This window comes from Martinezella lusitana, assembly GCF_014207095.1.
GTDB classification, from domain to species: Bacteria; Pseudomonadota; Alphaproteobacteria; order Rhizobiales; family Rhizobiaceae; genus Rhizobium; species Rhizobium lusitanum_B.
This window is the reverse complement of the sequence record NZ_JACHBG010000026.1, coordinates 1-54,661: the sequence shown is the minus strand read 5'-3', so window position 1 is coordinate 54,661 and position 54,661 is coordinate 1. Positions and strand designations below refer to the sequence as shown.

General features: G+C 59.1%; 58 protein-coding genes, 1 tRNA gene and 1 pseudogene (1 of these 60 cut by a window edge). 31 read left to right on the top strand and 29 right to left on the bottom strand.

Translation table 11 applies throughout. The features are described from left to right. The 3 genes in view from trpC to glp are tightly spaced (at most 3 nt apart) and all read left to right on the top strand, a layout consistent with a single transcriptional unit that may run on beyond the window. Positions 1-658, top strand: partial view of an indole-3-glycerol phosphate synthase TrpC gene (gene trpC / locus GGD46_RS29495; RefSeq protein ID WP_184710453.1) — the 3' portion only. 158 nt of this gene lie to the left of the window's left edge; the window shows 658 of its 816 coding nt (coding positions 159-816); the start codon falls outside the window, past its left edge; the stop codon is at positions 656-658. 1 nt (position 659) lies between these two features. Then, positions 660-1,154, top strand: coding sequence for a cyclic pyranopterin monophosphate synthase MoaC (gene moaC / locus GGD46_RS29490; RefSeq protein WP_184710451.1), 495 nt, complete (start codon positions 660-662; stop codon positions 1,152-1,154). 3 nt (positions 1,155-1,157) lie between these two features. Continuing rightward, positions 1,158-2,375, top strand: a complete 1,218-nt coding sequence (gene glp / locus GGD46_RS29485) for a gephyrin-like molybdotransferase Glp (RefSeq protein ID WP_184710449.1) — start codon at positions 1,158-1,160, stop codon at positions 2,373-2,375. Between the two features lie 136 nt (positions 2,376-2,511). Here glp and gnd read toward each other — a convergent pair whose 3' ends face one another. After that, a complete protein-coding gene (gene gnd / locus GGD46_RS29480; protein WP_184710447.1) occupies positions 2,512-3,537 on the bottom strand; it encodes a phosphogluconate dehydrogenase (NAD(+)-dependent, decarboxylating) in 1,026 nt (341 codons plus the stop codon). A gap of 304 nt (positions 3,538-3,841) precedes the next feature. Between gnd and tehA the strand changes: the two genes are divergently transcribed. Together tehA and GGD46_RS29470 are read left to right on the top strand one after the other, a co-directional pair. Further along, entirely contained in the window at positions 3,842-4,843 is a 1,002-nt protein-coding gene (tehA, locus tag GGD46_RS29475; protein ID WP_184710445.1) for a dicarboxylate transporter/tellurite-resistance protein TehA, read from the top strand. A 29-nt stretch (positions 4,844-4,872) separates the two neighbouring features. Then, the gene (locus tag GGD46_RS29470) at positions 4,873-5,250 is read left to right on the top strand and encodes a VOC family protein (protein ID WP_184710443.1); all 378 of its coding nucleotides are present in this window, start codon (positions 4,873-4,875) and stop codon (positions 5,248-5,250) included. Positions 5,251-5,277: 27 nt separating this feature from the next. On the opposite strand, the gene GGD46_RS29465 is transcribed toward GGD46_RS29470, so the two are convergent. Beyond that, a complete protein-coding gene (locus GGD46_RS29465) occupies positions 5,278-6,411 on the bottom strand; it encodes a citrate synthase (protein WP_184710441.1) in 1,134 nt (377 codons plus the stop codon). 84 nt (positions 6,412-6,495) lie between these two features. Here GGD46_RS29465 and GGD46_RS29460 point away from each other — a divergent pair, with 84 nt between their 5' ends. Beyond that, positions 6,496-7,584: a citrate synthase/methylcitrate synthase gene (locus GGD46_RS29460; protein ID WP_184710439.1), complete on the top strand. Its 1,089-nt coding sequence runs from the start codon at positions 6,496-6,498 to the stop codon at positions 7,582-7,584. Between the two features lie 24 nt (positions 7,585-7,608). Here GGD46_RS29460 and GGD46_RS29455 read toward each other — a convergent pair whose 3' ends face one another. Next, positions 7,609-8,484, bottom strand: coding sequence for a LysR family transcriptional regulator (locus GGD46_RS29455; protein ID WP_184710437.1), 876 nt, complete (start codon positions 8,482-8,484; stop codon positions 7,609-7,611). A gap of 98 nt (positions 8,485-8,582) precedes the next feature. On the opposite strand from GGD46_RS29455, the gene GGD46_RS29450 reads away from it, so the two are divergent. Then, complete coding sequence (locus tag GGD46_RS29450; protein WP_184710435.1) at positions 8,583-9,182, top strand: LysE family translocator; 600 nt, start codon at positions 8,583-8,585, stop codon at positions 9,180-9,182. 2 nt (positions 9,183-9,184) lie between these two features. Here GGD46_RS29450 and GGD46_RS29445 read toward each other — a convergent pair whose 3' ends face one another. Beyond that, positions 9,185-10,234, bottom strand: a complete 1,050-nt coding sequence (locus GGD46_RS29445) for a HoxN/HupN/NixA family nickel/cobalt transporter (protein ID WP_184710433.1) — start codon at positions 10,232-10,234, stop codon at positions 9,185-9,187. Positions 10,235-10,374: 140 nt separating this feature from the next. Next, on the bottom strand, positions 10,375-10,767 hold the full coding sequence (locus GGD46_RS29440) for a rhodanese-like domain-containing protein (RefSeq protein WP_184710431.1): 393 nt from the start codon (positions 10,765-10,767) through the stop codon (positions 10,375-10,377). Between the two features lie 64 nt (positions 10,768-10,831). Between GGD46_RS29440 and ftrA the strand changes: the two genes are divergently transcribed. Then, complete coding sequence (gene ftrA, locus GGD46_RS29435; protein ID WP_184710429.1) at positions 10,832-11,875, top strand: transcriptional regulator FtrA; 1,044 nt, start codon at positions 10,832-10,834, stop codon at positions 11,873-11,875. Between the two features lie 59 nt (positions 11,876-11,934). On the opposite strand, the gene GGD46_RS29430 is transcribed toward ftrA, so the two are convergent. From GGD46_RS29430 to GGD46_RS29415, 4 genes are all read right to left on the bottom strand, one after another. Further along, positions 11,935-13,563, bottom strand: coding sequence for a CTP synthase (locus GGD46_RS29430; protein WP_184710427.1), 1,629 nt, complete (start codon positions 13,561-13,563; stop codon positions 11,935-11,937). A 142-nt stretch (positions 13,564-13,705) separates the two neighbouring features. Continuing rightward, complete coding sequence (secG, locus tag GGD46_RS29425; protein WP_184710425.1) at positions 13,706-14,239, bottom strand: preprotein translocase subunit SecG; 534 nt, start codon at positions 14,237-14,239, stop codon at positions 13,706-13,708. Between the two features lie 114 nt (positions 14,240-14,353). Further along, positions 14,354-15,124 carry a triose-phosphate isomerase gene (gene tpiA, locus GGD46_RS29420; RefSeq protein WP_184710423.1) on the bottom strand — a complete coding sequence of 257 codons (771 nt, stop codon included), beginning with the start codon at positions 15,122-15,124 and terminating at the stop codon, positions 14,354-14,356. Between the two features lie 135 nt (positions 15,125-15,259). Continuing rightward, positions 15,260-16,159: an alpha/beta fold hydrolase gene (locus tag GGD46_RS29415; protein ID WP_184710421.1), complete on the bottom strand. Its 900-nt coding sequence runs from the start codon at positions 16,157-16,159 to the stop codon at positions 15,260-15,262. A 205-nt stretch (positions 16,160-16,364) separates the two neighbouring features. Between GGD46_RS29415 and parE the strand changes: the two genes are divergently transcribed. The 3 genes from parE (at position 16,365) to GGD46_RS29400 (ending at position 21,025) form a co-directional block, all read left to right on the top strand. Next, positions 16,365-18,422, top strand: a complete 2,058-nt coding sequence (gene parE / locus GGD46_RS29410) for a DNA topoisomerase IV subunit B (RefSeq protein WP_184710419.1) — start codon at positions 16,365-16,367, stop codon at positions 18,420-18,422. A gap of 154 nt (positions 18,423-18,576) precedes the next feature. Next, positions 18,577-19,707 carry an esterase-like activity of phytase family protein gene (locus GGD46_RS29405; protein ID WP_184710418.1) on the top strand — a complete coding sequence of 377 codons (1,131 nt, stop codon included), beginning with the start codon at positions 18,577-18,579 and terminating at the stop codon, positions 19,705-19,707. A 139-nt stretch (positions 19,708-19,846) separates the two neighbouring features. After that, positions 19,847-21,025, top strand: coding sequence for an AI-2E family transporter (locus GGD46_RS29400; RefSeq protein WP_184710526.1), 1,179 nt, complete (start codon positions 19,847-19,849; stop codon positions 21,023-21,025). Positions 21,026-21,123: 98 nt separating this feature from the next. Here the strand turns inward: GGD46_RS29400 and GGD46_RS29395 are convergent, their stop codons facing one another. From GGD46_RS29395 to GGD46_RS29380, 4 genes are all read right to left on the bottom strand, one after another. Then, positions 21,124-21,588, bottom strand: a complete 465-nt coding sequence (locus tag GGD46_RS29395; protein ID WP_184710416.1) for a GNAT family N-acetyltransferase — start codon at positions 21,586-21,588, stop codon at positions 21,124-21,126. A 33-nt stretch (positions 21,589-21,621) separates the two neighbouring features. Beyond that, the gene (locus GGD46_RS29390; RefSeq protein ID WP_184710524.1) at positions 21,622-22,773 is read right to left on the bottom strand and encodes a DUF2336 domain-containing protein; all 1,152 of its coding nucleotides are present in this window, start codon (positions 22,771-22,773) and stop codon (positions 21,622-21,624) included. Positions 22,774-22,879: 106 nt separating this feature from the next. Further along, positions 22,880-23,485, bottom strand: a complete 606-nt coding sequence (locus tag GGD46_RS29385) for a flavin reductase family protein (protein ID WP_184710414.1) — start codon at positions 23,483-23,485, stop codon at positions 22,880-22,882. Further along, positions 23,485-24,072 (bottom strand): nitroreductase, encoded by a 588-nt coding sequence (locus tag GGD46_RS29380; protein ID WP_184710412.1) that lies wholly within the window; start codon positions 24,070-24,072, stop codon positions 23,485-23,487. Before GGD46_RS29380 ends, GGD46_RS29385 begins: the two co-directional genes overlap by 1 nt. 109 nt (positions 24,073-24,181) lie before the next feature. Between GGD46_RS29380 and GGD46_RS29375 the strand changes: the two genes are divergently transcribed. Beyond that, positions 24,182-25,303 carry a hypothetical protein gene (locus GGD46_RS29375; protein ID WP_184710410.1) on the top strand — a complete coding sequence of 374 codons (1,122 nt, stop codon included), beginning with the start codon at positions 24,182-24,184 and terminating at the stop codon, positions 25,301-25,303. A gap of 52 nt (positions 25,304-25,355) precedes the next feature. On the opposite strand, the gene GGD46_RS29370 is transcribed toward GGD46_RS29375, so the two are convergent. The 6 genes from GGD46_RS29370 to GGD46_RS29345 form a co-directional block, all read right to left on the bottom strand. After that, positions 25,356-26,195, bottom strand: coding sequence for a lysophospholipid acyltransferase family protein (locus GGD46_RS29370; protein WP_184710522.1), 840 nt, complete (start codon positions 26,193-26,195; stop codon positions 25,356-25,358). Between the two features lie 140 nt (positions 26,196-26,335). Beyond that, complete coding sequence (gene thrS / locus GGD46_RS29365; RefSeq protein WP_184710408.1) at positions 26,336-28,324, bottom strand: threonine--tRNA ligase; 1,989 nt, start codon at positions 28,322-28,324, stop codon at positions 26,336-26,338. A 133-nt stretch (positions 28,325-28,457) separates the two neighbouring features. Beyond that, positions 28,458-29,099: a hypothetical protein gene (locus GGD46_RS29360; protein WP_184710406.1), complete on the bottom strand. Its 642-nt coding sequence runs from the start codon at positions 29,097-29,099 to the stop codon at positions 28,458-28,460. An 89-nt stretch (positions 29,100-29,188) separates the two neighbouring features. Continuing rightward, complete coding sequence (locus tag GGD46_RS29355) at positions 29,189-29,734, bottom strand: DUF1697 domain-containing protein (RefSeq protein ID WP_184710404.1); 546 nt, start codon at positions 29,732-29,734, stop codon at positions 29,189-29,191. A 4-nt stretch (positions 29,735-29,738) separates the two neighbouring features. Then, positions 29,739-30,158, bottom strand: coding sequence for a membrane protein insertion efficiency factor YidD (gene yidD, locus GGD46_RS29350; RefSeq protein WP_184710402.1), 420 nt, complete (start codon positions 30,156-30,158; stop codon positions 29,739-29,741). 14 nt (positions 30,159-30,172) lie between these two features. Then, positions 30,173-30,634 (bottom strand): iron-sulfur cluster assembly scaffold protein, encoded by a 462-nt coding sequence (locus GGD46_RS29345; protein WP_184710399.1) that lies wholly within the window; start codon positions 30,632-30,634, stop codon positions 30,173-30,175. Positions 30,635-30,925: 291 nt separating this feature from the next. Here GGD46_RS29345 and folE point away from each other — a divergent pair, with 291 nt between their 5' ends. From folE to GGD46_RS29330, 3 genes are all read left to right on the top strand, one after another. After that, entirely contained in the window at positions 30,926-31,537 is a 612-nt protein-coding gene (folE, locus tag GGD46_RS29340; RefSeq protein WP_184710397.1) for a GTP cyclohydrolase I FolE, read from the top strand. Positions 31,538-31,675: 138 nt separating this feature from the next. Beyond that, positions 31,676-32,125, top strand: coding sequence for a phosphoribosyl-AMP cyclohydrolase (gene hisI, locus GGD46_RS29335; RefSeq protein ID WP_184710395.1), 450 nt, complete (start codon positions 31,676-31,678; stop codon positions 32,123-32,125). Between the two features lie 107 nt (positions 32,126-32,232). Then, positions 32,233-33,192, top strand: coding sequence for a patatin-like phospholipase family protein (locus GGD46_RS29330; protein ID WP_184710393.1), 960 nt, complete (start codon positions 32,233-32,235; stop codon positions 33,190-33,192). 156 nt (positions 33,193-33,348) lie between these two features. On the opposite strand, the gene GGD46_RS29325 is transcribed toward GGD46_RS29330, so the two are convergent. After that, complete coding sequence (locus GGD46_RS29325; RefSeq protein ID WP_184710391.1) at positions 33,349-33,783, bottom strand: CBS domain-containing protein; 435 nt, start codon at positions 33,781-33,783, stop codon at positions 33,349-33,351. Between the two features lie 168 nt (positions 33,784-33,951). Further along, the gene (locus tag GGD46_RS29320; protein ID WP_184710389.1) at positions 33,952-34,719 is read right to left on the bottom strand and encodes a rhomboid family intramembrane serine protease; all 768 of its coding nucleotides are present in this window, start codon (positions 34,717-34,719) and stop codon (positions 33,952-33,954) included. A gap of 314 nt (positions 34,720-35,033) precedes the next feature. On the opposite strand from GGD46_RS29320, the gene GGD46_RS29315 reads away from it, so the two are divergent. The 8 genes from GGD46_RS29315 (at position 35,034) to GGD46_RS29280 (ending at position 41,657) form a co-directional block, all read left to right on the top strand. Then, positions 35,034-35,693: a PAS domain-containing protein gene (locus GGD46_RS29315; RefSeq protein WP_246806505.1), complete on the top strand. Its 660-nt coding sequence runs from the start codon at positions 35,034-35,036 to the stop codon at positions 35,691-35,693. An 84-nt stretch (positions 35,694-35,777) separates the two neighbouring features. Beyond that, positions 35,778-36,407, top strand: coding sequence for a PilZ domain-containing protein (locus tag GGD46_RS29310; protein WP_184710385.1), 630 nt, complete (start codon positions 35,778-35,780; stop codon positions 36,405-36,407). 72 nt (positions 36,408-36,479) lie between these two features. Next, entirely contained in the window at positions 36,480-37,442 is a 963-nt protein-coding gene (pip, locus tag GGD46_RS29305) for a prolyl aminopeptidase (protein WP_184710383.1), read from the top strand. Positions 37,443-37,458: 16 nt separating this feature from the next. Next, positions 37,459-37,743 (top strand): hypothetical protein, encoded by a 285-nt coding sequence (locus GGD46_RS29300; RefSeq protein WP_184710381.1) that lies wholly within the window; start codon positions 37,459-37,461, stop codon positions 37,741-37,743. A 93-nt stretch (positions 37,744-37,836) separates the two neighbouring features. Beyond that, positions 37,837-38,442 carry a transglutaminase-like cysteine peptidase gene (locus tag GGD46_RS29295; protein ID WP_184710379.1) on the top strand — a complete coding sequence of 202 codons (606 nt, stop codon included), beginning with the start codon at positions 37,837-37,839 and terminating at the stop codon, positions 38,440-38,442. A gap of 336 nt (positions 38,443-38,778) precedes the next feature. Beyond that, positions 38,779-39,549, top strand: a complete 771-nt coding sequence (locus GGD46_RS29290) for a hypothetical protein (RefSeq protein WP_184710377.1) — start codon at positions 38,779-38,781, stop codon at positions 39,547-39,549. Between the two features lie 118 nt (positions 39,550-39,667). Beyond that, positions 39,668-41,161: a D-alanyl-D-alanine carboxypeptidase gene (locus GGD46_RS29285; protein ID WP_184710375.1), complete on the top strand. Its 1,494-nt coding sequence runs from the start codon at positions 39,668-39,670 to the stop codon at positions 41,159-41,161. A 226-nt stretch (positions 41,162-41,387) separates the two neighbouring features. Then, on the top strand, positions 41,388-41,657 hold the full coding sequence (locus GGD46_RS29280) for a hypothetical protein (protein WP_184710373.1): 270 nt from the start codon (positions 41,388-41,390) through the stop codon (positions 41,655-41,657). A 69-nt stretch (positions 41,658-41,726) separates the two neighbouring features. On the opposite strand, the gene GGD46_RS29275 is transcribed toward GGD46_RS29280, so the two are convergent. Together GGD46_RS29275 and GGD46_RS29270 are read right to left on the bottom strand one after the other, a co-directional pair. Further along, the gene (locus tag GGD46_RS29275) at positions 41,727-42,161 is read right to left on the bottom strand and encodes a DUF1489 family protein (RefSeq protein ID WP_184710371.1); all 435 of its coding nucleotides are present in this window, start codon (positions 42,159-42,161) and stop codon (positions 41,727-41,729) included. A 59-nt stretch (positions 42,162-42,220) separates the two neighbouring features. Beyond that, the gene (locus tag GGD46_RS29270; protein ID WP_184710369.1) at positions 42,221-43,630 is read right to left on the bottom strand and encodes an L-serine ammonia-lyase; all 1,410 of its coding nucleotides are present in this window, start codon (positions 43,628-43,630) and stop codon (positions 42,221-42,223) included. Between the two features lie 200 nt (positions 43,631-43,830). Between GGD46_RS29270 and GGD46_RS29265 the strand changes: the two genes are divergently transcribed. From GGD46_RS29265 to GGD46_RS29255, 3 genes are all read left to right on the top strand, one after another. Next, a complete protein-coding gene (locus GGD46_RS29265; RefSeq protein ID WP_184710367.1) occupies positions 43,831-44,523 on the top strand; it encodes a DUF599 domain-containing protein in 693 nt (230 codons plus the stop codon). Positions 44,524-44,586: 63 nt separating this feature from the next. Continuing rightward, the gene (locus GGD46_RS29260) at positions 44,587-45,576 is read left to right on the top strand and encodes a DUF1624 domain-containing protein (RefSeq protein WP_184710365.1); all 990 of its coding nucleotides are present in this window, start codon (positions 44,587-44,589) and stop codon (positions 45,574-45,576) included. 12 nt (positions 45,577-45,588) lie between these two features. Next, positions 45,589-46,062, top strand: coding sequence for a methyltransferase family protein (locus tag GGD46_RS29255; protein ID WP_184710363.1), 474 nt, complete (start codon positions 45,589-45,591; stop codon positions 46,060-46,062). Positions 46,063-46,108: 46 nt separating this feature from the next. Here the strand turns inward: GGD46_RS29255 and GGD46_RS29250 are convergent, their stop codons facing one another. The 3 genes from GGD46_RS29250 to GGD46_RS29240 form a co-directional block, all read right to left on the bottom strand. Continuing rightward, the gene (locus GGD46_RS29250; protein ID WP_184710361.1) at positions 46,109-46,558 is read right to left on the bottom strand and encodes a hypothetical protein; all 450 of its coding nucleotides are present in this window, start codon (positions 46,556-46,558) and stop codon (positions 46,109-46,111) included. A gap of 83 nt (positions 46,559-46,641) precedes the next feature. Further along, positions 46,642-47,031 (bottom strand): MerR family DNA-binding transcriptional regulator, encoded by a 390-nt coding sequence (locus GGD46_RS29245; RefSeq protein WP_184710360.1) that lies wholly within the window; start codon positions 47,029-47,031, stop codon positions 46,642-46,644. Positions 47,032-47,176: 145 nt separating this feature from the next. Next, positions 47,177-47,896: a GNAT family N-acetyltransferase gene (locus tag GGD46_RS29240; RefSeq protein ID WP_246806504.1), complete on the bottom strand. Its 720-nt coding sequence runs from the start codon at positions 47,894-47,896 to the stop codon at positions 47,177-47,179. Between the two features lie 26 nt (positions 47,897-47,922). Here GGD46_RS29240 and GGD46_RS29235 point away from each other — a divergent pair, with 26 nt between their 5' ends. Continuing rightward, entirely contained in the window at positions 47,923-48,417 is a 495-nt protein-coding gene (locus GGD46_RS29235) for a peptide deformylase (RefSeq protein WP_184710358.1), read from the top strand. Between the two features lie 60 nt (positions 48,418-48,477). Here GGD46_RS29235 and GGD46_RS29230 read toward each other — a convergent pair whose 3' ends face one another. Together GGD46_RS29230 and lipB are read right to left on the bottom strand one after the other, a co-directional pair. Continuing rightward, positions 48,478-49,029 (bottom strand): hypothetical protein, encoded by a 552-nt coding sequence (locus GGD46_RS29230; protein WP_184710356.1) that lies wholly within the window; start codon positions 49,027-49,029, stop codon positions 48,478-48,480. A 580-nt stretch (positions 49,030-49,609) separates the two neighbouring features. Further along, entirely contained in the window at positions 49,610-50,326 is a 717-nt protein-coding gene (gene lipB, locus GGD46_RS29225) for a lipoyl(octanoyl) transferase LipB (RefSeq protein ID WP_184710355.1), read from the bottom strand. Positions 50,327-50,569: 243 nt separating this feature from the next. Here lipB and GGD46_RS29220 point away from each other — a divergent pair. Next, positions 50,570-50,654 (top strand) — tRNA-Leu (locus GGD46_RS29220). Positions 50,655-50,742: 88 nt separating this feature from the next. Here the strand turns inward: GGD46_RS29220 and GGD46_RS29215 are convergent. Beyond that, on the bottom strand, positions 50,743-51,165 hold the full coding sequence (locus GGD46_RS29215; protein ID WP_184710353.1) for a helix-turn-helix domain-containing protein: 423 nt from the start codon (positions 51,163-51,165) through the stop codon (positions 50,743-50,745). Positions 51,166-51,382: 217 nt separating this feature from the next. Here GGD46_RS29215 and GGD46_RS29210 point away from each other — a divergent pair, with 217 nt between their 5' ends. The 3 genes and pseudogenes from GGD46_RS29210 to GGD46_RS29200 form a co-directional block, all read left to right on the top strand. Beyond that, complete coding sequence (locus tag GGD46_RS29210) at positions 51,383-52,324, top strand: DMT family transporter (protein ID WP_184710351.1); 942 nt, start codon at positions 51,383-51,385, stop codon at positions 52,322-52,324. A 73-nt stretch (positions 52,325-52,397) separates the two neighbouring features. Continuing rightward, the gene (locus GGD46_RS29205; protein ID WP_184710349.1) at positions 52,398-54,407 is read left to right on the top strand and encodes an acetyl/propionyl/methylcrotonyl-CoA carboxylase subunit alpha; all 2,010 of its coding nucleotides are present in this window, start codon (positions 52,398-52,400) and stop codon (positions 54,405-54,407) included. 159 nt (positions 54,408-54,566) lie between these two features. Continuing rightward, positions 54,567-54,661: pseudogene (locus GGD46_RS29200) on the top strand (GNAT family N-acetyltransferase); the annotation flags it as partial.

Here is a 54,661-nt window from a genome sequence, read left to right as displayed (position 1 = left end):
CTTCGGCCTGATTGCCGAGATCAAGAAGGCGAGCCCGTCCAAGGGGTTGATTCGCCCCGACTTCGACCCGCCTGCCCTCGCCAAGGCCTATGAGGCCGGCGGTGCGGCTTGCCTCTCCGTGCTGACGGACACGCCGAGCTTCCAGGGCGCACCCGAATTCCTCACGGAGGCCCGCGCAGCCTGCTCGCTGCCGGCGCTGCGTAAGGATTTCATGTTCGAGACCTATCAGGTGCAGGAAGCCCGCGCCTGGGGCGCCGACTGCATCCTGCTGATCATGGCGTCGCTTTCCGATGACGATGCGCAGCGGCTGCAGGACGAGGCCTTCGGCCTTGGCATGGACGTTCTGGTCGAGGTTCACGACGCCGAAGAGATGGAGCGTGCGCTTAAACTCTCCTCGCCTCTGATCGGTATCAACAACCGCAATCTCCGCACCTTCGAGGTTAGCCTCACGGTCAGCGAGACGCTGGCGGCCATGGTGCCGGCCGGCCGATTGCTGGTCGGCGAGAGCGGCGTCTTTACACACGCCGATTGCAAACGACTCGAGGCGGTCGGCATCACGACTTTCCTCGTCGGCGAAAGCCTGATGCGCAAGGATGATGTGACGGCGGCGACGAAGCTGTTGCTGAACGGCGAAACCGGCATTCTGGCGGCCGAATAAGATGACCACGCCCAAGGCCGGCCTCACGCATATCGACGCTGCCGGCGAAGCGCATATGGTCGACGTCGGTGACAAGGCCGAGACGGCGCGTAGCGCCACCGCCACCGGCCACGTGAAAATGAAGTCGGAGACATTGGCGCTGATCCGGGAGGGCAATGCCAAGAAGGGTGACGTTATCGGCACGGCGCGGCTTGCCGGCATCATGGCCGCCAAGCAAACGAGTAATCTCATTCCTCTATGCCATCCGCTGATGCTGACCAAGGTTGCCGTCGATATCGTCGAGGATGCTGCCCTGCCTGGTTTGCGCGTCACCGCAACGGCCAAGTTGACCGGCCGCACAGGCGTTGAAATGGAAGCGCTGACGGCGGTTTCCATCGCCTGCCTGACGATTTACGATATGGCGAAGGCCGCCGATCGCGGCATGGAAATCGGCGGCATCACTCTGTTGGAGAAATCCGGCGGAAAATCGGGAGATTTCCGCCATCCGGGAGCTTGACGCATGAGCCTGTTACCTGTCGCCGAAGCTCAAGCACGCCTTTTGGACAGCGCAACGCCGATCCATCGCGTCGAAAGCGTTCCGCTCGATGCTGCCGAGGGTCGCGTGCTGGCGAGAGATCTCGCTGCCCGCCTCACTCAACCTCCCTTCGATGCTTCAGCGATGGATGGCTATGCCCTGCGTTTCGAGGATGCCGCGCCCCCCGGTTCGGAGTTGCAGGTCATCGGCGCATCTGCTGCCGGTCATGCCTTCGACGGAGCTGTCGGCAAGGGTGAAGCCGTTCGCATTTTCACCGGCGCGCCAGTTCCGGCAGGCGCCGATTCAGTACTTCTGCAAGAAGATGCCGAACGTCTCGAAGGCGACCGTATTCGCACCACCTACCCGTTGCGTAAGGGACAGCACATACGCCCGCGCGGCCAGGATTTCCTTCTCGATGAAGTCGTGCTGCCTGCGGGTACGGTGATGGATTTCACGCGCCTCACGGTTGCCGCCGCCATGAACCATTCGGTGCTCGATGTCTATCGCCGGCCGCTGGTCGCCGTTCTAGCAACGGGTGACGAACTGGTCGCGCCGGGTAGCGCACCGGGTCCATCACAGATCGTCGCGTCCAATACGTTTGGCATCGCCGCCCTTGCACGCAATGCCGGCGCCCACGTGCTCGATCTTGGCATCGTTCCTGATGATAGCGATGAAATCACCGCTGCCATCGGCCGTGCACAGGCGGCAAAAGCCGATATCGTCGTTACGCTCGGCGGCGCTTCCGTCGGCGATCACGATCTCGTACAGGCAACGATGATATCAGCCGGCATGAAGCTGGATTTCTGGCGCATCGCCATGCGCCCGGGCAAGCCGCTGATGGTTGGCAGCCTCGGTGACATCCACGTTCTCGGCCTTCCCGGCAACCCGGTTTCCAGCCTCGTCTGCGGCCTGCTCTTCCTGGAGCCTTTGATCCGCAAGCTCGCATCCCTGCCGCCGGTCAAGCGCGAAGGTATCGCACGCGCAGCCATACCCTTTGCTGCGAACGATCAGCGTCAGGATTATGTGCGCGCGACCCTGACGAGAGCCGATGACGGTGGCTGGCTCGCAGAACCCTTCTCGAAGCAGGATTCGTCGATGATGAAGGTCTTTTCGCGTGCGGATTGCCTCATTGTTCGTCCGCCGCACGCCCCTGAACTCGAGGCCGGGGAGTCTTGCCCGATCATGCTCTTGAGGCCAGAGTAGCTGGGTTGAAGCCCTTCCGGAAGCACGCGCCGCAATTGTGAAGGACCCGTGGCGCGCTTTGGTCGGTGGATAGCGCGCAAGAAAAAGCCGGGAGGTTTGACCCACCCGGCTGACCGATTTTCAGATCGATAGGCGATTACTTCACGGGCTTCTCGTGATGGCCGCCGAAGCCGGCGCGCATCGCGGAGAGAACCTTGTTGGCGTAGTCGTCGTTGCCGCGCGAGGCGAAACGGCCATAAAGCGCAGCGCTCAGCACCGGCGTCGGAACGCCCTCGTCGATCGCAGCCGAAATCGTCCAGCGGCCTTCGCCCGAGTCGGAAACGCGGCCGGCATACTGCGAAAGGGCAGCATCACCGTGCAGGGCGTCGGCAGTAAGATCGAGCAGCCAGGAGGTGATCACGCTGCCGCGGCGCCAGACTTCGGAGATTTCGGCAATATCGAGATCATACTGATAGTACTGCGGGTGCGAGAGCGGAGCGGTCTCGGCATCCTTCTCTGCATCCTGCTTGCCGATATTGGCGTGGCGCAGAACGTTCAAGCCTTCGGCATAGGCTGCCATCAGGCCGTATTCGATACCGTTATGAACCATCTTCACGAAATGGCCGGCACCGGACGGGCCGCAATGCAGATAGCCCTGCTCTGCCGTGCTGTTCTTGGCGGCTTCTTCCGAGCGCATCGCCGACGGAGCGACGTCACCGACGCCAGGAGCAAGCGTTGCGAAGATCGGCGACAGATGCTGGACGGTTTCCGTCTCGCCGCCGATCATCAGGCAATAGCCGCGCTCGAGGCCGAAAACGCCGCCGCTGGTGCCGACGTCGACATAGTGAATGCCCTTCGGCTTCAGCTCTTCGGCACGGCGAATATCGTCATGGTAATAGGAGTTGCCGCCGTCGATGACGATGTCGCCTTCTTCGAGAAGCGGAACGATGGCTGCCAGTTCCTGATCGACGATTGCAGCCGGCAGCATCATCCAAACGACGCGCGGCTTGGCAAGTTTCGATACGAAATCCGCGAGAGACTTGCTGCCGGTGGCGCCGAGCTGTTCAAGCCCAGCAACGCTTTCCGGGCGCGCATCGAAAACAACCGCGCTATGACCGCCCCTCATCAGGCGCTGCACCATGTTGTTGCCCATACGGCCAAGGCCAATCATTCCGATTTGCATTTTCAGTCTCCTAGGACGGTTTCAATCGTTTGAATACTGCATAGAGATATTTCGCAATATTTTCCAATGAACAAATGACGGGCGAGCTATGCATGAGCGAGACAGCGCAGAAAAATTCGCGCGCTCACGCATCTGTGATATCGCCGGTCGAAACCACTCGCTTTTCGCCATGATCACGCTTTGCCCACTTTGAGGAAAGCTGTATTTTGCCGGTCTGTTTTCGTCGGTGAACTTAGCACCGTTCGCGGGCTCTTTACATTATTCTCTTTCGGGCGGCGCTCAGAGCAAGCGTCAAAGGGGGCATATGGCTGCGTCTCTGAAACTGCCGTTGGTTCCAGCTTCGTTCTTTGGCATGGTTCTGGGGCTTTCGGGCCTAGCCAATGCCTGGCGTGTCGGAACTCGCATCTGGCAATTGCCCGGGGTGGTCGGTGAAGTGCTGACCTTTGTCAGCCTTGCCGTTTGGCTGGTTCTGATCGTGCTTTACTTGCTGAAATGGGCAATGGCCCGCGAGGAAGCCCTCAAGGAGGTCGCGCATCCTGTCCTGTGTTGCTTCATCGGCCTGATCGGGGTGGCCACCATGCTGGTGGCCGGCGGGTTGCTACCCTATTCGCGGGTTGGTGCAGAAACGATATTCCTGGCCGGAGCAGTCTACACGCTCGCCTTCTCGGTGTGGCGCACAGGCGGTTTGTGGCAAGGCGGGCGCGACATTGCCGCCACCACGGCAGTCCTTTATCTGCCAAGTGTCGCAGGCAGCTTCGTTACCGCGATTGTGGCCACCGCACTCGGCTTTCCGCAATGGGCGCAGCTTTTCTTCGGCGCTGGGTTCTTCGCGTGGCTGGCGATCGAATCGGCTCTGCTTCATCGTCTTTTGACGGGACCGGCGCTTCCTCCAGCCTTGCGGCCCACACTTGGTATCCAGTTGGCGCCGCCCGTCGTCGGTGCGCTCGCCTATATCGGTGTCCTGCAAGGCCCCGCCGATATACTTGTGCATGCCATGATCGGCTACGGCGTGCTGCAGGCGCTCATCTTGATTCGCCTACTCCCCTGGATCACGGAAGAAGGGTTCAGCCCGGCCTATTGGGCATTTTCTTTCGGTGCGACGGCGCTTGCTGCAGCCCCAATGCGACTGATCGAGCGTGGTGAAAGCGGCCCCATCGCCCAACTTGCGCCTATACTTTTCGTGGCCGCCAATATCGTCGTGGGCCTGATCGCCCTCGCCACGATCTGGCTTATCGTCAACCGCAAACTGGTGATCGGCTGGGTCGAGCTCAAGGATCGCGATGCAGGCGCAATCGGCCGAGGTTAGGCGAAGCCAACTCGAATATAGGGGCATTCATGTTGGACCATGTGACGATCGGCGTACGCGACCTGAACCGTTCCCAGATGTTTTACGACGCGGCCCTAAAGCCGCTCGGCATCGAACGCCTCTATGCCGAGGGCGAAATTTTTGCCGGCTATGGCATTGGATCGAAAGCATTCTTCTGGATCGGACAGCGCGACGGGCAGCAGACCGGAACTCACGTCGCCTTTACCGCTCAGGGGCGAGATGTCGTTGATCAGTTTCATCGAGCCGCCCTTGCGGCCGGCGGCGTCGACAATGGCGCGCCCGGTCTGCGTCCGCACTATCACGCCAGCTACTACGGCGCCTTCATACTCGATCCGGATGGCCACAATATCGAGGTCGTATGTCACTTTCCGGTGGCTACGCCGTAGTTCGACCAGAAACTGGCGAATGTAGGATCACCGAGGTGGCGGCCCGACATAGCGGGCACGCGGCCGAATGAGGCGGCCACTCGTTGCCTGTTCCATGGCATGGGCCAGCCAGCCCACGGTGCGCGCCAGCGCGAAGATGATCAGGGGCGCATCTTCGGGAAGATGGTAGGCATGCGTCATCGCGGTCAGGGCAAAGTCAACATTGACGCGCTCGCCGACAAGCTGCTCGCCGATATCACGCACCTTGGCGAAAAGCGGCGGGAGCGTGAGGCACTGCAGCAATGTCTCACCGCGGATATCGACATCCGGATAAAGCTGGTGGCCGAAGGATGGCAATGGCCTACCTTCCGACAGATAGCTGCGCACGGCCTCTTCTGCGCCGATCGACGCTGCTCGCGCGATAAGCGAGCGCACGCTTTGCCAAGCGCCGCCGTGCAGCGGTCCGGTCAGCGTCGAAAGACCCGATAGCACTGCTGCCGACAAGGTCGCGCCAGCCGAGGCCGTGATGCGTGCCGTGAATGTCGAGGCGTTCAATTCATGGTCTGCGAGCAGCACGTAGCAGCGTCGTATCATGTCGCCTGCATCCGGGCGTCCCCAGGCGAGCGCGAGCCGTTGATGCAGCGGCATGCCGGCGGCGCCTGGCGCCAGAACATCTGCAACTGTCCCGAAGACGCTTTCCGCTTCGCTCTGCAATGCCGGAAGCGAGCGGCCGAGCGAGGGAAGATCGCTGGTCGTACGCGCGGCAAGTGCCAGAAAGGCTGCTTCCAAAGAGGGGATCTTGTGCCGGACTTCTCCCTCCTCCAGACGAAGCGGTCGCTTCATATCCCAAAGCAGGAGCGCGATATCTTCAAGGCCAGCATTTTCGGCAAGCGTCGCTGCGTCTTGGCCGCGATAGAAAAGCCTACCATCGAAAACGGTGGATAGAGCCGAAGGCAATACCGGATCGCCCCATTGGATGGCTTCGGCGGCAACCGTCTCCGTCTTGCGCCGCCCGGCATGGCGCGTCGCCAGCCTTTTCACATCGTCGGTGAAGTAAAGACTGCGCCGCGTATCGGCCGGATCCGGCTTCGCGCGAATGCGCCCGCGGCTGACATTGGCATAAAGCGTCTGCGATTTCGTTCCCAGCAGGTTCAGCGCCTGCTCCGCCGTCAGCCAGCTCATCGTTCCTCATATTGATCAATTGCATCAAGATTGACGTCAATAAGAATAGGTCCGATCTAATCCGATAGTCAAAGGAGAACCGTAATGAAAAGTGGTCTTGAAGATGTCGTCGCAGCGGAAACCAAGCTATCGGATGTCGATGGCGCGGCCGGTCGTCTGATCATCCGAGGTGTTTCGCTCGATGATCTGGTAGCAACCAGCCGCTACGAGGATGTTGCGGCGCTATTGCTCGATGGCCTGTTCGACGCGCATATCGATGCCGCCTCTATCCGCAGCCAGCTTGGCGCGGCCCGCGTCGCACTGTTCGCCCATGTCGAGGCGGCCGACCCAACCTTGCTCGCCCTGCCGCCGGTAGACGCCATGCGGGCTCTTCTCGCGCGTATCGAGGATGGCGACGATCTCGCCAGCGCCGTCAGACTGATGGCAGCACCTGCCGTCTTTCTGCCCGCCGTGCTGCGACTGCAGAATGGCGACACGCCGATAAAGCCGGATGCCTCTCTGTCCCAATCCGGTGACATTCTGCGCATGCTGAGCGGCCGTGTACCGACTACCGAACAGACGGCGGGATTGGATGCCTATCTGGTGACGATTTCCGATCATGGGCTCAACGCCTCCACCTTTGCATCACGCGTCATCGCCTCGACCCATGCCGGCCTGACATCCTCAGTGTTGGCGGCAATCAGCGCCCTCAAAGGCCCGCTGCATGGCGGCGCACCCGGTCCGGTCCTCGATATGCTCGATGGCGTGGGAAAGCCGGAAAACGCCCGTGCCTGGCTGTCGCATGCGCTCGATCATGGCGAACGGCTGATGGGCTTCGGCCACCGCATCTATCGTGTGCGTGATCCGCGTGCCGATGCATTGAAGACCGCGCTGAAGCCGATCTTCGCCAGCGGACAGGCGGATGCCGGACGGATCGCTCTGGCCGAGGCCATCGAGGCTGCTGCGCTCGCCCTGCTTAGGGAGCGCAAGCCGGATCGCCCGCTTGATGTCAATGTCGAGTACTACACCGCCCTGCTGCTCGATGCGCTCGGCTTTCCGCGCAACGCCTTCACCGGCGTCTTCGCGATCGGTCGCACGGTCGGCTGGATCGCCCATGCGCGCGAGCAGACGCTCGACGGCCGGCTGATCCGCCCGCAGTCGCGCTATGTCGGACCTCTGCCGAAGGCCGCGTAGGGCTTCGTCAACATTGATCCTGGATCAGGCGGCCGCGGATTGGCGCGGCCGCACTAAGCCATCGCGGACATAGCGGGCAAGTTCCGACGCTGCCGGCGTCGCCTCTCCCTTGGGCAGATGCAGGTTGATGGAAAAAATCGGCAATTCGGGCAAACCGTCCTCGACGGAGAGAATATCGAGATCGGCGGGAACTGTTGAGGCCAGCCACGCCGTAACCGCCAGGTCCGTGCGGACAGTCGCCGTGGTCGCCTCGATATTCCCGTTCTCGAACATCGTTCGCCAGCGTCGCCCACCATTGCTCAATGCGGCGAAGACGGACGGACGGAAGGCGCAGGTGTCGGCTACCATCGAAATCGGCAGCGGCTGCTTGCGGTAGGCATTGCCTCCCTTCGCCCCCACCCATACGAGTCGTTCGACGGCCAAACACTCGCCCCGCGATAAGCCAAACGGTTCTTCGACGACGCAGAGGTCGATGGCGCCTTTCTCAAGTTCTTCCAGCAACTCCGGCGACGAGGCGCAGACGAGAGAAATCTCCACCTGCGGATGGCGCAAAGTGTAGGACTTCAACACCGGTGCAAGCGTTGCACCGACAAGGTCATAGGGAACGCCGAGCCGAACGCTGCCCTGAACCGTCCGTTCCGTCATGTCGGCCCAGATGTCGTCATTCAGCATCAGCAGGCGGCGCCCGTTGCCGAGCAACCGTTCACCTGCTTCGGTCAGCTTCAGACCGCGCCTGTCCCTCTCGAAGAGCGTGCATCCCAGCATCTCTTCCAGCCGCTTGATTTGCTGGCTGACGGCTCCTTGCGTCATATGCAGAATGTTCGCCGCGATTGTCATGCTACCTTGGTCGGCAACAGCGGCGAAGGTTCGGATGAGAGCGATGTCGAAGTTTCGAGTCATCTCACTATTATAAATGCTAATGCATCTCGCCTTCAATATTCGATTTTCTGATGTCGAGATTCCGGCTAACCAATCTCCTGAATTGGAGAATGGCTGGAATGACTTTGGAATCGCTGCTGCCGCTGATCCTGTTTGCGCTCGTCTCGACGATTACGCCGGGCGGCGCGACAACGCTTGCCACCGCCTCCGGCGCACATTTCGGCTTTCGCCGTTCGATCCCTGTCATGGCGGGCTTTGCCCTAGGGCTCGGCTCCATGGCTGGAGCCGCCGCCGCTGGGCTCGGGAGCCTGTTGCTGGCCTTTCCTGCACTGCAGATTGCGATGAAGACGCTAGGCACGCTTTATCTGCTCTGGCTTGCGCTGAGGATCGGCAGAAGCGGCCAGCCGAATAGTGCCGGCGGAATGGCGAAGCCGACGAGCTTTGCGGCGGGGGTCTGGATGTTGTGGCACAATCCCAAGGGGTGGGCGGTGACTGTGGGCGCGGCCGCGTCTTTCGCCATGCTCGCAAGCGGCCCGCTTGCCCTGGCAATGCTGCTAGGCCTCACCTTCAGCCTGATGGCAGCGTTCTCCCTTTCGCTATGGTGCGCGCTCGGTCAGCTGCTTGCCCGCATGCTGCGTGCACAATGGCAATGGCGCGCCCTCAATTTGGTCCTTGCCTTGCTTCTGGTGGTATCCATCATCTCCCTGTGGAGCGACTGACGTCAGGAATGATTGATCTGCAGGCTGTCATAGCCACGCACCTTGTAAAGCACGGTCGAGATCAGCCAACTCAGCAGGAAGATGCCGACGACGGCAAAGCCGAAATTGGCAAGGTTGTCATTGAGTTCTCCGATGAAGCGCCAGAAGCCACCTTCGAGACCGAGCTTGTCTGAGATCAGCCCCAAAGCCTCGATACCGCCGATGAAAATGGCGACAACAACCGAAGCTGTGGTGATCGTCAGGTTGTACCAGAGCTTGCGCACCGGCTTGACGAAGGCCCAGCCGTAGGCGCCGGTCATCAGTGTGCTGTCGAGCGTGTCCATCAATGACATGCCGGCCGTGAAAAGCGCCGGGAAAACCAGAATGGTCCAGAAGGACATGCCCTGTGCGGCCTGAGCGGCGGAAATGCCAAGCAGGCCGATCTCCGTTGCAGTGTCGAAGCCGAGGCCGAAGAGGAAGCCGATCGGATACATGTGCCAGGAGCGGCTGACGACCTTGAACATGGGACGGAAGATACGCGCCAGAAAGCCGCCGCCGGCTAGCAGGGCATCCAGATCTTCTTCGGTGATCCTCTCTCCCCGCTGTGCTCGCTTGAAGGCTGACCAAACGCCCCTGAGAACAAAGAGATTGGCAATGCCGATCAACAGCAGGAAAGCCGCCGAAACCGTCGTTCCGATGACACCGCCGATATCGTGGAAAGAATCGAGCTGGTTCTGCATGGCGGCAGCCGTCGCCGCAATCAGGATCGAGGCAATCACGACAATCGAGGAGTGGCCGAGCGAGAAGAAGAGGCCGACGGCATAGGGTTGCTTCTTTTCCTGAATGAGCTTGCGCACGACATTGTCGATGGCGGCGATATGATCGACGTCAAATGCGTGGCGTAGGCCGAACATATAAGCAAGCAGTGCAACGCCGAGCAAAGATGGCCGGTCGGCGAAGGCAACCCATGCCCAGATCCCTGCGGTAATATTGAATGCGATCAGCAGCGTGAAGGTGATTGCGATCTTGGCCCTCGGCCTATCCGCGCCATCGTCAAACGGATTGAGGATCATACTTTTGTTCCCATTATGCTTACTCGCAGAGTGGCATGGAAACTGAAGCGGCGCGACAGTCAAATGACGTAGATGCGGAAGCACCGGCAGATCGCGCGAATGGCAAACCCGGTATGTGCCGGGTTTGCCACGTCGCCCTACTAGCCGACCTCGAAGGGATGCCCCTCATCGGCCCAGCCGGTCATGCCGCCGATCATCACCTTCACGCGCTTGCCGAGCGTGCCGAGACGCCAGGCAGCCTTGTCGGTGCCGTTGCAATGCGGTCCGGCGCAGTAAACGACGAACAGCGTATCTTCTGGCCATTCCGCCATCTTCCGGGCAGTCATCTTGCCATGCGGCAAATTGATCGCGCCTGGAACGTGCCGCTCCTGGAACATCGTCGGGCCGCGGACATCGAGCAGAACGAAATCCGCGTTGCCTGATGTCATGGCCTGGCGCACATCGGAACAATCGGTCTCGAAAGCGAGCCTCTGTGCATAGTGCTCGGCGACGAGATCTGGGGCTGCAGCGGGGATTTCACTGACTAGGGACATGGAACGCTCCTTCTTGGTTCGGTGCATTCATGCCTGAGCGATCCCGTGGTTGAAATTGGCCGAAATGCCATATAGCGTCGAAATCATGCCAAACTCAGAGAAACCCAATCTTCTCGGCCCACATGTCGTCACGCTAGTCTATGACGGGCTCTGCACCTTCGAATTCGGTGTCGCCTACGAGATCTTCGGCCTGCCACGCCCGGAAATGGGTGACGACTGGTATCGGTTTTCCTCCTGTGCGATCGAGGACGGTCCGTTGCGCGCCGCTGGCGGGTTGACGGTGCAGGTTGATAAAGGGCTGGACGTTCTGACCGATGCCGACCTGATCGTCGTGCCCGGTTGGCGCGGCATCGGAGCGCCCGTCCCTGCCCCGCTAATTGCCGAACTGCAAGCCGCCAACCGGCGCGGCGCTCGCATCATGTCACTTTGCTCGGGCGTCGCGGTTCTCGCCGCCTCGGGATTGCTGGCCGGTCGCAAGGCGACCACGCATTGGCGCTATGTCGATTCCATTGCTGCGCGCTATCCGAATATATCAGTCGATGCCGATGTTCTCTATGTCGATGAAGACCGTGTGCTGACTGCGGCGGGCAGCGCCGCCGCCATCGACCTCTGCCTTCATGTGGTGCGGCGGGATTTCGGGCCTGATATCGCCAACAGCGTCGCCCGCCGCCTCGTCGTGCCGCCGCATCGCGAAGGCGGCCAGGCGCAATATATCGAGACCCCGGTTCTCCGGCAGCGTGAGGGAGCCCGCCTGGGTCCGTTGCTCGAATGGATGCGCGAGCGTTTGCAGGAGGAGCAGCCGATTGCGACGCTTGCCGCACGGGCCGGTATGAGCGTGAGGACCTTCCAGCGCCGTTTCGAGGCGACCACCGGCATGGCGCCGGGCGAATGGTTGCTTGGCGAGCGACTACGACGCGCCCGCGACCTGCTTGAGAAGCAGACCGCCATTTCGCTGGACGATGTTGCCGTGGCGAGCGGATTCGGATCGCTCGCCACCATGCGTCATCATTTTCGGGAGAGGCTTGCGGTCAGCCCAAGCGACTACCGCAAGCGATTTGCCGTTCTTAAGGCGCGTCGCGATCGTTCAGATCCGCTTCCTGCGCCTTAAGCCCTTCAGTTGCGCACGTCATTATCGCAAAACCGTTGCGCATTTTTGCGCGACATGCACTAAACCAGCCGGCTCTGTTCCGTCGCAGCTTCGATGAAGCTGGAGAACAGCGGATGCGGCTCCAGAGGCCGGGATTTCAGTTCCGGATGGTACTGAACGCCGATGAACCATGGGTGATCCGCATATTCGATCGTCTCGGGCAGAACACCGTCCGGTGACATGCCGGAGAAGGTCAGGCCGCAATTTTCCAGCTTGTCCTTGTAATCGACATTGACCTCGTAGCGGTGACGATGGCGCTCGGAAATATCGGTCGAGCCGTAGATCTCCGAAATCTTCGTGCCCTTCTTCAGAGCCGCCTTGTAGGCGCCGAGACGCATCGTGCCGCCGAGATCGCCGGAAGAGGTACGCTTCTGCAGCTCGTTGCCCTTCAGCCATTCGGTCATCAGACCGACCACCGGCTCCTTCGTGGGGCCGAATTCGGTCGAAGAAGCATTCTCGACGCCGGCCAGATTGCGGGCCGCTTCGATGACGGCCATCTGCATGCCGAAGCAGATGCCGAAATACGGCACCTTGCGCTCGCGTGCAAAACGGGCCGCTAGGATCTTGCCCTCAGAACCGCGCTCGCCGAAGCCGCCGGGCACGAGAATGCCGTGCACTTTTTCGAGATAAGGCGCCGGATCTTCCTTTTCGAAGACCTCGGACTCGATCCACTCGAGATTGACCTTGACCCGGTTGGCAATGCCACCGTGATGCAGCGCTTCGATGAGCGACTTATAGGCATCCTTCAGGCCGGTATACTTGCCGACGATGGCAATGGTCACCTCGCCTTCCGGCGTGCGGATACGATTGCAGACTTCTTCCCACTGATCGAGGCGCGGCTTCGGAGCCGGCTCAATGCCGAAGGCAGCCAGCACTTCGTTGTCGAGGCCTTCCTTATGGTAGGCCATCGGCACATCGTAGATGTTGGCAACGTCGAGCGCCTGGATGACGGCGGATTCCCGCACGTTGCAGAACAGCGAGAGCTTGCGGCGCTCGGCTTCAGGGATCTCGCGATCCGCACGCACGAGCAGGATGTCCGGGTGAATGCCGAGAGCCTGCAGTTCCTTGACGGAATGCTGCGTCGGTTTGGTCTTCAGCTCGCCCGCAGCCGGAATGTACGGCATCAGCGTCAGGTGGACATAGATCGCGGTGCCGCGCGGCAGGTCGTTGCCGAGCTGGCGGATCGCTTCCATGAAGGGCATGGCTTCGATATCGCCGACGGTCCCGCCGATTTCGCAGATGACGAAATCATAGTCGTCATTGCCTTCGGTGACGAAATCCTTGATCTCGTTGGTAACATGCGGAATGACTTGGACGGTTGCGCCGAGATAATCGCCGCGGCGTTCCTTGTCGATGATGTTCTTGTAGATGCGACCGGTGGTGATGTTGTCGGTCTTGGTGGCCGAGCGACCGGTGAAGCGCTCATAGTGGCCTAGATCGAGGTCGGTTTCCGCACCGTCGTCGGTGACGAAGACCTCGCCATGCTGGGTCGGGCTCATAGTGCCCGGATCCACGTTCAGATAGGGGTCGAGTTTGCGCAGGCGGACTCGATAACCACGAGCCTGCAACAACGCTCCGAGAGCCGCGGCCGCAATTCCTTTTCCGAGGGAAGAAACCACGCCGCCTGTGATGAATACATATCGCGCCATGGGAGTCACCGGATACCTTTTCACAAATGATTCCGCTAGCCCTAAAATTCGTTTCCGGAACTTTGGACGCATTACGCGGAATATAGACAAAACAAAACCGGCAGATCCGAGGACCTGCCGGGGATGATCTTTACGACCAGGCTTACTTGCCGGTCGGAACGTCGCCGCCGCTTTGGGCGGGTGCGGGCGTCGTGGCTGCTGGCGCGGTCTGCTGACCGGTCGCGGCCGGAGCCTGCTGAGCAGGTGCCGTAGCGGCAGGCTGGGTTGCCGTTGCTGCGGGAGGCGTTGCCTGCGACTGCGGAGCGACGGCACCGCTGTTCGGAACGCCGCTGTTGTCGACGGGCTTGGCCGGGGTGGTTGCCGGAGCAGCGCCCTTCTGGCCACCCAGCGAATCAAGGATGCCGTTGCCCTGGCCGGCCGTACTCGGGATACGGTTGAGAATATCCGTCGGGCGAGCTTCGAAGCGCGACAGCACGTTCATGCCGAGCGCGAGAGCGAAAAACAATGCAGCCAGGATGGCCGTGGTGCGCGTCAGCGCATTGGCCGTACCGCGCGCAGACATGAAGCCCGAGCCGCCGCCGATGCCAAGACCGCCACCTTCGGAGCGCTGAATCAGCACAACACCGATAAGGGCGACGACAACCATGAGATAGATGACAAGCAGTACGGTTTGCATAGGTCCAGTCCTGCCCGCTGGCGGGCATCAAAAATAAAAGCTCGCGGCTCTTTACATGAGGCTCTCGCCTATTCCAAGCCCTTTTAGGGCTGGAACTCCGGGCAAGTTGTTGCTTCAGGCGAACTGCCGTTCGAATGCGGCATAAATGGCAAGGAAGTCGGTCGCTTTCAAGCTCTGTCCACCGACTAGCACACCGTTGACATGTGCAACGCCGAGAAGATCGCCGGCATTGCTGCCGCTGACCGACCCGCCATAGAGGATTCGCATATGCGCGCCTTCCTTGCCGAAGCGCTGAATCAACTCGGCGCGAATGAAGGCATGCGCCTCCTCGACGTCTTCCTGGGTCGGCACCACGCCGGTACCGATCGCCCATACGGGTTCGTAGGCAATCACGGTCGTCTGCGCTGTCGAGCCGTCGGGAATGGAGCCGACCAACTGCCGCTTCAGCACATCGAGCGTCTGGCCGCTGTTGCGTTCGTCGGCGGTTTCACCGATGCAGACGATGGCAACCAGCTCCGCATCATGCGCCGCCTGAGCCTTGGCGCGCACCAGCATATCGCTTTCCGCGTGGTTCCTGCGGCGTTCTGAGTGGCCGACGATGACATGGGTGCCGAAGCAGTCCGCAACCATTTCGGCCGAAATATCGCCGGTGTGAGCGCCGCTGACTTGTTGATGGCAATCCTGCGCGCCGATGGCGAGCGGGCTGTCGTCGCAAAGCGCCGTCGCGACATAGAGCAAGGTGGCCGGAGGGCACAGCAGCGTATCGATCTTCTCCGACAGCGGCGCCTTTACGCCATCCGCGATCGCCTTGATCTGGTCCAGGCTCGCTCGCGTGCCGTTCATCTTCCAGTTTCCGGCCAGAAGCGGCCGTATGGACTTGGTCATTCCGATGCTCTCCCCCTATTTCTTCCGTCGAACTAACAAAAAGGAGCAGGAAAGGAAAGTTGCGGCGAACGCCAGAAAGCGGTTCAAATCGTTTGAAAGATGCTTATCCGGAAAATAAATCCAGTCGCTTCAGACCTATTGCGATATCTGTGGATCGACGATCCAGTTGAGCACCTTGCGCCAATCGGTCATGCGCACCGGCGTTCCATGGTTTCCGGTTTCGAATAGCGTGAAACGCGTTGGATAATGCGCCTTGTAGAGCTTTTCGAACAAGGCCTGCTGGGCAGCCGCGGCATAGACGGGGTCCTTGCTGCCATGCGTAAACCAGAGCGGCAACTTGGCCTTATAGAAGGCGCTTTTGGTGAAATCGGGATCCGTGACGCCGCTGAGGATCACCATGCCCTTCAGCCGTTTGACGCTTTCCGCATCGCGAGTAATGCCCCAGCAGATGAAACTGCCCATGGAAGCGCAAGTCAGGATGACGGGCCTGCCGCCCGATTGCTCTTGGGAATAGCGGATCAACGCCGCGATGTCGGCAACGCCGTTGCTGTCGAAGCTTTTGACGCTCGGCGCATAATAAGTGCCGCCGTTGCGGTAGGCGAGGTTCTTCAGCCGGTTGAAATTGCCGCCGAATGTATAATCGTTCGAGCCGAGCCGACGGTCGCCACCGCGTCCATGGATGAAGATGACGGTGAAGGCCTGCTTCGACCCCGGCCCGATGCGCGTGACATCGACCTTGCGATCGGCAAGCTGCAGGGTTTCGTCCTCCTGCGCTTTCCAGCGCACGCCAGTGTCGACATAGGCAGGCTTGACGCGCTTTTCCGGAATCTGGTCTCGGTCGTTGATATCGCGCATCTCCTGATAGTCGATTGTCTGGAAAGCGCCGTTATCGTGATTTTCGATGACGGTCTGGTTGGAAAAGAGGTCGTCCTTGAAGGGTTTCAGCATCTCCGCCGCAGCGCCCGCCGTTGTCGCTAGGAACAGAACGCCCGAAATTGCGGCCAGAAAAGACAAATGAGCTGTGGACATTCGCATGCGGATACTTCCTCTGATCGGCTATCGGGCTTGCCATTGTTCACCCGACAACGCAAATCTCTTCATAAACCCGCCCCATCGTAGGGGCGCCATCGCGCTTGAGTGCCGTTTCTGGCAGAATCACGGTGATTCGCGAATACCGGCAGCAAATGCATGATAAAGGGGTCTGGCCCCACCAGAACAAATCTGAGCAGCTTGAAATTCTATGGACAACAGCAACGATCTCTTCTCCGGACTCCCCCGCTCCGCAAAGCCAGAGCCAGCGGAAAAGCCAGATGTGAAGGCTGAAAAGCCGGCACCGGCGCCGCGCGCTGCGCCCACCACGTCTTCAGCCGAAGAATATGGCGCAAGCTCGATTCGCGTTCTCGAGGGGCTCGAGCCGGTCCGCATGCGTCCCGGCATGTATATCGGCGGCACGGACGAGAAGGCGCTGCACCATCTTTTCGCCGAAGTCATCGACAACTCGATGGACGAGGCCGTGGCCGGCCACGCCAATTTCATCGAAGTCTATCTTGACCGTGAGGGATATCTCACCGTCACCGACAACGGTCGCGGTATCCCGGTGGAAAATCACCCGCAGGTGCCAGGTAAGTCGACCCTCGAAGTCATCATGACCAAGCTGCATGCCGGCGGCAAATTCGACGGCAAGGCCTACGAGACCTCAGGCGGCCTGCACGGCGTTGGCGTCTCTGTGGTCAATGCATTGTCGGACGATCTGGAAGTCGAGGTTGCCCGCAATCGCAAGCTTTATCGCCAGCGATTCTCGCGCGGCCTACCGGTCGGCGGCCTGGAAGAGCTTGGGGATGTCCACAATCGCCGCGGCACGCGTATTCGTTTCCATCCCGATCCGCAGATTTTCGGCGATCATGCCCGCTTCGATCCGGCCCGCGTTTTCCGCATGGCTCGCTCCAAGGCCTATCTGTTCGGCGGCGTCGAGATCCGCTGGAGCTGCGATCCGGAGCTTGCGCCGGAAGGTTCGGACGTTCCCGAAAAGGCTGTTTTCCATTTCCCCGGCGGCTTGAAGGATTATCTCAAGGCGACGATGGGCAACGAGTTCACCGTTACCCGCGAGATCTTTGCCGGCAAATCGGAAAAGGAAAGCGGCCACGGCTCGCTTGAATGGGCGATCACCTGGTATGGCGGCGATCCCCAGATCCACTCCTACTGCAATACCATCCCGACTCCCGAAGGCGGTACGCACGAAGCCGGTTTCCGCATAGCCCTCACGAAGGGCCTGAAGAACTACGCCGAGCTTACCCAGAACAAGCGCGCCGCCAACATCACGACTGATGACGTGATGATTTCCGGCGTCGGCATGTTGTCGATCTTCATTCGCGAACCGGAATTCGTCGGTCAGACGAAGGACAAGCTTGCGACCGTCGAGGCACAGCGCCTCGTCGAGAATACGTTGCGCGATCCCTTCGATCATTACCTCACTGACAATCCGGCCGAAGCCGAAAAGCTGCTGGAATGGGTAATCGAGCGCTCAGACGAGCGCATGCGTCGCCGCAAGGAAAAGGAAGTCAACCGCAAGACCGCCGTGCGCAAGCTGCGCTTGCCAGGCAAGCTGGCGGATTGCTCGCAGAATACGTCCGAAGGCGCGGAACTCTTCCTAGTCGAAGGTGATTCGGCAGGTGGCTCGGCCAAGCAGGCGCGAAACCGCACCAACCAGGCCATCCTGCCCTTGCGCGGCAAGATCCTCAACGTTGCGAGCGCTGGCCGGGAGAAGCTCTCTGCCAACCAGCAGATTACCGATCTGGTCCAGGCGCTCGGCTGCGGCACGCGTACGAAATACCGTGAGGAAGACCTTCGCTATCAGCGCATCGTCGTCATGACCGATGCCGACGTCGACGGTGCTCATATCGCCTCGCTGCTGATTACCTTCTTCTATCAGGAAATGCCGGAGCTCATTCGCGGCGGCCACCTCTTTTTGGCGGTGCCGCCGCTCTACAAGATCACACAGGGGTCGAAATCCATCTATGCCCGTGATGACGCCCACCGGCTGGAGCTGATGGAGACGGAATTCAAGGGCAAAGGCAAGGTCGAGATCAGCCGGTTCAAAGGTCTGGGTGAAATGCTTCCTGCCCAGCTCAAGGAAACGACGATGGATCCGTCCAAGCGCACGCTTCTGCGCGTCGAGATCGACGAGGTCGATTTCGAAGGCACGCGCGACGCCGTCGACAATCTGATGGGCACCAAGGCCGATGCTCGCTTTCGGTTCATCCAGGAACGGGCTGCCTTTGCCGCAGATCTGGATATCTGACGGCGAGGCAATCTCCGGTTGCCGGCCAGTAGAGAGCTTCGCGAAATTTTATCGGATTGTCCGATATCCGTTACAAAGACGTCATGGATGAATGTGTAGATGGCGGCATTGTTCTCAATGCCGCCATTTCACGATCTGGATTGATGATTTCGCCATGTTGAAGCCATTTCTGACGACTGCCGCTTTTCTTCTGTTTGGTCATGCCGCCTCCGCACTCGAGATCGGCACGCCGATCGACGTGCCCTGCCCGTTCGGCGATTGTGGCGCGGGCATCAGCCTCTCCTATCTCGGCAGCTACGATATTCCCACGGGTTTCAGCGAGAATGGCGTGGAGATGGGCGGACTTTCGGGGATCGAATTCGATCCATCCACCGGCCGCTATATCTCGATCAGTGATGATCGGTCTGAAAAGGCGCCGGCTCGCTTCTACAATCTCGATATCGATGTCAGCGCCAGCGGCTTGAAGGGTGTGGCGATTCTCGATCATGTCACGCTGAAAGACAAGGATGACCAGCCTTTCGGGACGAAAAAGGTCGATGCTGAATCCGTTCGTCTGGGCAGAGACGGGATCTATTGGACCAGCGAAGGCGACGGCAAGGCGTTGCTGCCGCCTTTCGTGCGGATCGCCAGCCGCGACGGCGGTTTCATGCGCGAATTCTCGCTTCCGGCCAATTTCGCCCCGACCGCAGACAAAAGCGTCGGCATTCGTGACAATCTCGCCTTCGAAGGCCTGGCCTTCTTGCCCGGCGGCGATCTGATCGTCGGCACCGAGTCGGCGCTCTATCAGGACGGACCGATCGCCACGCTAACCGGCGGCGCACTTGCTCGCCTCATCCGTTACGATGTAGCGACAGGAGAGCAGAAGGCGCAATACGCCTACCCGATCGCGCCCATCCCGCAGGCTCCGTCTACGGCGAAGGGCTGGAACGATTTCGGCTTGTCCGAGATCATGGCGCTTGACGATCGTCGCCTGCTTTCGATCGAACGTGGCTACGCGGAAGGCGTCGGTACTTCCGTGGTCATCAACATGTTCGACCTCGATGGCGCCACCGACATCTCGAACATCTCTTCCCTGGCAAAAACGGATCAGCGGATCGTACCTGTGCGCAAGACGCAGATCATGGATCTGCGGGCACTCGGCCTCGTTCCCGACAATATCGAAGGTATTACCTTCGGTAAGGCAAAGGATGGTACGGACGTGCTGATCCTCGTCTCCGACAATAACTTCAACCCAACACAAAAGACTCAGTTCTTTGCTTTCAAGGTAGTTCGCCGACCGGGTTGAGAACTTATATTTATCCGCAACGTAGTCGTGTTACTGTCACGGCGGCGGAATAAAGAGGCTTTCAGGGCGGTGCCCTTGAAAGAGCCTAGATCATACCCCATAACCGGGTAATCTAGTAATGTGGGGCGAAGTAGGTCTGGTGGGTGTCTTTGAACGTCAGAAGCTGAAAGAGCATCGTTGGCTCGGACCAAGCGCGCATGCGCGAATGCCTCTTATACCATCCATCTCTGCAGCCCGCTGGCTTCTTATCCTCATAGCAATTGCCGGCATCTACTTTTTCTACGGCTTCCTCGTTCCGGTTTTGGCGGCGGCTGTCATCGGCTTTGCCACCTGGCCGCTCTATAGCGATCTCGTGCGCCGCACAGGTGGAAACACCACACTTGCGGCCAGCATAGCCATAGCCTTCATCGTGACGTTCCTCGTCCTGCCAATCGTCCTCTCAGCGCTCTATATGGCCGGTGAAGTGCGCGACTGGTTCGGCTGGGCGGTGCACGTCAATCGCGATGGTGCTCCACCGCCGCAATGGATCCTGGCCCTGCCCGTCGTCGGCTCATGGCTTGGCGATCAATGGGTACAGTATGTAGGCAGCCCCGGCTCTCTCGGCGAATTGGCCCAGATCGTCAGCGGCGCGCACATCGGCAATATATACAGGGCCGTGCTTGCCGCCGGCGGCAATGCGTTTCACGTCGTCCTGACCCTGCTCTTCATGCTGATCGCCCTGTTCTTCATCTATCGCGACGGTTCGACCTTCGTCCGTCAGGTCGATTTACTTGGCGAACGCATTCTTCCGAACCGCTGGGAGCGCATTTCCCGCGTCGTGCCGGCGACAATCAGCTCCACCGTTATGGGCATGACGCTGATCGCCATCGGCGAAGGCATCGTTCTCGGCATCGCCTATTGGATCGCCGGCGCTCCGTCTGCCATTACGCTCGGCGTCCTGACCGGCGTCATGGCTCTGGTGCCGGGCGGCGCTCCGCTGTCGATGTCATTGGTCTCCATCTATCTCATCGCAAGCGGCTCGCTCTGGGCAGGTATAGCCCTCTTCCTCTGGGGCACGATCGAACTCTTCATCGTCGATAAGACGCTTCGTCCGAAGCTCGTGGGCGGGCCGATCAAGCTGCCGTTCCTGCCAACCTTCTTCGGCCTTGTCGGCGGCGTGAAAACCATGGGCTTCCTTGGCCTATTCATCGGCCCTGTGCTGATGGCCATCATCGTCGCAATCTGGCGCGAATGGATCCGCGAGGCCGAATTGACCGAGGAGCAGCATATGCAAGAGCCGGAGCTGCAACTGCAGCTACAGGACAGCGCTGAAAAATAGGCTTCGCCCAAGACACTCCGCGCGAATGCGCGCGTCGTCTATCTGATGATAGACGACTCTAAACCGCACACAGTAAAGCTAACAGATCGCGACCCGCCTCAAGCCTGATTGAGGCGCTTCTCCATGAACAGGCTGAGCGGGTCAGGCAAATAGCTGCCAAAGGCGGGGATTTCGGTATAGCCGAACTTCTTATAGAGGCCGATTGCTTCCGGTTGATAGATGCCGGTTTCCAGCCGGATGGCGTCGAACCGCTTTTCGATCGCTGTTGCTTCAACCGTCTCCATCAGCTTTCGAGCAACGCTCTGCCCTCTGGCGGCAGGGTCTACGAACATGCGCTTGATCTCGGCACTTCCATCGCCGGCCCCGACCAGTGCGCAGCAGCCGACGATATCACCCGCGATCCTGGCAACCCAGAAGGTTACCTCTGGTTTCTCTAGCGAAGAGAGATCGAGCATGTGGTTGCTCTCAGCCGGGTACAATGATTCCGCAAAGGCATCCGACATCTCCAGAAGACGGATGACGCCATCCTGGCGGGGCGATTCGATAGCGATCATCAGGGACAAAATATACCTCGCAAACAAGTCGCTTGCTGGATATCACGCGGCGGCAAGGGTCGCCAGTGCCGCGAAATTCCTCGCCGTTTGCCGCCGTTCCGTATTCGCAAGCTTCTCCACCATGTCCAGCAGCTGCGTCGCCGCGGTCGATTGCTCCGCGAGCCGGAACTTGCGAGCTAGGCGGGAAGAAACATTTTCCAGCATGGCCTCGCCGTTCTTGCGCGATGCCTCGCGCCAGATCAACGTTGCTTCTATGAACACGATGCTGATATCCCGCGAGAGGCCTGCGCTCTCGTAAAGCGCGCGGATCGCATAGACCCGCCCCCTTGAGATGATGGAGCGAACGCGCCGCTCATCACAGCCAGAAAGATTGGTTATCGCGCAGGTGAAGAAATCGACCTTGCCGGAACACAAGGCGTGCATCAGGAATGCCGGCGTCAACCAGCCGGATTGCCTCAGATGTTCGACCAGATCGGGCAATTGTTCGTGTTGTGTCGACCCGGCGATTGCGACTGCGGCGGAGTCGCTCGCCTCGCGCGCCACTTGCTGCAACCTGCCGGTGCCAATCACCGTCTGAATGAGGTTCGATTCCGACAGTGCCTCGCTGACCCGACGCATCAGCAAGTGCCTGACGTCGGAGGCGAGAACATCGCGGGAAAGAAGAAGGCCGCGTATGTCGGCACAGTCGCCGAGACGCTCGGCAATGCGCTTCAGCGAAGCCTGCGACAGCAGGGCGCCGTCATTTTCGAGAAGGCACAGGATTTCGGTCTCTTCGCCGATTTCTGCGAGCGCCGCACAAACGACGCGGGGTACTTGCCCGCGCGATGCAATCAGCACCCGCGTTACATCGCTGCCATGCAGTACGAGATCGACAAGGTCTCCATCGGTAAACACCGGCGAAAACAGAATGATCTGTCCTGCGATCTCTGGCTGGTCTTCTGCAAGCGTCAGAATCACGTTGCGAGGAGTTCTGGGGGAATACGCCACCGCTTCGGCGAGGGAAAGCCGCACGCGGGGTGACGGATCATCCAGCAGATAGGTCATCGCCATCTCGGCGGCGACGCGCTCTTCCTTCGGCATTTCCGACTGGAGATAGGCGCGGCCGAGCGCATTGGCGGCCCTTGCCCGGTTTTCTGCCTTTGCGGTCTCAGCCCAACGAAGGAATGCTTCTATGATCACGTAACGCCCCGATATCGGCGGGGCGATTCCGGCCCCGCAAACTCATGCTGCCAACGTTAGTGGGCAAAGGTTTACGGGTCGTTTACCGTGTTTGTTAACCCCTCAAAAACAAAGGCTGAAATCAGGGAGCCTTGGGGCGCATCATTTCGAAAACATCACTGCCTTCGACGTAGTCCATATAGCCCATGCGCGCGACCGGCCTTGCAAGCGCCATGTCGAGCCTGCCATCGCGGATGATCGCCTCATCGATATGGATGCCGACGACCTGGCCGATGACCATGAGATTCTCGGAGGGTTCACCGTCGAGGCCCTTCGGCCGGAGGATCTCCGTCACCCGGCACTCGAGCACGGCGAAGGCTTCGCCCACATAAGGCGCGTCGATCAATTTCGCGGGCGCAGCCGTCAACCCGGCCAGCTCGAACTCGCTGACACCATAAGGTGCCGCAATCGACGAGTGGTTCATCTTCTCCACGAGATTGCGGCTGACAAGGTTGGCGGTGAAGACACCCGTTTCCTCGACGTTGCGCGCGCTGTCCTTGCGGCCGGACGAGGAGAACATCACCAGCTTCGGCCGGTCGCTGACCGCATTGAAGAAGGAATAGGGGGACAGGTTCAGCGAACCGTCCCTGCCCTTGCTGCCGATCCAGCCGATCGGCCTCGGCGCGACGATCGCCTTGAACGGATCATGCGCCAGGCCATGACGATTGGTGTCCGTCGAATAGAACATCAGGCGTCGTCGCCTCCGACCCAGGTTACGGTTTCCGCCAACTCAGGGCGTGGACGCTCCACGGGCGGAAAGTCCGAAGAGCCGATATGGATGAAGCCGGCGACTTTTTCGCCACGAGCAACGCCGAGCAGCGGATAGGCGCGTTCGTCATAGGCAAACCATTCGGTCAACCAGTTCGATACCCAGCCGTGGGCATTGGCGGAAATCAGCAAATTGAGGCAAAGCGCCCCGGCCGACATCAATTGCTCCCACTCGGGGATCTTCACGTGCGGCGCTGCCTTGCTGACGACGGCGATCACGACCGGCGCGCGCGTGAAACGGGTACGCTCCACCTGAATCATCTCTTCCGACAAGTCGGGCTTGGCCTCCAAAGCGAGCTTCAGCAATTCCTCGCCGATCCGCGTACGTTCCTCACCGCGATAGACGATAAAACGCCAGGGCGCGAGCTTGCCGTGATCGGGAACACGCGAGGCCAGGCGGATAATCTCCTCGATCTCAGCCTTTTCCGGGCCTGGTTCAGCCATCTGAAAGGCAGGAATGGATCTGCGCACGGCAAGATAATCGATCAGCTTAATATCGGTTTTCATGGAGTGATTGCTTTCATTTAACGGATAAGAGGATGCAGGCCTTGAATTTGTCATGGCATTGGTTTTGAAGTGGCGTGTGTCTTATCGGAAGTCAATCGGTTCGGAACCCATGTCAGGCATTTCATCGGCTCGCCGATTGAGCGCGGCTCTCGCGGTTCTCGGCTGCCTCTGCACAAACGCCTCGGCGCAGGAAGCTTTCAAGGAGTTCAAGCAGCTTGACGGCAGCGTGAAGATGCCGAAGCTCAATGCGTTCGTTGCGCCTGATGGCGAGAATTCCGCCGCGCGCTCACTGAAGGACGTTTCGCTCGAAGCCAAAATGACGCCACAGAGCAGCCCGCAGCAGCAGGGCCTCTCCTGGTATGTCTTCAGCCCGATTGCAGGCGCTGACGGCAAACTGCCGCTGGTGGCTAGCTCGAAGGGCGGCTCGGCCTCATTCCACCTCATGCCCGGAGATTATTTCGTCAACGTCTCGTTCGGCCGCGCCGGTGTTACCAAGAAGCTCAGCGTATCTGAAACCGGCGAAACGCAGAAGCAGACCATGGTGCTCGATGCCGGCGGCATGGTGTTGAACGCCGTATCCGGATCCGATGTCCGCATCCCGCCGGATGAATTGAGCTTCTCGATCTATTCCAGCGAAGCCAAGGACGATGGCGAACGCGGCCTTGTCATGGATGATGTCAAGCCGAATACACTCGTCGGCCTAAGTGCCGGCACCTACCACATCGTTTCAGAATATGGCGAAGTTAACGCGGTCATCCGTGCCGATATCCAGGTCGAAGCTGGCAAGGTGACGGAGGCAACCATCCAGCACCGAGCGGCCAAGATCACCTTCAAGCTAGTGTCCGACGCCGGCAGCGAGGCGATCGCCGATACCGCCTGGTCGATACTGACGTCGGCCGGCGATATCGTCGGCGAAAGCGTCAGCGCCTTTCCGACCATGGTGCTTGCCGAGGGTCGCTATACTGCCGTTGCCCGCAACAAGGACAAGATCTATCAGCGCGATTTTACCGTGGCTGCGGGCATGAATACCGATGTTGAAGTGCTGATGAAGCAGCAGCAGCCGCAAGAGGTCGACGGACGGCAACCGGCCCAGCAGCTTCCGCTGCAAATGCCCCAGATGCGCCAGACGCAATCGCCGCAGAGCCAGCCGGCGACCTCGAACCAGCAGCCGCTTCCCACATACGAACAGCTGGCCCCCACCGCTGGCGATGAAGGCGACAGCATGGATTGACGGTGCCTGCGGCTTTTCAGGCACCCGCTTCCGTCTTGATAGACTTAGCCCGTCAAACCGCTTTTCGGCGCGACATTTTTCGCGGTGGCGCCATAGAGAATACGGCGGCGTAGAGCTTTGAGAGCAGATCCTTACGATCGCTTCCCTCACTGAGCGCTTCCCAGCTCATCAGCGCACCGATATGCGCCGTGATGGTGCTTCCGGAAAGGCGCCGAAATTCGCGGATCAGCAGCGATATGCGCAGCGTCATCGAGAGACGGCTTGCCAGATGGAAGAGCCGGCCATTCTGCCCTTCGAAGTAGATCGGAATAACGCTGGCGCGTGCCGCCTGGATGAGTTTGGCGGGAAATATCTTCCAGGGCAGGTCTTCGGCGCGGCCAAAGCCTTTTTTCGCGGTCGCAACGCCGCCGGCCGGGAAGACGATGATCGTGGTGCCTTCCTTGAGCAGGCGAACCGCCTCGTGGCGCGTCTTCATGTTGATCGCCATCGCCTCCTTGGTTTCCTCGAAGGAAACAGGAAGCGAATAATCGTACATCTCCGGCACCTTCAACAACTCGTTGTTGATCAGCACCTTGAACGGGCGACCGAGCTGTTCGGCAAGCGCCAGGACGGCGATCCCGTCGCCGATGCCGTAGGGATGATTGGCGACGATGACGATAGGCGCCTCGGGGATTTCCCGTGGCGGCCATTCCCCCTTGGCGAGTAGGCGAACATCGATAAGGTCGAGCATCTTGCCGAATACACGCTCGCTCTTGCCGATGATATCGGTGCGCCAGATATCGTAGAGCCGAGCATAGCGATCACGGCCGGACAGGCCTTCAATGGAGCGGATGAACCAGCGTTTTATGCGCGGATCCCGTTCATTGGCGTAGGATAATTCTTTGAAATCCAAATGCGCGACGGGCTGCCCCGCTCCTATCTTCCACTGCGGCGCACTCTGCGGCTGCAGCAACGCTTTGATTTTCTACTATATGAAAGCTTTATGTCAGTTGTCTGACGGCACCCTGAAGGTGCCGTCAGAGACGATTGGCGTCAAGCGGCCTTGACGCGCCGGGCTTCGCGCTTGCGCAGAACGTCCGGCGGCGTTGCTTCCAGGGTGAGCGACGCGATGGCTTCGTCGAGCGACATCGAGGTCTGCGACTGGCTGCCGAGGCGGCGGATATTGACCGAACGCTCTTCTGCTTCCTTCTTGCCGCAAACGATGATCACCGGAACCTTCGTCACCGAATGCTCGCGGATCTTGTAGTTGATCTTCTCGTTGCGGAAGTCGGTCTCGACATCGAGACCGGCATCGCGCAGCGCTTCAGCAACTTCTTCGCCATAGGCATCGGCTTCCGAGGTGATCGTTGCAACGACGACCTGCAGCGGCGAGACCCAGAGCGGCATATGGCCGGCAAAGTTCTCGATCAGGATGCCGAGGAAGCGCTCCATAGAGCCGCAGATGGCGCGGTGGATCATCACCGGCTGCGTCTTTTCCGAATGCTGGTCGATGTAGAAAGCACCGAAGCGCTCCGGCAGGTTGAAGTCGACCTGCGTCGTGCCGCACTGCCATTCACGACCGATGGCGTCCTTGAGCGTATATTCGAACTTCGGACCGTAGAACGCACCCTCGCCCGGCAGAATGCCGGTTTTAATACGTCCTTCGGACTGCGCTTCGATCGTCTTCAGCACGTCCATCATCACGCTTTCAGCGCGATCCCAGAGGTCATCTGAACCGACGCGCTTTTCCGGGCGGGTCGAGAGCTTGACGACGATCTCTTTGAAGCCGAAGTCTTCATAGACCGACAGGATGAGATCGTTGATCTTCAGGCATTCGGCGGCCATCTGCTCGTCGGTGCAGAAGATGTGGGCGTCGTCCTGCGTGAAACCGCGCACGCGCATCAGGCCGTGCAACGCGCCCGAGGGCTCGTAACGATGAACGGCACCGAATTCCGCAAGACGGATCGGCAGTTCGCGGTAAGATTTCAAGCCGTGCTTGAAGATCTGGATATGGCCTGGGCAGTTCATCGGCTTCAGCGCGAAGACACGATCGTCGTCGGTATCGTCGCCGGCAACGGTGACCTTGAACATGTTATCGCGGTACCAACCCCAGTGCCCCGAAGTCTCCCAAAGCGACTTGTCGAGCACCTGCGGCGCATTGACTTCCTGATAGTCGCCCTGCAGCCGCCGGCGCATGTAGGAGACCAGCGTCTGGAACATCCGCCAGCCCTTGCCGTGCCAGAAGACGACGCCAGGGCCTTCTTCCTGGAAATGGAACAGATCCATTTCGCGGCCGAGACGGCGATGGTCGCGCTTTTCGGCTTCGGCAAGAATGTGCAGATAGTTGTCCAGGTCCGCCTGCTCGGCGAATGCCGTGCCGTAGATGCGGGTCAGCATCGGGTTGTTGCTGTCGCCGCGCCAGTAGGCGCCGGCCACCTTCATCAGCTTGAAGGCATTACCGATCTGGCCCGTCGAGGCCATGTGCGGACCACGGCAGAGGTCGAACCAGTCACCCTGGTAATAGATCTTCAGATCCTGACCTTCAGGAATGGCATCGACCAGCTCCACCTTGTAGCGCTCACCCTTGGAGGCGAAGACCTCCTTCGCCTTCTCGCGCGACCAGATTTCCTTGGTGAACGGCTTGTTGCGCAGAATAATCTCGCGCATCCGCTTCTCGATGACTGGAAGGTCATCGGGCGTGAAGGGCTCGTTCTTGGCGAAGTCGTAATAGAATCCGTTTTCGATGACCGGGCCGATCGTCACCTGCGTTCCCGGCCAGAGTTCCTGTACGGCTTCGGCGAGAACGTGCGCGGTGTCGTGGCGGATCAGCTCGAGCGCACGGTCGTCACTGCGGGTGATGATCTCGATCTTGCCATCGACGATCGGATCGGAAAGGTCGCGCACCGTGCCGTCGAGCGCAATGGCGACAGCCTTCTTGGCAAGCGACTTGGAAATGGATTCGGCGACATCGCGACCGGTCGTGCCCGCAGCGAAGCTGCGCACGGAACCATCGGGAAATGTCAGGGAAACAGGTTGGGACATCGATATTCTCCTTGTCCAGTCCCGCCAACGAATGCGGGTGGTTTGGTGGAAATGATCATGTATCCGCGTCGTTGCGGACAATGACCGGGTGCCTGATAAAGGCTTTTCGCCGGTTAGTCAAAGGACAGCCGGTTTAAGAGCCCTGCAAATCGAGTGGCCCTTTATCCGCTGGATGAGGGGAAGTCGGAACAGGCTTCTGTAAAAAATAGATAATGAGGCTGAGAGCCCAAGAGAAAAGCAAAAAATAATAAAGATGTATTCTAAAGAGGCTTTTGATGATTGCGGCGCCGATGGAATCATTTGGGTGAAAACCAATCCAAGCGTATCGGCCGTTGTAACTGTCGAATTTGTCCAGCCACATCAAAAATATAGCAAAACCTATAAGCAAAACCGGAAGTGCTAGAGATGCTTTCTTGAGTCTGTAATTTCGCAAACCTTTGGCTGACCAAGCTAAAAGAGCAGCAAGACCTAAAAATAATGTCAGGCTCGCTATCGATCTCACTCCAAAGAAAACGCATTGATTCCGCTCGGTATAGGGTAAACTCGGCATTTGCGACAAAGCGGTAGCATTTGGCGGCCAAAGATCACGCAAGAATGGGTTGTCGCGGAAATAACACGCAGAGGATTGCAGCTGGTAGCGGAACAGCACCCAAGCCACGATCGTCACAAGAAGCGAGATACCCCACACAGACACAAGCATTTGGCCGCGCCTATTCGCAGCGGCAATTTTTGCCTGCAACTCCTGTTTGGGATCTTTTGAGATATCCTCACCCAAAGCGTTCCTACCCCATATCTGTCGCGTGGTTGTGTTTGAACACCAAACCACAGGATCGATATGATAGCAAAAGTATACCTCTAGGGCTTTTAAGTACTGGCTCTTTCGTCGCGCCCGACCATCTCAGCCAAACCGCGCACTGTGTTCCAGTTTCGCATCGTTCCGACGCCGAGCCTCTTTGTCGTCAGGGCCGGCAGCATTTTAGTCTCGCTGGCCTTGAGGCCGAAATCGATCCAGAGATCGCCGTCGACAACGGCCATGCGCTCATCGCGCCGATATCTGGCAAGCGTCTCAAGAACCTCGAGCTCGAGTGGCTGTCGCATCACCCGAACGATGACTTCGCTGCCGATTCCATCCAGGAAAGGATTGTTCTCGGCAAGCTTCAGCCATGTGTCGGCATCGCGCACGATGATATCGACATGCTTTCCGAAGGTGGCGGCAAAGCCTGCCTCGAGTTTCGCTTCAATAGAAGCGATCGGCTGCTTCTCACATTCGAAAAGGAGATTGCCGGTTGCTACCAGCGTTCTGGTGTTTTTGAAACCAAGCTCCTCCGCCATCGCCTTGAGGTCGGCCATCACAACCCTGCGACCGGCGCCGAGAACTATGCTGTGGAGCAGCGCGACATAGACCGCCATGCCGTCAGGCGGCCTTCTGCCCGAGGCGGAAATAGCGCCAGGGCGTCCACCAATGATAGCGACGCGAGAGTTCATCGGGCACTGGATCGAGCCCGCTCGTACCACCCGGTCCGCAGCGCCCTACCCGAAACAGCGTCATCCAGCCGCCGGCCCAAAGTCCGTGGCGTGCGACGGCCTCATAACCATATTCCGAGCAGGTCGGGATGTGGCGGCAGGAATTGCCGACGAAGCCGGAAAGCGTGAGCTGATACAATCGAATGAGGCCCATGCCGAAAAGCCGGTCCGGCGTCTTGCGGAATGGCCCGGAATAATTTCTCGACCTTGCCACTTTGTCACCAGATAGCGACGTCTTGCGTCGCGCCGGTTTTGAAGGAGCGGCGCCGCCCTCATCCTCGTCTTCCTGCATGAGACAGAACTGGCACATCGTCGCTATTCCGTTCAGACCGCCGCGGCGGCTTTGGCATTTTCGCCCTGGCGAGCCGCTTCGATCTGACCGATCGCATCGACAACGGCATCGAAGGTGAGCATCGTCGATGCATGGCGCGCCTTGTAATCCCTGACGGGCCGCAGATAGCGCATGTCTTCGAACCGACCGCTCGGCCCCTCGCCATCAGCCTTGAGCATGGCAAGCATGTCTTCGCGGGCCTTGCGCACTTCATCTGCCGAAGCGCCGACCACGTGAAGCGCCATGACCGACGACGACGCCTGGCCAAGCGCACACGCCTTGACGTCATGGGCAAAATCCGTCACCACATCGCCGTCCATTTTCAGCCAGATTTTTACGCGAGAACCGCACAGTCTGGAATGGGCCTGGGCACTGGCATCGGCGTCAGGAAGACTGCCGATACGGCCGATATTGCCGGCAAACTCCAGGATTTTGCTGTTGTAGATGTCGTCCATACCAGATTTTGCTCCGATGCACCCGTTAGTGTTTCGTAACAAAAAACACAGCGTGTCCGTTTAGGACACTTTCACAGGGACAATGCCATACTATATGTATGTCGTTCGAAGACCAACGAAATGCAATGGTCTTCTGTAAGTTTGATGGGAAACCGTGCAGGACGGCAGGCTTGTCCGCCAGCCAGAACGCCCCGGAGCCCGCCAAAGGTACACAATCTCCGTACCTCGGGGATGCCAGTGGCGAGTCCGACAAGATGATATCCGCGTAGCGGGTCAGGAGAACCACAGGTAATGGACGCCATTGTAAAGAACTTTCCGCAAGCCGTTGAATCCGACCGTCCGTCGCAGAAGGAAGCAGAAGATGCAGTTCGCGTTTTGCTTCGCTGGGCTGGTGACGATCCGCAGCGCGAAGGTCTGCTCGACACGCCCGCGCGCGTCGCCAAGGCCTATCGCGAGCTCTTCTCCGGTTATGACCTGAACCCCGAGGATGTGCTCGGCCGTACCTTTGAAGAGGTTGCCGGCTACGACGACATCGTCCTCGTGCGCGACATTCCCTTCTATTCGCATTGCGAACATCACATGGTCCCGATCATCGGCAAGGCCCATGTGGCCTACCTGCCGAACGGCCGTGTGCTCGGCCTTTCGAAGATCGCACGCGTCATCGAAATCTTCGGCCGTAGGCTGCAGACGCAGGAAGCCATGACTGCGCAGATCGCCAACGCCATCGACGATACGCTGCGTCCGCGCGGCGTTGCCGTGATGATCGATGCCGAGCATATGTGCATGGCGATGCGCGGTGTACAGAAACAGGGCTCAACGACGCTGACGACGACCTTTACCGGCGCCTTTAAGGCTGATCCAGCAGAACAGGTCCGTTTCATGTCGATGGTCCGCGGCCGCTAGAGCCGGATGATTTTAGGCCGAGTGGGCCTAAATTCCGAATCCGCCCTAGAATAAAAGAAGTAGAGCATGACGTCGGCCGAAAACCGCTCTCACTTTTCGGCATCATGCTCCAACCGGACTTCAGGGAAATAGCCGGAAATGAACATTATTTTCAATGCGCCTTCCGACGACAAATCCGAACTCGAAGATGCTGGCGATTTCACGCCTCGCTTCGACGATCGCGGCCTGATCACCGCGATCGTGACCGACGCGCATGACGGCGAGCTCCTCATGGTCGCTCACATGAACGCCGAGGCTTTGGCTCTGACTATCAAGACCGGCACCGCGCACTATTTCAGCCGCTCTCGCGGAAAACTCTGGAAGAAGGGCGAAACCTCCGGAAATCTGCAGACGGTGACGGAAATTCGTACGGACTGCGATCAGGATGCTATCTGGCTGAAAGTGCAGGTCGCCGGACACGACGCGACGTGTCATACTGGACGTCGCTCCTGCTTTTATCGCACCGTCGAGCTGGAAGACGGAAAGCCGGTGCTGAGCGTGGTCGACGATCACCTGCATTTCGATCCGGAAGACGTTTACAAGCACTAGACCTATCGGCGACGTGCTTGAACTGGTTGCAACCAGTATACGATTTCGAAACGAAAAAGGGACAGTATTTTAGCAAGAGGCGCGCGGGGCCTCGGAGGAGGCTTCAAATGCTGAATTGGGGTTTGAATCGTCACAATGGCGGACAGAACTCGACCGCTTTGAGCACCTCGCAAGATACCTCCCCACCTACTCTCGCTCCGGCTCCCCCCAAGAAAGTCAAGATCGCGCTGGCGCTCGGCGGCGGCGCAGCGCGCGGCTGGGCCCATATCGGCGTGTTGCGCGCCTTGGACGAAGCCGGCATAGCCGTCGGCATGATCGCCGGCACGTCGATCGGCGCGCTGGTCGGCGGTTGCTATCTGGCAGGCAAGCTTGATGAGCTCGAAGCTTTCGCCCGTTCGCTGACTATGCGCCGCATCGCAAGCCTTCTCGATCTGACCATAGGCGGTAGCGGCCTGTTCGGCGGCATGCGGCTGACCAAGCGCATGCAGGAACATCTGGAAGGCCTTGCGATCGAGGATCTGGATCGCCCGTTCGTTGCCGTCGCGTCGGAACTGAACACCGGTCACGAAGTCTGGATCGCCAACGGCTCCCTCATCACGGCCCTACGTGCCTCTTACGCCCTGCCCGGCATCTTCGAGCCCATTCGCTCCAATGGTCGAACCCTGGTCGATGGCGCGCTGGTCAACCCGGTTCCGGTCTCGGTATGCCGCAGCTATGAGCAGCCGCTGGTGATCGGCGTGAACCTGCACTACGACCTCTACGGCAGGTCTGCTGTGGTCAAACATAATGTCGGCCCGCCGAACGGCGATCAAGTCCGTCGCGACGATACTCCTGCAACGAAACTCGGCATGACCGGTGTCATGGTGCAGGCCTTCAACATCATACAGGATAGAATAGCGCGCGCTCGACTGGCCGGTGATCCGCCTGATCTGGCGCTGCATCCGCGCCTGAGCGACATCGGTCTTTCGGAATTTCATCGTGCCGGCGAAGCGATAGAACGCGGCTATGAGGAAGCGTCGGCAAGATTGACCGAAATCCGGCGTATGCAGGAAGCATACGCGCGCTAAGGCGCAAACCGAGACATCGGCAAATCGTACCGTTTCGCCTGCAGCGGACCAGATGCCAGCAAACGCTCGGCGAGCGGGATTTCACGGCAAACTGCAGTCGCTCAGCCTTGCAATCGACCCACTGGGTCGATTGCTCTGGTGACCCTAATCTGCTCGTCACCCGGCGATATAGGCCTTAATATGCTCCGCCTCGATCTCGATTTCGCGGATACGCCATTTGACGACGTCGCCGATCGAGATGATGCCGGTGAGCTTGCCCTTCTCTTCGACAGGCACGTGGCGGAAGCGACCCAAGGTCATCACCTCCATAAGCTCATCGGTCGTGGTATCCTCCTTGCAACGCTGTACCTTTGCCGTCATCAGCGATGCGATCGGCTTGTCGAGGCATTCAGCGCCATGCTTGGCAACGGCATTGACGATATCGCGCTCGGTAAACATGCCGGAAATCTTGCTGTTCATTCCGACGACGACGATGGCGCCTATGCGCTTTTCGTTGAGTAGTTTGGCAGCCTCGGCAACCGTCGTATTGCCTCCGGCAGTAACGACGTCGCGGCCTTTGGCATCCAGTATGGCCTTCACGGAAACTGACATTCGATCCTCCCATCTCGAAAGCATGGTGAACACTTGAAGCATCCGATATGTTCCGAAATTACCCCCGGAGCTCAAACCGGCGCTTTGTCCGTCGGTCGAGTCGATCTCCTTTATCCCGCGACCGACGGATAACAATGGTGCGCTTGCCGCAGCAAGAAAGCAACAGCTTCATTCGTCGAGCGGTATAGCTTCTTGCTCTTCCATCCGCGGCTGGCGGTCAAACAAGGCGAACAACAGAAACCCGAAAAGAAAGCCGCCGATATGGGCATCCCAGGCGACGGGCTGCGCGCTGTCGCCGACTAGTGTAATGCCGAAGGCGACGAGCGCGTTACCCGCAATCCACATGACGATATAGGCAACGACAGTCCGGCTGCGCAGCGAACCGAGAATGCTCAGCCGCGGATTGAGATGCGCCTGCCGCATCGAAACGCGGCGCCCGTCCATCGCGGGGAAGGCAAAGCGGCACGCAGCGCCCATCAGTGCCGAAACGACGCCGGACGCGCCGATCAGCAGGGTCTGATCGCCCCAATAAAGCGCGGCATGCATGAAGGCGGAGGCGGCGGATGAGAGAAACCAGAAAATCACATAGCGCGCGGTACCGATGCGCCGTGCGACCGGCGCCGCGAACACCATCAGCCAAAGGCTGTTGAAGACGATATGTTCGATGCCGCCATGCAGCAGAGAATAGGTAACGGGCGTCCAAAGCCATTCAAGGCCCTGCTGCGACAGCGGAAAGGCATAGCGGGCCGGGATGAAGCTGAAGGTGAAATAGATCCAGTTCAACGTCTGATCCGACCAGGACGGCAGGTTCATCAACGCGAAGACGGCAATCAGCAGTGCGAGGCTCGCCAGGATGACCGGCGGCAGATTGAAGGCCGGAACGCGCTGCGGCCGCGGATCTTCCGGCTCTTGGCGCGGCAGCTGTTCATCGTCCATGTCTTGCTCTGCTTTTCTTGAGATGTGATCGACACATAGCGCAGCAAAACTAAAAAAAAAAGCCGCCCGGATGCCGGGCGGCAAACGGGCGTCTTTCCGCTGGATTGGCCTGCAAAGCCGGCGCTGCGCCCTGAAAGTTCGTGCTGAAGGTCACTTGGTGAAGTGATGCCCTATTCCTCTCATCTGCCGTCGCGATTGGCAATTGAAACCAATAGTTAACCCTAACATCCCGGGTCTGGCATGAAACTGGCAAGGCTTGATGTGACGGCGAAAACCGCCCCCGAGTTTGAACTGAAATGGGACACCCACGCATCATGCGGCAGAAGACGAGCACAGAGATATTTACCTACTGGGAGCAGATCCGCGGCAACGCGGACGCGCCATTGCGCAGTTTGATACAACCTTCGGCAATCAGCCATATTCTCCCTGAGCTCTTCATTCTCGAGAATACGGCGGACGACAATCCGCGCTTCCGCCTGGCGGGTACGACGATCTGCAATCTGATGGGACGCGAAATTCGCGGCGAGGACTTTGCGGCCCTTTGGGCCGGCAGCCAGCAGGAGGATCCGGTGCGCATTGCGGCCGGCGTCATGGCGCATGTCGTTCCCGCCATGATCCATGCAACAGGCTACTGCGTCAGCGGCCGCAGCGCCGCATTTGAAATGATGCTGATGCCGCTGCGAAGCTCCAGCGATACTTGCGATAGATTGCTGGGCTGCCTGGCGCCTGCGACACCTGCCGCATGGCTGGGTAACGACTGCCTGGAGTTTCTGGCGCTCGATCGCACGCGCCTGCTGTATGAACGCCCTGCCCGCATCATCGATGCGCCGCCTCATCCCGATCCAACCGACATCCTGCCAACCCATGAAAACATGCGGCTGGGCGAGTGGATGCGCAGGAAACTCAATCTGGCAATGCGCGGCCGCGACGTCGAAGCTGAACCGTCACGGGACAAAATCGGCCGACGCCTTTAAGTAACGCCGCGAGAAAGACAACATTACCTTAAGAACTTTCGGCTAGTTATTGCATCGGACGTAATCGGTCAAAGAAGCTCATCCATGCATTCATTCCAGCCGGCCCAGGGCATGCGGTCAAATCAACTGGCAGGCAATGGCCCCCGCAACGATCAGCGGACTTTTCAGCGAGTCCCGATCAATATGCAGGGTCGACTGATGCTCGCCAATTATGAGGAATTCGAGTGCCTGGTAACCGAAATGTCCCCGGGAGACATGTATGTCACCTGCGTGGGACGTCCGCGGGCCGATGAGCGTGTCATTGCTTACATCGATCACCTTGGCCGCGTCGAAGGCCATGTCGTTGCCATCGATGGGCGCGGTTTCACCATGTCGATTAACGCGACCGAACGGAAGCGCGAAAAACTTGCCGCCCAGCTTACCTGGCTTGCCAACAAGCATGAACTCGGTCTGCCTGAAGATCGTCGCCACGATCGTCTGACGCCGCGCAACACCCGTTGCGACCTGACCATGGACGACGGTACGGCCTATACCTGTCGCATCATGGACCTTTCGCTTTCCGGCGCCGCCGTCGATGTCGAGGTGCGGCCGCCTCTCGGCACTCCGGTGCGGCTCGGCAATATGCGCGGCCGTGTCGTGCGTCACTTCATGGAAGGCGTGGCGATCGAGTTCCTTTCGCTGCAATCGCGCGAAACTTTGCGCGAATTTCTCTGATCCTGTTATCGTCCTGTCACGCAACGCGCCGAAATAGCGACGCTTGTCTGGTCTTCGATGCGTGGCGGCGAAATGCTCTATCCCGATATAACTCCTTTTGCGGAAGGCCTGCTTGAGGTCGGTGACGGCCACCGGATATTCTGGATGCAATCAGGCAATCCCGCGGGAGCACCCGTCCTTATCCTTCACGGTGGGCCGGGATCCGGAAGCTCCGCCGGCACGCGCCGATATTTCGATCCTCAGCATTACCGAATCGTCCAGTTCGACCAGCGCGGCTGCGGCAATAGCCTCCCGCACGCGTCGGAGCCGGATGTCGATCTATCGACGAACACGACCTGGCGCTCCATCGCCGATATTGAGCGGCTGAGAATTTCGCTCGGTATCGAGCGCTGGGCCGTTTTCGGCAATTCGTGGGGGTGCACGCTTGCCCTGATTTATGCCGAAACCCATCCGGATCGGGTGTCGTCCTTACTTCTCGTCGGCATTACCATGACGAGGCAGACGGAGATCGACTGGCTCTACCACGGCCTCAGGCGTTTCTTTCCCGAGGAGTGGGCGCGATTCCGCGCGGCTGTTCCGCCAGGGGATCGTGACGGTGATCTTGTCGGCGCCTATTACCGCCTTCTGTGCAATCCCGATCCGACCATTCACGTGAAGGCAGCTGTCGATTGGCATGAGTGGGAATCCGCCTCGATCCTGGTCGATCCTCGCGCCACCCTGTCGGCCCGCTGGTCCGATTCGCGATACGTGACAGCGCGCGCTCGCATCATCACGCATTACTTTCATCATCTGGCCTGGATTGAAGAAAGCCAGATCCTCCGTGACATCAATCGCATTGTCGGCATCCCCTGCACCATGGTTCAGGGGCGGCTCGATCTTGAGGGCCCACTCGTCACGGCGTGGGAATTGTCGCGGGCAATGCCGGAGGCTGAGCTAATCGTCGTTCCCAACGCAGCCCATTCTGCCGATCTGGCGGAAATGGCAGTGACGATCATCCGGGTGGCGGACGCGATGCGCGTGCGAATTTCAAAATAAAATCAAAAAATATTTTTTGCCGATTTTTCCCAAAGTGGCACAGCAGCGGGCATATCGGCCGGTTTGGGCCATCCATTTCCTGGCCGTGGCGGTCATGTTGTTTCATTATGGGACGATATTTAACCGTAAGAGCCATCTCGCCGTTAACAATTCCATTGGTGATAAACCATTTGAAAGCAGGGCTGAGACGGCCTTAGCCAATCCAGGGAACTATACCGGAAACATTCGAATTTTAATCGAATTCGCTGAAAAATTGATTCAAGTTTTCTGCGTGTTTTATGAAAGTTTGATGCGGATTTGATTCAACTAAGCCCTTAATTTGACTATGCAATTTTGCGCCAGATAAAAGCATGCGTGTCATTCTGATCCCAACAAAATAAGCAGGGACAGGGACATGAACTTTCACTTCGTACTTCGCGGTTGCGTCGCTTTAGCATTCGCCACTCTCGGCTTCTTCGGCCTTGCTCAGGCCGCACCGGCCAACATGACGATCACGGGCGACGCCGCTCCCCCGATCGGTCACTACGAGTTCTGCAAGGAGAACCCTCGCGAGTGCACTTTCGCCGGCGGCGATGCGGGTCCGATTATCCTCACCCAGGATAGCTGGAAGACGATCCTGCAGATCAATTACACGGTCAACACGACGATCAAGCCGATGACCGACATGGAGCTTTACGGCGTCGAGGAAAAGTGGGCGATCCCGACCACGGCCGGCGATTGCGAAGATTTCGCACTGCTGAAGCGTAAGGAACTGATCGACGCCGGCTTCTCTCCGTCCGATCTGCTCATGACCGTCGTGCTGCAGCCGAATGGCGATGGTCATGCTGTCCTGACGGTGCGTACCGATCGCGGCGACTTCGTTCTCGACAACATGCGCAACAAGGTGAAGCTGTGGTCTGAGACGGAATACACCTTCCTCAAGCGCCAGTCGGTCGACCACCCGGCCCGTTGGGTCAAGATCCAGGACGGCCGCGCCGTTGCCGTCGGCAGCCTGAAGTAGGAAGTGATACAAAGATCGTCGGTGGCCTAGCGCCGATGATCGAGAGCAGAGACCCGGTCTCGTCCCCTGATTTCTGTCCAGACCGGTGCCTCTGAGCCGTTCCCACTGTCCCGGGAACGGCTCTTTTTTGTTCGTCGGCTTAATTTCAATTCATGGCGGGATATGCGTGGGTCGTCGCCCAATAGCACGGTCGCCGACATAATTTTAAAGCTTCATTAACCATCGTGACGCCAATCATTTCCGAACAAGACTCATTGGAAGTCTGATCCTGCCGCGGAATTGCCATCGCTCGCATTGAAGCTGGCATCCGGGGTGGAATGAAATGAAGGCAAGGGCATGGTTTCTACTCCGTCATCAGCCTCGAGCATTGACGAAAGGCCGCTGATATCGAGCGGTCTCGTCTATCGGATCACCGCGGGCATTGCCGTTCTGGCAGCCCTCACCGTCGGCATTTCCGTTGGCGGTCATTGGCTTGGAGAGAGAATTTCCCTGGGTGGTCATACCACCGACACCAAGCCTGTCTCCGTGACGATTGGCGAGGATGCGCTGCGCCTGACGGCAAATACCATCCGCTTCCCGAGCGAGCGCATCGATGGGACGGCCGAACGCGTCGATCTCTACCTCACCTGGCCGCAGATGCAGGGATACAGCGAGGCCGATCGGCTTCGTTTTGACGATGTCTCTCAATCTTCGTCGCTGATCTTCTTGCAGCTCAGCCAAAGCACGATGTCACGTGATATGTCCGGCCGGTTGGAGCCCATCTATTCTCACATCATGGATGGAGTGCCGTATTCCGGTCCCCATGGTTTGACGGCGCATCGCCTGCGTGCCGATGCCGGCTACAACAACGAGATTCTTTTGACGGCGTCCCGTCCGGGACAGCCTGACTATGTCGTGCGCTGCCTCCTGCCCGCATCGCCAGCCCTGGCAACCAGCGGCGACTGCCAGAGGGATGTCAAGGTGGGTAAGGACTTGAGCGTCCTCTATCGCTTTTCCAGCAATCAGCTCGGGGATTGGCGCACCATGGATGCCACTGTCCAGAGCTTCGTTAAAGCGCGTCTCATGGATACCCAAGGCTCTTTGCCCGCGACTGGCGGCGGTCGCTAAAATGGCGCGAAAACCTGAAACCAACCGTTCATCATAAACCGATTAGTAACGCTAAGCCCTTACTCTCGAACGCAACGGGCGTTTGTGGAAGGCGGCGGCCGGATCATCGAGAATGTAAATGCAAGCAGAGAGTGATTTAGTGTCCAGATCAACCCTTCCCGTATCGTCGTCTCAATCCGGTAAGATTCTGGCGAGAATGTTCCTAGGCTTTTCGGTGGCAACGGCAACGATCACGGTAACCGCCGTGAGCGCCTATGCGGGCACGAAATATGCCGGCATCGTCGTCGATGCCAATACGGGCAACGTTCTCTACAGCGAAAACGCTGACACGCTTCACTACCCCGCCTCGCTGACCAAGATGATGACGGTCTATTTGACCTTCGAAGCACTTGAAGCAGGCCGCATTACTCTCGACACGCCAGTCGTCTTCTCCAAGAATGCCGCCATGCAGGCGCCGACGAAGCTCGGCATCGGCACTGGCCATTCGGTAACGGTACGCGAGGCCATCCTCGGTATTGTCACTAAATCGGCCAATGATGCCGCCATGGCGCTGGGTGAGATGCTCGGCGGCTCCGAGGAGGGCTTTGCGCGCATGATGAACGACAGGGCGCGCGCGCTCGGCATGACGCGCACGACCTACCGCAATCCAAACGGCCTGCCGAATACCGCGCAGATGACGACGGCCCGTGACCAGGCTCGCCTCGGCATCGCCCTTCGTGAGCATTTTCCGCAATATTACGGTTTCTTCTCCGAGACGAGCTTTCACCTCGGCAGCAGGGTCATTTTTGGTCATAACCGCCTGATCGGCTCCGTGCGCGGCGTCGACGGCATCAAGACCGGTTATACGCGCGCAGCCGGGTACAACCTCGCAACTTCGGTGAAGGTCGATGGCCGTTCGATCGTCGGCGTGGTGCTTGGCGGCGCGTCCACGCCCGCCCGCGACAATCAGATGCGCAAGTTGATCGCCGCATATCTGCCGCAGGCTTCGACACGCCATATCGCCTCCGAGGTCATTGCCCACACGCCTGCGGCCACACCCAATGTTCAGGTCGCCAGTGCCCGCTTTGGTGAGGTCAACCACGCAAAGATTCGCAACGATGAAGCCGCAGAGGCGGTCGAGCCCCAGCAGCCATCTAGCGCGGCGGCCTTTGCAGCGGTAACGCCGAAATCGGCCAATCCCCTGCTTGCAGCACAGCCTGTTCCGCAGCGCGCGGCTTCAGACGATGCGACTTCCGACGATGCCGATGAGGATGAAGTCGATACCGTCACCACCGCCTCGATCTCCAAAGCCGATACGAAGGTCGTGAAACTGCAGCGCGCTGAAAAGGCGGAGAAGACGGAAAAGGTTGCAAAGGCCGAAAAGGCCGAGCGAGACGCAACCGGTTGGGTCGTCCAGATCGGCGTTTCCTCCAGCAAGGATGGCGCCAGCGATCTTCTCGACACCGCCAAGAGCAAGGGCGGCAAGGCACTGCGCGCCGCAAAACCCTATACCGTTGCCTTTGACGGCGGCTATCGCGCTCGCTTTGGCGGCTTTGAGGATCAGAACTCGGCCCTCAGCGCCTGCAAAACTTTGAAGCGCGCCGGCGTTAAGTGCTGGGCGAGCATGGAATAGAACGGTGACCAATGTGTTTCGTGTCGCCTGAAGTATGTCCAGGAGTAATGCGCGGCGGTTTTCCGCTTATAGCGCGAACGAAACTACAAGATGCGGCATTTTCGCTATTCGAAGAGAAGCGGGGATGCATGAAGATCGGTCAGGCCTGTCGCATAGATGCCTGGCTTCCCGGTTCCGGATGTCCATCGGACCGGCCCTGAGTTTGTAACGTGTACGGGGACTTGAAATGGCAATGAACGAGAACTTTCCCGGTCTCTCGCTCGATGGCGGGGGAAAGACGAAACAGAAGAGCTTTGCTCTTCATCCGCTCCATGAGGCGGCGATGCGGCTGGCCGATCTGGGCCTCAGCCGTTCGCGCAACAAGACCAAGGACCTTATCGGCATCCTGCTTTGCCACGGTGCCCGCGCCTGGCGCTACTCCCAGCCGGACGCGCATATCCACCTGCACATCACCGCTCCGAGCGGCCGTGCACCGGTCATGATGCGGTTGCGCTAACGCCAACTGCACGAAATCAAGAACCTGAAGCGCGAGCGAATCTCAGAGATCGCGCTTTAGACCCTCGCCTTAAAGCAATCCAAGTTCGGAAAGTTCCCGCCGCAAATCGGCGGGCAGTTCGGCTGCCGCGCCGAGGCTATCAAGATCGCGCGGGACATCATCCTGCGGCAGATAGCGCCAACCCTGGAACGGCCGGCGAGGCTGACCTGTCGTTTCGACGACACTGGGATCGAGGATGAGCCGGCAACGTTGAATGCCTTCCGCATCTGTGAAGGTCTCGATATCGAGCAGCTTTTGCCGCGCCTGCACCTGCCCCTTGATCACCCAATAGAGCGAGCCGCCATCCAACAACTCTTCCATGCGCTTCGGCACCATACGGGTCGTATGGGTCGTACGCGGCTCCAGACCGGCGGCGATGGCATTCATCGCCCGCTCGGAAACCCATTCGCGCAGGTCATCGATCGAATCCGCGCCCACGCACAATTTGATGAGATGCAAAGCCATGGATGCCGTTGAAGTCCTTTTGGCTGAGGACGTCAAGCCTTTAGATCAGGCGTCCACACTCAGCACTCCACCACATTCACGGCGAGGCCGCCCGTGGAGGTTTCCTTGTATTTCTCGCTCATGTCGTGGCCGGTCTGGCGCATCGTTTCGATGCAGGCGTCGAGCGGCACGAAATGCTGGCCATCGCCCTTGAGTGCGAGCGAAGCGGCAGTAACCGCCTTGACGGCACCAAGTGCGTTTCGCTCGATGCAGGGCACCTGAACGAGCCCAGCGATAGGGTCGCAGGTCATGCCCAGATGGTGTTCCAGCGCGATTTCGGCGGCATTCTCTATCTGCTCCGGTGTTGCGCCCATGACGGCGGCGAGCCCCGCAGCCGCCATTGCCGCCGCCGAGCCCACCTCGCCCTGACAGCCGACTTCAGCGCCGGAAATGGAGGCGTTGTGCTTGATGATGCCGCCGACTGCGGCCGCAGTCAGCAGATAGTTGTGGATGCCTTCCTGATCCCAATCCTCGTGAAAATGCTGGTAGTAGCGGATCGTTGCTGGAATGACGCCGGCCGCGCCATTGGTCGGCGCCGTCACGACGCGGCCGCCCGCAGCATTTTCCTCGTTGACGGCCATGGCGTAGACGCTGAGCCAGTCGTTGGCGAGCACCGGATTGATGCGGTTGCTGCGCCACTCCTCCTGCAGCTTGTCATGGATGGCGCGCGCACGCCGGCGCACCTTCAGGCCGCCGGGCATGATGCCGTCGACCTTGAGCCCACGGTCGATACAGCTGCTCATGGCCGCCCAGATGCGGTCGAGACCAGCATCCAGCTCCTCGGGGCTCATGCGCGTCTCTTCGTTGGCGCGCTTCATCTGTGCGATCGAAAGGCCGGAGCGCTCGGACATGTCAAGCATCTGCTTGGCGCTGGCAAAGGGGAACGGAACACGCTCGCCGGCAGCCGCCGGCTTCTTCTTGTCCGCCCGCATCTGTTCGAGCTCGGTATCGGTGACGACGAAACCGCCACCAACGGAATAATAAATGCGCTTGACGAGCAGGCGCTCATCCTTGTCGAAGGCGGAAAAGCTCATGCCATTGGCATGCCCCGGCAAGGGCACCTTCTTGTCGAAGATGAGGTCCGTCTTGGGATGAAACTGATATCCGGGATGACCCGGCGGCGTGATACGCCCGCTATGCTCGACCTCGTCGATGATGGCATCCATCCGGTCCGGATCGACCGTATCCGGACGCTCGCCCATCAGGCCGAGAATGACTGCTCTGCCCGTGCCGTGACCGATGCCCGTATGGGCAAGCGAACCATGCAGACTGACCTTGATCGACGCGACCTGCACATTCGAAGACGGGCGCGGCCACTCATTCGACAGCACCAACTCCAGGAAGCGATTCGCGGCGGACATTGGCCCCATGGTGTGCGAGCTGGACGGTCCCACACCGATCTTGAAAACATCGAAAACTGAAAGAAACATGGACCTTTATTGCCTCCTCGGCAAATCGACTTTGAGCAAAGCTACGCTATCAGGGGAACCTTGCATGGCGATCGACCGACATCGGATTTCATGGCAGCGACATTACATGTAGGCATCGGGCGAGGCAAACAGAAGGGCATTGCACCCGGCCCGCGCTAAGTTACAGTCCACATCGGATTGATCCGGGAGAATCTGCCTTTATGACGACTGCCGACTATGTCGCCCTCGCCCTCTTTATCTTTCTCTGGGTTGCGCTGAACTGGATCGTCGGCAGCGCGCGTTTCTTCAATCGCACCAGCCTGACGCTCGCGATGAACGAACGCCGGCGTGAGTGGATCTACAATTCCCTGCGCCGCGACCTGAAGATGATCGATACGCAGATCCTGTCGGGATTGCAGAACGGCACCGGCTTCTTTGCTTCCACTTCGATCTTTGCCATCGGCAGCTGCTTCGCGCTGCTCGGCGCAACGGACAAGATCAATGCCTTCTTCTCCGACCTGCCCTTCATTTTCAATGGCGGCCGAGCTGCTTTCGAGATCAAGGTGGCCGGGCTGGCCTGCCTTTTCGGCTACGCCTTTTTCAAGTTCGGCTGGGCCTATCGCCTGTTCAACTATTGCACCATTCTTTTCGGCTCCCTGCCGATGCGGGAAGATGCCATTCTCGATCCGATTGGTGCCGAACGGGCAGCCGAACGCGTGGTGCGAATGAACATCATCGCCGCCCGCAATTTCAATGCCGGGCTGCGGGCGATTTTCCTATCGATCGGCTATCTCGGCTGGTTCGTGAGCCCATACGTGTTCATCGTCACGACGATGTTCATCATTACCGTGCTGATCCGACGCCAGTTTTTTTCCGACGCCCGTCTGGCCATCATGGACGGCGATGTGCCATGACAAGCCCGCGTCGCCGGAGGCGACATCAGTGATTTGAGTTCATGCCTGGAAGGACCCACCCCAATGGTCGCAATCGCCGAGATCGCTGATGCACCGCAAAAGACGCCGCGCATCGGCATTCTGGATACGGCGCGCGGCATCGCTCTTCTGGCGATGGCAAGCTACCACTGCACCTGGGATTTCGAATTTTTCGGCTATCTCGACGCCGGCACGGCGGAAACGGGCTGGCTGAAGGTTTATGCCCGCGCCATCGCCAGCACCTTCCTGTTTCTGGCTGGCTTCAGCCTGATCCTCGCCAACACGCCCGAGATTCGCTGGCGCTCCTATGGTCGCCGCTTGGGAATGATCGTCGCCGCGGCGCTGGCGATCTCCATCGTTACGAAACTGTTTATCGGCCCAGGTTGGATCTACTTCGGCATCCTTCACGCAATTGCCGCGGCCAGCCTTGTCGGGCTGCTATTCCTGCGTTTGCCGGCTTTTGCGACCCTGCTGATCGCGGCGCTGCTCGGAGCCGGCATTATCGTCGATAATGTCATCGCGCCCTTTTCACTGCATTCCGCCGCATTCGACACGCCGTGGCTCTGGTGGGTCGGCCTGTCGGAGACGCCCCAGCGGTCAAACGACTACGTGCCGCTCTTCCCCTGGCTAACGCCCTTTCTCTTCGGCCTCGGCATAGCGCAGCTGGCAATGTCCTTCGGTTGGCTTAAGCGGCTGGCAACATTCGGTCCGGGCCAAAATCTGATCGCCCGCGCCGGTCGTCACAGTCTTGCTTTCTACCTCGTTCATCAGCCGCTGCTGTTCGGCCTGGTCTATCTGCTGTCGCTGGTTGCCCCAGCTCCTCCGCAGGATCCGACAGTCGGTTATGTCAAGCAATGCGTGGCGTCTTGCACGCAATCAGGCGGCGAGAAAATGTGCCGCAGCTTCTGCGAGTGCACGCTCGATAAACTACAGGCGCAAAATCTCCTCAAACCCCTGGAATCCGGGGCAATCAAAGCAGATAGCGATGAACGCGTAAGCCGAATCGCGATACAATGCACGGATGAAGCGCAATGACAGGGTTATTCCATGAATGCCTATCGTTCGAAGTCGCTGAGTTTTCCGTGGCCGCCGCTCCTCTATAGCGTCGCCGTTATTATCGCGCTGTGGCTGCAGCGCTACTATCCGCTGTCCCTGCCTCTTTTTTGGTCGATCGTCGCATGGGTCATCGGCGCTACTCTCGTCACATTTGCGGTGACGCTGAATGTCTGGGCGGTCAAGACACTGGTGGAGAGCCGCACGACCGTCCTGACGCAACGTTGCAGCGCCTATCTTGTCACGACAGGCCCGTTTCGCTTCACGCGCAATCCGACCTATCTCGGTTACACTCTGCTGACGGCCGGCCTCGGCCTACTGATCGGCAATCTCTGGTTCGTGGCCATGGCAGCCGCGGCGGCCGCGCTCACCACGCTGCTCGTGATCCGCTGCGAAGAGATGCATCTCCTCTCCCGCTTCGGCTGCGAATTCGAATTTTACTGCAAGCGCACGCGCCGCTGGGTTTGAGAAGAACGGGCTGAGGGATTGCCTCAACGAGGCGTTCGAGCGCGGTCTACCGGTTTCCAAAGAGAAAGAAGATCCGACCGATACTCGGTCGCGTGCGATAGACCAGATCATTCGTCGTTGCGGCGCCACTGCCGGCGTAGAGCTCGAATTGACGAGAATTTTTCCCCTGAGCTGCTCCCTCCAGCCTGGTAGATGAATGCCCACTTAAGAACGAGCAATCGGGTTCGCCGCACTGAACACTGACTTCCCCCGATAGCCACTCCGTGGATTCGATCGTCACGCTCAGCTGAAGGTGAGCCTTCTGATTGTCGATAAGCTTACAACGTACATGAATGTGGCAAACGAACTCGCCATAGACCGCATCCTTGCCGTCGAGCAAAAGACCATAGGCAACCGGAATATCTGACCGTACGGCTTCCACAGCATGGCCCTGCCCCGAACTCGCGACAACAATGGCAACGAGCATGGCAAGAATAGACGAGATTTTCGAGACCACACCACCAACTCCCCAAGAACGCTAGGCTTTTTTAGAAAGCGTTCTCGCCGGAACTGTGGCAGCAAAATTGTCTGCTTAAACTATCACGTCCCAACGCCGATTTCGGCCAGACGGCCGAGGCAGGCTTCCTCGACATTGTCGAGTTCGCTCAGCGTATCCTCGATATCCTTGCGCTTCTGGCGCAACTCGTCGCGCTTCTCGTCCACGCGCTTCATCAGCAGCTTCAGCTGGCCGATCTCGCCCGGAGGTTCCTTGTAGACCTGAATGATCTCGCGAATTTCTGCGATAGTGAAGCCGATGCGGCGTCCGCGCAGGATCTCGGCGATGAGTCGCCTGTCGGCCGGCCGAAACAGGCGCGTGCGCCCTTTGCGCTCGGGTTGAATGAGGCCCTCGTCCTCGTAGAACCGCAATGTTCGGGTCGAAACACCGAATTCCCGCGTAAGCTCCGTTATGCTATAGTATCCGTCTACCAAGAATTCGCCCCTATCTGACGCAGACCATCATATTGACTTTTACGTAATAGTCAATTTTTACGCCTGATGTGACTTCTGCTGCGATCTGGCCCGATGACGAAGGCTTGCCGCAGCAGCCCTCCAAGGTGGGCAGATTCGCAAGAGATCAGTAGGCGAGCATCATGGCGACCCGGCGAAGCGGATCGAAACCCATCGCTTCCTCCGTGCGAAGAATCGCCTTCAAACGCTCTGGACAGGCCTCTCCCTCTACCACCTGAAACCCCAGCGAGGCGTAGAATGAAGCGTTGAAGGGTGCAAAGCGATCAGTCGTAAGCGTCGCCCCCGCGAGCTTTCGCTGTTGGCCGTCGGCAAGCAATGCCTGCATCAATCGCCTTCCAATCCCCTTGCGCTGCCAGTTCGGATGCACATCCGCCTCGCCGATATGCACCCAGCCATCGGCGACATATCCTCCGGCATAGCCAACCAGCCTGTCGCCTTCGTCGAATGCTGCATACAGAAACCCGGCATCGAGATACCGCTGCAGATCCTCTTCGCTGCTTGCCGTCGCGTCGCCTGTGACCGCGCCTGTCGCGCGCAATGTTTCAAACGACGCCAGTTCCACGGCCTGCAATGCCGAAAAATGCTCAGCGGCAGCTCGCTTGATGCGGATGTTCACATCGACCACGCCTGTTCGCCCTTTCTTATTTCTGCTGCCGCGACGATCATGGATCCCTGCAGCACGATTGCACCCAACATTATCCTGGCCTTCTACCCAAGAAGAAAAATCAACGTCAACAAGCAGATAGACGAAAGCGCTGCTATTTTGTATTTGCTCCCGAAGGCAATCACCTGCCGGCGCCTCGCTCCGGTCTTGTGCCATCAACATATGCCGTTCCAACAATGGAGAGCCAGATGCCGGTTCGCCCCATTATTCGCTTCCCCAGCCCGTTGCTGCAATCGGCCTGCGCGCCAGTTGGCGCCTTCGATGACGGGCTGAGCGGACTTGCTGAGGATTTGCTGGATACGATGCGCGCCGCACCGGGCGTCGGCATTACCGGCCCACATATCGGCATACTCAAGCGGATCGTGGTCATCGAGCTCAGCCGGCAGGACGGCGTGCGCACCTATATCAATCCGCAGCTTCTCTGGTCCTCGGAGGAAACCATGCGGCATATGGAAGGCAGCGTGTCCATGCCTGGGATCACGGAAGAGATCGTGAGACCGAAAGCCATCCGCTTTTCCTATCAGGATGTGAATGGCGCAATGCATGAAGAACAGGCTGAAGATTTCCTGGCGATCTGTATTCAGCACGAGATCGACCAGCTCGACGGCATCTTCTGGCTGCAGCGACTGTCGAAGCTCAAGCGCGATCGCCTGATCAAGAAGTGGGAGAAGCTCCGCCGCTGATCGCCCAAAACAAAACGGGCGCCACTAAGGCGCCCGCTGAATGTTCTGCCGATCCGGAAATCAGCCCTTCAGCTTGGAATTGCAGAGGCTGTAGTAGCCGCCGCCCTTCTGGATCCACTTCAGACCGCCGAGTGCGTTCTTGGCCTTGGCTGCATTGTATGCGTCGACGCAGGTGTGGAAACGGCCCTTGCCGGGCGTTTCTGTGGCATACTTGGCATCAACCTTGGCCGGGAAGGTCACGCCGGCCGGAGCGGTCGTCGTCGGCTTTGCCGGTTCGGCTGCCGGCGGCTTCGTCGCGTCAGGCTCGCTGGCGTCGACCTTGGCTGCTGCAGTTGTCTTCGCTGCCTTGGCAGCCGGAGCAGTCGTTGCCGGAGCAGTCGCGGCGGGGGCGGTTGCTGCGGGAGCGGCAGCTGCTGCACCTGCATCGGCGCTGCACTGCGTTGCGCGGAAGTCATTCCACTTCTGGCCGTTCAGAGTGCCAGCGGTTTTAGCTGCCTGATATTTGGCGCTGCACTCTTTCATGGTTAGCGCAGAAGCCGAAGAAGCGAGGCCCATCGAGCCTACAACTGTAAGAGACGCAAGGGACATCAACAGAATGGCACGACTAGTCATTGGCATTTCCTCCGCTCTATGACGAATGTCGAAACTATTAATCGTATCGTCCCTTTCGATTGTCAATCGACAGGCGATCTAGGGGCGACGGATGACACCATATGCGGACGAATATGAACGTAGACTGTACGAAAACAGCTATCGGAAAGAGCAGGTTGGCCTGGGCAGCAATCATCGATGGCACTTCGCATCCCTTTGGAATCAACCGGAAATCTAATGATTCTCAGTGCCTTTATGGCACAGAGGCCGCCTCATTTTCCCATCCCGCCTCCAGCTTAGCTATGTTCTCGAATAACAAAGTGACCACAACCGATCGCCGCTTCGCGAGCCGGGTGAACGATTTTTACGACATTGCAACCTATCGTAAGATGGAGGCCTTGAAGTGTGGAGGAACCGCCCTAATTTTTTTCTGGCAGTTCCCCTCTCTATGCCCTGGATGCTCTCCCTTCCGGGGCATTTTCTTGAGCAGCGAACCACATCACTATCGAATCAACTCGGTTGACGATCGAGAGCTGCGCAATTCTCTCAGAGCAAGCTATGAGGCGGTCGTTTTCGTGATTCGAAGGAAAGCGAAAATACCTCAGGCATCGTTGACCGTTTGACCGAACACCTGCTCGAACGCCTCGCGAAGACGGATATCCACATCCGGCATCATGACGGGAAGCCCGAGATCGACGAGGCTGGTGACGCCATAGGCCGAGATTCCACACGGAACGATCCCGGTAAAATGGCTGAGGTCGGGATCGACGTTCAGCGAAAGACCATGAAACGTCACCCATTTGCGCACGCGGATGCCAAGGGCGGCAACCTTGTCTTCGGCAACCGTGCCATCCGGCAGCACCGGCTTTTCCGGACGCCTGACCCACACGCCCACCCTGTCCTCGCGTCGCTCTCCGCGTACATTCATCGATTCGAGCGTGCGGATGATCACTTCCTCAAGGGCGCCGACAAAGGCGCGGATATCCTGCCGTCGACACTTCAGGTCCAGCATGACATAGGCCACGCGTTGCCCCGGCCCGTGATAGGTATATTCCCCCCCGCGCCCGCTCGCGAAGACAGGAAATCGATCCGGCTCGATAAGATCGGCGGCATTGGCGCTGGTGCCAGCGGTATAGAGTGGAGGATGTTCCACCAGCCAGACCAGCTCCGACGCCCGGCCCTCGGCGATATCAGCGACCTCGGCCTCCATCGTTGCGACGGCCTCGTCATAAGGAACAAGAGCATCGCTGATCCGCCAGCGAACGGGCGGCGTACCTTGAACGGGAAACATTTGGTGAGAAAGTTCTGTGCGAAGCATTTTTTTTGGCAGTCCTTTATCCGCCGCAGGCCGCCTTTGTGGAAATCCTGCGCGCCCGCGAGTTATCCACATATGGCGCTATTCCGGCGGAAATTCAAACATCTACGGCGTTTTCCCGGCATTCCCACGGATGCAATCGGAGGAGCTGTGAAGGAATTTAAAAAAACTGACATATCGCTCTTGTGCCCCCCGAATGCTTTTGCTACATGCAGCCCCGCCGGAGCAATTCGGCGCTACCACGATGCGGTCGTGGCGGAATTGGTAGACGCGCAGCGTTGAGGTCGCTGTGGGGCAACCCGTGGAAGTTCGAGTCTTCTCGACCGCACCAAAAACCCGGCTTAGGCCGGGTTTTTTGTTTTCTAGACAATGGCTTGCGCGAAGACGGCCCCCAAGCGCGGGGATCGCGGGACACAGCTCTAATGCGCAACATCCTTGCTGACATTGCGTAGCCGGATCTGGTGATCTAGCCGTTCGATCTGGCGAGTTGTCGCCTCGATCAACTTCCCGATTTCCTGATGGGCCGTTTGCAAGCGCGAGAGCTCGTTTCTGACGGCGTCGAGCGCCCGCTCATCGCTGTCATCGGCCGGGCCGTCGCCAGCACCGGTCATAAGCCATGCGGGGGATACGCCGAAAAGCGCCGACAGCGTTACCAGCGCGGAAGCCTGCGGTTCGGCGCGATCGGATTCCCAGGCGAGCATCGTCTCCTCGGTGACACCCAGTTCGATTGCCAGTTTCTCCAGGCTGATGCCAGCCGCGTCTCGAGCCATGGACAGCCGTCCGCCCAGGGTGTCGCCGCCCTCGTCCGAAAAAACGGTCGTCTCTTGTTCGGGCTTGAACATCGGTGCGATCCTTTTCTTGGCTGCGCCGGCGATCTGTGCGGCGCACTTATGTTTTAGCCTTTTCCGAAAGCACAGATAGGTCTACGGGCGTCATCCCGCCACCACGATCTGTCCCAAATGGAAAAGTGCGACATCTTGCGCACCCGGCCCCATGGTTTCGAAAGTCGTGCCCGATCGCTTCTTGATTGCAGGATGTTCCTGTGTTTGATGTTCCGTTATGTCCGTCTCCCCCACCGTTTCCACACAGCAGAATCCCCTTAGAGGCATGACGATTATGGCCAGCGCCATGATCCTGCTGCCGACGATGGACGCGATCGCCAAATACATGGCGAGTTTCGAAGGCATGTCGCCTGGCCAGGTGACCTTTTACCGCTTCTTCTTCCAATTCGTCTGCATGCTGCCGCTGCTGCTGACCGTGACTGGGCGATCCGCCTTTTCGGCAAAGCGCCCCTGGATGAACCTGTTGCGCGGCGCGTTGCACGGAGCCGCCAGCCTGCTTTTCTTCGCGGCGGTCAAATACATGCCGCTTGCCGATGTCTTCGCGATCTACTTCGTAGAGCCCTTCATACTGACGGCGCTTTCGGCGCTGTTTCTCGGTGACAAGGTCGGCTGGAGGCGGTGGCTGGCGATCGTCATCGGTTTTGGCGGCGCGATGATCGTCATCCAGCCGAGTTTCGCGATTTTCGGATTGAAGGCATTGCTGCCGGTCGCCTGCGCCTTTCTCTACGCACTCTATCTCTTCATGAACCGCGCCGTCGGTGAGGCCGATTCGCCTTTGACGATGCAGATCATGGCGGGTGCGGGCGGCACCGTGTTCATGGCATTCGCCCTCCTTGTCGGCTCATCTGTCGGCGTTGCAGACTTCGAGCCTTCCCTGCCCGGCTCCATGCTCGGCCTCGTGCTGTTGCTGATCCTGGGCTCGATTTCAGGCTACGCACATATGCTTGTCGTCCGAGCCTTCCGGCTGGCGCCATTGTCCCTGCTGGCTCCGTTCCAATATTTCGAGATCATTTCGGCCACGGTCCTCGGCTACGCGATCTTCGGCGACTTCCCCAACCTTTCCAAGTGGATCGGTATCGCCATCATCGTAGGCTCCGGCCTTTTCATCATCTGGCGCGAGCGTGTGCAGTCCAGATCGGTAAATTCCGCGCAAGGGTAGATCTTGCGCATGGACCGCCAAGGCAATTTGTGGCTAAAACACTGACACAGCAGAAGTATTGGGCGGAGATTGCATGTTCAAGAAAATCCTGATCGCCAATCGCGGCGAGATCGCCTGCCGCGTGATCAAGACTGCGCGCCGAATGGGCATTCTCACAGTCGCCGTCTATTCCGATGCAGATCGGGATGCCCTGCATGTCGAAATGGCTGATGAATCAGTCCATATCGGCCCTGCGCCCGCCGCTGAAAGCTATCTCATCGCCGACAAGATCATCGCCGCTTGCAAGCAGACCGGCGCCGAAGCCGTTCACCCCGGTTACGGCTTCCTTTCCGAGCGCGCCTCCTTCTGCGCGGCGCTGGAAAAGGAGGGCATTGTCTTCATCGGCCCGAAGCCCAAAGCGATCGAAGCCATGGGCGACAAGATCGAGTCGAAGAAATTCGCCAACGCCGCCAAGGTCTCTACCGTTCCGGGGCATCTCGGCATCATCGATGATGCTGATCATGCGGAAAAGATCGCGGCCGAAATCGGCTATCCCGTCATGATCAAGGCATCGGCAGGCGGCGGCGGCAAAGGCATGCGCATAGCCTGGAGCAAGGACGAGGTGCGCGACGGTTTCGATCGCGCCCGTTCCGAGGCGAAGAGCTCTTTCGGCGATGACCGCGTCTTCATCGAGAAATTTGTCGTAGACCCACGGCACATCGAGATCCAGGTGCTGGCCGATGCTCATGGCAATGTCGTCTATCTCGGCGAGCGCGAGTGCTCCATCCAGCGCCGTAACCAGAAGGTCGTGGAAGAGGCACCCTCGCCGTTCCTCGATGAAGCAACGCGCAAGGCCATGGGCGAGCAGTCGGTGGCACTGGCCAAGGCAGTCGACTATCAAAGCGCCGGCACGGTCGAATTCATCGTAGATCGCGACCGGAATTTCTATTTCCTCGAAATGAATACGCGCCTGCAGGTCGAGCATCCGGTGACGGAACTGGTGACCGGCATCGATCTCGTCGAGCAGATGATCCGCGTCGCCGCCGGTGAGACGTTGCCGTTCAAGCAGGCTGACATCAAGCTCAAAGGCTGGGCGATCGAAAGCCGTCTTTACGCGGAAGATCCCTATCGCAACTTCCTGCCTTCGATCGGCCGTCTGACGCGCTATCGTCCGCCGCGCGAAGGCAAGACGGAGAAGTCCATCGTCCGCAACGACACCGGCGTCTTCGAAGGCGCCGAAATCTCCATGTATTACGATCCGATGATCGCAAAGCTCTGCACATGGGCTTCGACGAGGCTTGAAGCAATCGAAGCGATGGGCGAAGCCCTTGATGGTTTCGTCGTCGATGGTATCGAGCACAATATGCCCTTCCTGTCAGCGCTGATGAAGCATCCGCGCTGGCGCGAGGGCCGTCTTTCCACCGGCTTCATTGCCGAGGAATATCCTCATGGCTTCGCGCCCGTAACGCCGGATGAGGATCAGACCGCTCTGCTTGCAGCCGTCGCCCTTTCCTGCAGCCTGATCGAAGCCAACCGCCGCGAGCGCTATGGCGACCGGTTGCGTTCCGCAGCCGGACCATTGCGGGAAAGCTGGATTGTCAGGCTCGGAGCCGATTACCTGCCTGTGGCATTGCTCGAAGGTGTTGTTACCATTCCTTTCGAGATGGACATGCAGATCGGCGGCCAGACCGTTACTGTCGCGACCGAATGGCGCCCCGGCGATGCCGTCTGGGTCGGCCACATCGGTGGCCGCAAGTTGACGGCTCAGATCCGCACGGTGCTGAACGGCCTGCGCATCGATTGGCAGGGTATTTCCGTCATGGCCAAGGTGTTCACACCGCGCCAGGCCGAGCTCGATCAACTCATGCCGGTCAAGCTGCCGCCGGATACGTCGAAGCTGTTGCTCTGCCCCATGCCCGGCCTCGTCGTGTCGATCGCCGTAACCGAGGGACAGGAGGTCAAGGCCGGCGAGACGCTAGCCATCGTCGAGGCGATGAAGATGGAGAATGTCCTGCGCGCCGAACGTGATCTTGTTATCGGCAAGATCAACGCCAAGCCGGGCGAAAGTCTTGCCGTTGACGCCGTGATCATGGAATTCGCCTGATCAAATCAAGGGATCTGAACAAATTCCGGAAAAGTGTCCGACGGTTGTTCGGCTAAAACTTCACAATTGCGACGCTAAGTGTCTGATTTTGGCTTGAGTCGCCCTGTGCGGCCATGGCAATGTCGCGCGGATCAAATCATAGCAGGAAGGGATGAAACCATGGACGTAAGAGCAGCAGTCGCGGTGCAGGCCGGTAAGCCGCTTGAGGTGATGACGGTTCAGCTTGAGGGACCTCGGGCCGGCGAAGTGCTGAT

Excerpts from the sequence above, each read along its gene's own strand:
- GGD46_RS29450 (WP_184710435.1), top strand. The coding sequence starts at position 8,583 with ATGACTTTGGAATCGCTGCTGCCGCTGATCCTGTTTGCGCTCGTCTCG.
- GGD46_RS29315 (WP_246806505.1), top strand. The coding sequence starts at position 35,034 with ATGCGGCAGAAGACGAGCACAGAGATATTTACCTACTGGGAGCAGATC.
- glp (WP_184710449.1), top strand. The coding sequence starts at position 1,158 with ATGAGCCTGTTACCTGTCGCCGAAGCTCAAGCACGCCTTTTGGACAGC.
- secG (WP_184710425.1), bottom strand. The coding sequence starts at position 14,239 with ATGCAAACCGTACTGCTTGTCATCTATCTCATGGTTGTCGTCGCCCTT.
- gnd (WP_184710447.1), bottom strand. The coding sequence starts at position 3,537 with ATGCAAATCGGAATGATTGGCCTTGGCCGTATGGGCAACAACATGGTG.
- GGD46_RS29295 (WP_184710379.1), top strand. The coding sequence starts at position 37,837 with ATGAACTTTCACTTCGTACTTCGCGGTTGCGTCGCTTTAGCATTCGCC.
- GGD46_RS29280 (WP_184710373.1), top strand. The coding sequence starts at position 41,388 with ATGGCAATGAACGAGAACTTTCCCGGTCTCTCGCTCGATGGCGGGGGA.
- GGD46_RS29255 (WP_184710363.1), top strand. The coding sequence starts at position 45,589 with ATGAATGCCTATCGTTCGAAGTCGCTGAGTTTTCCGTGGCCGCCGCTC.
- GGD46_RS29310 (WP_184710385.1), top strand. The coding sequence starts at position 35,778 with ATGCATTCATTCCAGCCGGCCCAGGGCATGCGGTCAAATCAACTGGCA.
- GGD46_RS29415 (WP_184710421.1), bottom strand. The coding sequence starts at position 16,159 with ATGCGAATGTCCACAGCTCATTTGTCTTTTCTGGCCGCAATTTCGGGC.
- lipB (WP_184710355.1), bottom strand. The coding sequence starts at position 50,326 with ATGCTTCGCACAGAACTTTCTCACCAAATGTTTCCCGTTCAAGGTACG.
- thrS (WP_184710408.1), bottom strand. The coding sequence starts at position 28,324 with ATGTCCCAACCTGTTTCCCTGACATTTCCCGATGGTTCCGTGCGCAGC.
- GGD46_RS29345 (WP_184710399.1), bottom strand. The coding sequence starts at position 30,634 with ATGGACGACATCTACAACAGCAAAATCCTGGAGTTTGCCGGCAATATC.
- GGD46_RS29205 (WP_184710349.1), top strand. The coding sequence starts at position 52,398 with ATGTTCAAGAAAATCCTGATCGCCAATCGCGGCGAGATCGCCTGCCGC.
- GGD46_RS29330 (WP_184710393.1), top strand. The coding sequence starts at position 32,233 with ATGCTGAATTGGGGTTTGAATCGTCACAATGGCGGACAGAACTCGACC.
- ftrA (WP_184710429.1), top strand. The coding sequence starts at position 10,832 with ATGCCATATAGCGTCGAAATCATGCCAAACTCAGAGAAACCCAATCTT.
- pip (WP_184710383.1), top strand. The coding sequence starts at position 36,480 with ATGCTCTATCCCGATATAACTCCTTTTGCGGAAGGCCTGCTTGAGGTC.
- GGD46_RS29290 (WP_184710377.1), top strand. The coding sequence starts at position 38,779 with ATGGTTTCTACTCCGTCATCAGCCTCGAGCATTGACGAAAGGCCGCTG.
- GGD46_RS29210 (WP_184710351.1), top strand. The coding sequence starts at position 51,383 with ATGTCCGTCTCCCCCACCGTTTCCACACAGCAGAATCCCCTTAGAGGC.
- GGD46_RS29445 (WP_184710433.1), bottom strand. The coding sequence starts at position 10,234 with ATGATCCTCAATCCGTTTGACGATGGCGCGGATAGGCCGAGGGCCAAG.
- GGD46_RS29375 (WP_184710410.1), top strand. The coding sequence starts at position 24,182 with ATGTCAGGCATTTCATCGGCTCGCCGATTGAGCGCGGCTCTCGCGGTT.
- tpiA (WP_184710423.1), bottom strand. The coding sequence starts at position 15,124 with ATGACCAAGTCCATACGGCCGCTTCTGGCCGGAAACTGGAAGATGAAC.
- GGD46_RS29405 (WP_184710418.1), top strand. The coding sequence starts at position 18,577 with ATGTTGAAGCCATTTCTGACGACTGCCGCTTTTCTTCTGTTTGGTCAT.
- GGD46_RS29430 (WP_184710427.1), bottom strand. The coding sequence starts at position 13,563 with ATGGCGCGATATGTATTCATCACAGGCGGCGTGGTTTCTTCCCTCGGA.
- GGD46_RS29465 (WP_184710441.1), bottom strand. The coding sequence starts at position 6,411 with ATGAGCTGGCTGACGGCGGAGCAGGCGCTGAACCTGCTGGGAACGAAA.
- GGD46_RS29380 (WP_184710412.1), bottom strand. The coding sequence starts at position 24,072 with ATGAAAACCGATATTAAGCTGATCGATTATCTTGCCGTGCGCAGATCC.
- GGD46_RS29235 (WP_184710358.1), top strand. The coding sequence starts at position 47,923 with ATGCCGGTTCGCCCCATTATTCGCTTCCCCAGCCCGTTGCTGCAATCG.
- GGD46_RS29215 (WP_184710353.1), bottom strand. The coding sequence starts at position 51,165 with ATGTTCAAGCCCGAACAAGAGACGACCGTTTTTTCGGACGAGGGCGGC.
- GGD46_RS29320 (WP_184710389.1), bottom strand. The coding sequence starts at position 34,719 with ATGGACGATGAACAGCTGCCGCGCCAAGAGCCGGAAGATCCGCGGCCG.
- folE (WP_184710397.1), top strand. The coding sequence starts at position 30,926 with ATGGACGCCATTGTAAAGAACTTTCCGCAAGCCGTTGAATCCGACCGT.
- GGD46_RS29385 (WP_184710414.1), bottom strand. The coding sequence starts at position 23,485 with ATGTTCTATTCGACGGACACCAATCGTCATGGCCTGGCGCATGATCCG.
- GGD46_RS29230 (WP_184710356.1), bottom strand. The coding sequence starts at position 49,029 with ATGACTAGTCGTGCCATTCTGTTGATGTCCCTTGCGTCTCTTACAGTT.
- GGD46_RS29455 (WP_184710437.1), bottom strand. The coding sequence starts at position 8,484 with ATGACTCGAAACTTCGACATCGCTCTCATCCGAACCTTCGCCGCTGTT.
- GGD46_RS29260 (WP_184710365.1), top strand. The coding sequence starts at position 44,587 with ATGGTCGCAATCGCCGAGATCGCTGATGCACCGCAAAAGACGCCGCGC.
- parE (WP_184710419.1), top strand. The coding sequence starts at position 16,365 with ATGGACAACAGCAACGATCTCTTCTCCGGACTCCCCCGCTCCGCAAAG.
- moaC (WP_184710451.1), top strand. The coding sequence starts at position 660 with ATGACCACGCCCAAGGCCGGCCTCACGCATATCGACGCTGCCGGCGAA.
- GGD46_RS29355 (WP_184710404.1), bottom strand. The coding sequence starts at position 29,734 with ATGGCGGTCTATGTCGCGCTGCTCCACAGCATAGTTCTCGGCGCCGGT.
- tehA (WP_184710445.1), top strand. The coding sequence starts at position 3,842 with ATGGCTGCGTCTCTGAAACTGCCGTTGGTTCCAGCTTCGTTCTTTGGC.
- GGD46_RS29265 (WP_184710367.1), top strand. The coding sequence starts at position 43,831 with ATGACGACTGCCGACTATGTCGCCCTCGCCCTCTTTATCTTTCTCTGG.
- GGD46_RS29440 (WP_184710431.1), bottom strand. The coding sequence starts at position 10,767 with ATGTCCCTAGTCAGTGAAATCCCCGCTGCAGCCCCAGATCTCGTCGCC.
- GGD46_RS29285 (WP_184710375.1), top strand. The coding sequence starts at position 39,668 with ATGCAAGCAGAGAGTGATTTAGTGTCCAGATCAACCCTTCCCGTATCG.
- GGD46_RS29460 (WP_184710439.1), top strand. The coding sequence starts at position 6,496 with ATGAAAAGTGGTCTTGAAGATGTCGTCGCAGCGGAAACCAAGCTATCG.
- GGD46_RS29470 (WP_184710443.1), top strand. The coding sequence starts at position 4,873 with ATGTTGGACCATGTGACGATCGGCGTACGCGACCTGAACCGTTCCCAG.
- GGD46_RS29325 (WP_184710391.1), bottom strand. The coding sequence starts at position 33,783 with ATGTCAGTTTCCGTGAAGGCCATACTGGATGCCAAAGGCCGCGACGTC.
- GGD46_RS29240 (WP_246806504.1), bottom strand. The coding sequence starts at position 47,896 with ATGTTGATGGCACAAGACCGGAGCGAGGCGCCGGCAGGTGATTGCCTT.
- hisI (WP_184710395.1), top strand. The coding sequence starts at position 31,676 with ATGAACATTATTTTCAATGCGCCTTCCGACGACAAATCCGAACTCGAA.
- yidD (WP_184710402.1), bottom strand. The coding sequence starts at position 30,158 with ATGTGCCAGTTCTGTCTCATGCAGGAAGACGAGGATGAGGGCGGCGCC.
- GGD46_RS29270 (WP_184710369.1), bottom strand. The coding sequence starts at position 43,630 with ATGTTTCTTTCAGTTTTCGATGTTTTCAAGATCGGTGTGGGACCGTCC.
- GGD46_RS29275 (WP_184710371.1), bottom strand. The coding sequence starts at position 42,161 with ATGGCTTTGCATCTCATCAAATTGTGCGTGGGCGCGGATTCGATCGAT.